The organism is Streptomyces sp. NPDC088261 (genome assembly GCF_044740805.1).
In the GTDB taxonomy this organism is placed as follows: domain Bacteria; phylum Actinomycetota; class Actinomycetes; order Streptomycetales; family Streptomycetaceae; genus Streptomyces.
This window is the reverse complement of sequence record NZ_JBIURL010000005.1, coordinates 1-57,671: the sequence shown is the minus strand read 5'-3', so window position 1 is coordinate 57,671 and position 57,671 is coordinate 1. Positions and strand designations below refer to the sequence as shown.

45 protein-coding genes, 1 tRNA gene and 1 other RNA gene (1 of these 47 running past the window's edge) are annotated in these 57,671 nt (G+C 72.1%); 7 read left to right on the top strand and 40 right to left on the bottom strand.

Annotated features, from left to right (window positions below; translation table 11 throughout):
* Positions 1-1,291, top strand: the 3' portion of a protein-coding gene (locus ACIODU_RS12060; RefSeq protein ID WP_401766853.1) for an MFS transporter. The gene continues 83 nt to the left of window position 1, outside the view; 1,291 of the gene's 1,374 nt are visible here — the last part of the coding sequence; its start codon lies beyond the left edge, outside the window; the stop codon is at positions 1,289-1,291.
* Here ACIODU_RS12060 and ACIODU_RS12055 read toward each other — a convergent pair.
* From ACIODU_RS12055 to ACIODU_RS12040, 4 genes are all read right to left on the bottom strand, one after another.
* Positions 1,230-2,018: a S16 family serine protease gene (locus ACIODU_RS12055; RefSeq protein WP_401766850.1), complete on the bottom strand. Its 789-nt coding sequence runs from the start codon at positions 2,016-2,018 to the stop codon at positions 1,230-1,232. The genes ACIODU_RS12060 and ACIODU_RS12055 overlap by 62 nt on opposite strands.
* A 20-nt stretch (positions 2,019-2,038) precedes the next feature.
* On the bottom strand, positions 2,039-2,680 hold the full coding sequence (locus ACIODU_RS12050; protein ID WP_161307415.1) for a helix-turn-helix domain-containing protein: 642 nt from the start codon (positions 2,678-2,680) through the stop codon (positions 2,039-2,041).
* Positions 2,681-3,042: 362 nt separating this feature from the next.
* Entirely contained in the window at positions 3,043-4,830 is a 1,788-nt protein-coding gene (locus ACIODU_RS12045) for a DEAD/DEAH box helicase (RefSeq protein ID WP_356428739.1), read from the bottom strand.
* A gap of 150 nt (positions 4,831-4,980) precedes the next feature.
* Positions 4,981-6,438, bottom strand: coding sequence for an MFS transporter (locus tag ACIODU_RS12040; protein WP_401766846.1), 1,458 nt, complete (start codon positions 6,436-6,438; stop codon positions 4,981-4,983).
* A gap of 186 nt (positions 6,439-6,624) precedes the next feature.
* On the opposite strand from ACIODU_RS12040, the gene ACIODU_RS12035 reads away from it, so the two are divergent.
* Positions 6,625-6,699: transfer RNA gene (locus ACIODU_RS12035), tRNA-Cys, on the top strand.
* A 52-nt stretch (positions 6,700-6,751) separates the two neighbouring features.
* On the opposite strand, the gene ACIODU_RS12030 is transcribed toward ACIODU_RS12035, so the two are convergent.
* The 14 genes from ACIODU_RS12030 to ACIODU_RS11965 form a co-directional block, all read right to left on the bottom strand.
* Positions 6,752-7,237, bottom strand: a complete 486-nt coding sequence (locus ACIODU_RS12030; protein WP_401766843.1) for a hypothetical protein — start codon at positions 7,235-7,237, stop codon at positions 6,752-6,754.
* A 220-nt stretch (positions 7,238-7,457) separates the two neighbouring features.
* Entirely contained in the window at positions 7,458-8,630 is a 1,173-nt protein-coding gene (locus ACIODU_RS12025) for a glycoside hydrolase family 3 N-terminal domain-containing protein (RefSeq protein ID WP_401766841.1), read from the bottom strand.
* Positions 8,631-8,677: 47 nt separating this feature from the next.
* On the bottom strand, positions 8,678-9,130 hold the full coding sequence (locus tag ACIODU_RS12020) for a hypothetical protein (protein WP_401766838.1): 453 nt from the start codon (positions 9,128-9,130) through the stop codon (positions 8,678-8,680).
* 241 nt (positions 9,131-9,371) lie between these two features.
* Positions 9,372-11,693 (bottom strand): hypothetical protein, encoded by a 2,322-nt coding sequence (locus tag ACIODU_RS12015; RefSeq protein ID WP_401766836.1) that lies wholly within the window; start codon positions 11,691-11,693, stop codon positions 9,372-9,374.
* Between the two features lie 15 nt (positions 11,694-11,708).
* On the bottom strand, positions 11,709-12,071 hold the full coding sequence (locus ACIODU_RS12010) for a hypothetical protein (protein ID WP_401766834.1): 363 nt from the start codon (positions 12,069-12,071) through the stop codon (positions 11,709-11,711).
* Between the two features lie 184 nt (positions 12,072-12,255).
* On the bottom strand, positions 12,256-14,565 hold the full coding sequence (locus tag ACIODU_RS12005; RefSeq protein ID WP_356428758.1) for a xanthine dehydrogenase family protein molybdopterin-binding subunit: 2,310 nt from the start codon (positions 14,563-14,565) through the stop codon (positions 12,256-12,258).
* A complete protein-coding gene (locus tag ACIODU_RS12000) occupies positions 14,562-15,899 on the bottom strand; it encodes a (2Fe-2S)-binding protein (RefSeq protein WP_401767337.1) in 1,338 nt (445 codons plus the stop codon). The genes ACIODU_RS12005 and ACIODU_RS12000 overlap by 4 nt, the downstream gene beginning before the upstream one ends.
* Positions 15,900-16,039: 140 nt before the next feature.
* Complete coding sequence (locus ACIODU_RS11995; RefSeq protein ID WP_356428764.1) at positions 16,040-16,936, bottom strand: FAD binding domain-containing protein; 897 nt, start codon at positions 16,934-16,936, stop codon at positions 16,040-16,042.
* Between the two features lie 311 nt (positions 16,937-17,247).
* Complete coding sequence (locus ACIODU_RS11990; protein ID WP_401766830.1) at positions 17,248-18,879, bottom strand: beta-N-acetylhexosaminidase; 1,632 nt, start codon at positions 18,877-18,879, stop codon at positions 17,248-17,250.
* Between the two features lie 106 nt (positions 18,880-18,985).
* Complete coding sequence (locus ACIODU_RS11985) at positions 18,986-19,825, bottom strand: carbohydrate ABC transporter permease (RefSeq protein WP_356428770.1); 840 nt, start codon at positions 19,823-19,825, stop codon at positions 18,986-18,988.
* Complete coding sequence (locus tag ACIODU_RS11980; protein ID WP_401766827.1) at positions 19,822-20,817, bottom strand: carbohydrate ABC transporter permease; 996 nt, start codon at positions 20,815-20,817, stop codon at positions 19,822-19,824. The genes ACIODU_RS11985 and ACIODU_RS11980 overlap by 4 nt, the downstream gene beginning before the upstream one ends.
* A 5-nt stretch (positions 20,818-20,822) precedes the next feature.
* Positions 20,823-22,124 (bottom strand): extracellular solute-binding protein, encoded by a 1,302-nt coding sequence (locus tag ACIODU_RS11975; RefSeq protein ID WP_401766823.1) that lies wholly within the window; start codon positions 22,122-22,124, stop codon positions 20,823-20,825.
* Between the two features lie 263 nt (positions 22,125-22,387).
* Positions 22,388-22,681 carry a DUF3039 domain-containing protein gene (locus ACIODU_RS11970; RefSeq protein WP_401766820.1) on the bottom strand — a complete coding sequence of 98 codons (294 nt, stop codon included), beginning with the start codon at positions 22,679-22,681 and terminating at the stop codon, positions 22,388-22,390.
* A 110-nt stretch (positions 22,682-22,791) separates the two neighbouring features.
* A complete protein-coding gene (locus ACIODU_RS11965; RefSeq protein ID WP_401766817.1) occupies positions 22,792-23,352 on the bottom strand; it encodes a YqgE/AlgH family protein in 561 nt (186 codons plus the stop codon).
* A 263-nt stretch (positions 23,353-23,615) separates the two neighbouring features.
* On the opposite strand from ACIODU_RS11965, the gene murA reads away from it, so the two are divergent.
* Positions 23,616-24,956, top strand: a complete 1,341-nt coding sequence (gene murA / locus ACIODU_RS11960; RefSeq protein ID WP_161307383.1) for a UDP-N-acetylglucosamine 1-carboxyvinyltransferase — start codon at positions 23,616-23,618, stop codon at positions 24,954-24,956.
* A 290-nt stretch (positions 24,957-25,246) separates the two neighbouring features.
* On the opposite strand, the gene ACIODU_RS11955 is transcribed toward murA, so the two are convergent.
* The 8 genes from ACIODU_RS11955 to ACIODU_RS11920 form a co-directional block, all read right to left on the bottom strand.
* The gene (locus ACIODU_RS11955) at positions 25,247-25,528 is read right to left on the bottom strand and encodes an HU family DNA-binding protein (protein WP_003954777.1); all 282 of its coding nucleotides are present in this window, start codon (positions 25,526-25,528) and stop codon (positions 25,247-25,249) included.
* Positions 25,529-25,913: 385 nt separating this feature from the next.
* Positions 25,914-27,356 carry an NAD-dependent malic enzyme gene (locus ACIODU_RS11950; RefSeq protein ID WP_356428784.1) on the bottom strand — a complete coding sequence of 481 codons (1,443 nt, stop codon included), beginning with the start codon at positions 27,354-27,356 and terminating at the stop codon, positions 25,914-25,916.
* Positions 27,357-27,839: 483 nt separating this feature from the next.
* The gene (locus ACIODU_RS11945) at positions 27,840-30,422 is read right to left on the bottom strand and encodes a HelD family protein (protein ID WP_401766813.1); all 2,583 of its coding nucleotides are present in this window, start codon (positions 30,420-30,422) and stop codon (positions 27,840-27,842) included.
* Between the two features lie 62 nt (positions 30,423-30,484).
* On the bottom strand, positions 30,485-31,429 hold the full coding sequence (locus ACIODU_RS11940; protein ID WP_356428787.1) for a zf-HC2 domain-containing protein: 945 nt from the start codon (positions 31,427-31,429) through the stop codon (positions 30,485-30,487).
* Positions 31,426-32,043 (bottom strand): sigma-70 family RNA polymerase sigma factor, encoded by a 618-nt coding sequence (locus ACIODU_RS11935; RefSeq protein WP_161307379.1) that lies wholly within the window; start codon positions 32,041-32,043, stop codon positions 31,426-31,428. Before ACIODU_RS11935 ends, ACIODU_RS11940 begins: the two co-directional genes overlap by 4 nt.
* A 102-nt stretch (positions 32,044-32,145) precedes the next feature.
* The gene (locus ACIODU_RS11930) at positions 32,146-32,745 is read right to left on the bottom strand and encodes an ABATE domain-containing protein (RefSeq protein WP_356428790.1); all 600 of its coding nucleotides are present in this window, start codon (positions 32,743-32,745) and stop codon (positions 32,146-32,148) included.
* 110 nt (positions 32,746-32,855) lie between these two features.
* Positions 32,856-33,995: a uroporphyrinogen-III synthase gene (locus tag ACIODU_RS11925; protein WP_401766809.1), complete on the bottom strand. Its 1,140-nt coding sequence runs from the start codon at positions 33,993-33,995 to the stop codon at positions 32,856-32,858.
* 209 nt (positions 33,996-34,204) lie between these two features.
* Positions 34,205-34,777, bottom strand: a complete 573-nt coding sequence (locus ACIODU_RS11920) for a TetR/AcrR family transcriptional regulator (protein WP_161307376.1) — start codon at positions 34,775-34,777, stop codon at positions 34,205-34,207.
* 240 nt (positions 34,778-35,017) lie between these two features.
* On the opposite strand from ACIODU_RS11920, the gene ACIODU_RS11915 reads away from it, so the two are divergent.
* Positions 35,018-36,553, top strand: a complete 1,536-nt coding sequence (locus tag ACIODU_RS11915) for a DHA2 family efflux MFS transporter permease subunit (RefSeq protein WP_356428796.1) — start codon at positions 35,018-35,020, stop codon at positions 36,551-36,553.
* Positions 36,554-36,563: 10 nt separating this feature from the next.
* On the opposite strand, the gene ACIODU_RS11910 is transcribed toward ACIODU_RS11915, so the two are convergent.
* The 5 genes from ACIODU_RS11910 to ACIODU_RS11890 all read right to left on the bottom strand — a co-directional run bounded on the left by ACIODU_RS11910 (position 36,564) and on the right by ACIODU_RS11890 (position 42,444).
* Complete coding sequence (locus ACIODU_RS11910) at positions 36,564-36,749, bottom strand: hypothetical protein (protein WP_356428799.1); 186 nt, start codon at positions 36,747-36,749, stop codon at positions 36,564-36,566.
* Positions 36,750-36,939: 190 nt separating this feature from the next.
* Positions 36,940-38,202, bottom strand: coding sequence for an acyltransferase (locus ACIODU_RS11905; protein WP_401766805.1), 1,263 nt, complete (start codon positions 38,200-38,202; stop codon positions 36,940-36,942).
* The gene (locus tag ACIODU_RS11900; protein WP_401767335.1) at positions 38,199-40,325 is read right to left on the bottom strand and encodes a bifunctional polysaccharide deacetylase/glycosyltransferase family 2 protein; all 2,127 of its coding nucleotides are present in this window, start codon (positions 40,323-40,325) and stop codon (positions 38,199-38,201) included. The genes ACIODU_RS11905 and ACIODU_RS11900 overlap by 4 nt, the downstream gene beginning before the upstream one ends.
* A 204-nt stretch (positions 40,326-40,529) precedes the next feature.
* Positions 40,530-41,156 (bottom strand): hypothetical protein, encoded by a 627-nt coding sequence (locus ACIODU_RS11895; RefSeq protein ID WP_401766802.1) that lies wholly within the window; start codon positions 41,154-41,156, stop codon positions 40,530-40,532.
* Between the two features lie 340 nt (positions 41,157-41,496).
* Entirely contained in the window at positions 41,497-42,444 is a 948-nt protein-coding gene (locus tag ACIODU_RS11890; protein WP_401766799.1) for a LysR family transcriptional regulator, read from the bottom strand.
* 84 nt (positions 42,445-42,528) lie between these two features.
* Here ACIODU_RS11890 and ACIODU_RS11885 point away from each other — a divergent pair, with 84 nt between their 5' ends.
* Positions 42,529-43,791 (top strand): MFS transporter, encoded by a 1,263-nt coding sequence (locus ACIODU_RS11885; RefSeq protein ID WP_401766796.1) that lies wholly within the window; start codon positions 42,529-42,531, stop codon positions 43,789-43,791.
* Between the two features lie 47 nt (positions 43,792-43,838).
* Here the strand turns inward: ACIODU_RS11885 and ssrA are convergent.
* From ssrA to ftsE, 5 genes are all read right to left on the bottom strand, one after another.
* Positions 43,839-44,225: a transfer-messenger RNA gene (ssrA, locus tag ACIODU_RS11880) on the bottom strand.
* A 122-nt stretch (positions 44,226-44,347) separates the two neighbouring features.
* Positions 44,348-44,827 (bottom strand): SsrA-binding protein SmpB, encoded by a 480-nt coding sequence (gene smpB, locus ACIODU_RS11875; RefSeq protein ID WP_356428814.1) that lies wholly within the window; start codon positions 44,825-44,827, stop codon positions 44,348-44,350.
* 35 nt (positions 44,828-44,862) lie between these two features.
* A complete protein-coding gene (locus ACIODU_RS11870) occupies positions 44,863-46,032 on the bottom strand; it encodes a S41 family peptidase (protein ID WP_401766793.1) in 1,170 nt (389 codons plus the stop codon).
* Positions 46,033-46,099: 67 nt separating this feature from the next.
* A complete protein-coding gene (gene ftsX / locus ACIODU_RS11865; protein WP_161311573.1) occupies positions 46,100-47,020 on the bottom strand; it encodes a permease-like cell division protein FtsX in 921 nt (306 codons plus the stop codon).
* Between the two features lie 72 nt (positions 47,021-47,092).
* Complete coding sequence (gene ftsE / locus ACIODU_RS11860) at positions 47,093-47,782, bottom strand: cell division ATP-binding protein FtsE (RefSeq protein WP_356428820.1); 690 nt, start codon at positions 47,780-47,782, stop codon at positions 47,093-47,095.
* Between the two features lie 271 nt (positions 47,783-48,053).
* Here ftsE and ACIODU_RS11855 point away from each other — a divergent pair, with 271 nt between their 5' ends.
* Positions 48,054-48,248 (top strand): hypothetical protein, encoded by a 195-nt coding sequence (locus tag ACIODU_RS11855; RefSeq protein ID WP_356428823.1) that lies wholly within the window; start codon positions 48,054-48,056, stop codon positions 48,246-48,248.
* 102 nt (positions 48,249-48,350) lie between these two features.
* Here ACIODU_RS11855 and ACIODU_RS11850 read toward each other — a convergent pair whose 3' ends face one another.
* From ACIODU_RS11850 to ACIODU_RS11835, 4 genes are all read right to left on the bottom strand, one after another.
* Entirely contained in the window at positions 48,351-49,001 is a 651-nt protein-coding gene (locus ACIODU_RS11850) for a hypothetical protein (protein ID WP_401766788.1), read from the bottom strand.
* A gap of 269 nt (positions 49,002-49,270) precedes the next feature.
* Positions 49,271-50,377 carry a peptide chain release factor 2 gene (gene prfB, locus ACIODU_RS11845; RefSeq protein WP_161309355.1) on the bottom strand — a complete coding sequence of 369 codons (1,107 nt, stop codon included), beginning with the start codon at positions 50,375-50,377 and terminating at the stop codon, positions 49,271-49,273.
* Positions 50,378-50,444: 67 nt separating this feature from the next.
* The gene (locus ACIODU_RS11840) at positions 50,445-51,677 is read right to left on the bottom strand and encodes a serine/threonine-protein kinase (RefSeq protein ID WP_356428829.1); all 1,233 of its coding nucleotides are present in this window, start codon (positions 51,675-51,677) and stop codon (positions 50,445-50,447) included.
* Positions 51,678-51,822: 145 nt separating this feature from the next.
* Positions 51,823-53,508, bottom strand: coding sequence for a serine/threonine-protein kinase (locus tag ACIODU_RS11835; protein WP_401766784.1), 1,686 nt, complete (start codon positions 53,506-53,508; stop codon positions 51,823-51,825).
* Positions 53,509-54,002: 494 nt separating this feature from the next.
* Here ACIODU_RS11835 and ACIODU_RS11830 point away from each other — a divergent pair, with 494 nt between their 5' ends.
* Positions 54,003-57,581, top strand: a complete 3,579-nt coding sequence (locus ACIODU_RS11830) for an FtsK/SpoIIIE domain-containing protein (protein WP_401766781.1) — start codon at positions 54,003-54,005, stop codon at positions 57,579-57,581.
* The last annotated feature ends 90 nt before the right edge of the window (positions 57,582-57,671 follow it).

The following is a 57,671-nucleotide window of genomic DNA, read 5'->3' as shown; positions in this document are numbered from 1 at the left end:
CGCCGGGAGTTCACTGACCCTGATCGGGGTCCCCTGGTTCGTCCTCCAGACCACGGGCAGCGCGGGGCGGGCCGGGATCGTCGCCTTCTGCGCGACGCTCCCGGTGGTGATCGCGGCCGTGGTCGTCGGCCCGGTCATCGACCGGCTGGGCCGGCGCCGGGTGTCCATCGCCTCCGACCTGGTGTGCGCGGTCGCGGTGGCCGCCGTCCCGCTGCTGCACTTCGCGGGGGTGCTGGAGTTCTGGATGCTGTGCGTGCTGATGGCCCTCAGCGGTCTGGTGCACACCCCCGGTCTCACGGCGCGTTCCGTTCTCGTCCCCGACCTCGCCGAGCGCGCCGGGACGACCATGCCCAGGGCCGCCAGTCTGCTCGACGCGGTCTCCCGCGGGGCCCGCATGCTCGGGGCGGCGCTCGCGGGCGTCCTGATCGCGTTCCTCGGCGCCGAGACGGTCCTGCTCCTGGACGCGGCGACCTTCGCCGTCTCGGCGGCGCTCATAGCCGCCGGGGTACGGGGAGTGCGCGCGGCCGAGCCGCAGCGCCTCGCGCCCGTCTCCGTGAAGCGGTACCGCACGGAACTGCGCGAGGGCTACGCGTTCCTGGTCCGCACGCGCCTGCTGCTGGGGATCACGGTCATGGTGATGATCACCAACGGCATCGACCAGGGCTGGTCCGCGGTCCTGCTGCCGGTCCACGCGCGGGAGAATCTGGGCGGCCCCACCGATCTCGGGCTGCTGACGGCCGTGTTCGGCGGGTGCGCGCTGCTCGGGGCCCTGCTGTACGGGGCGTTCGGCGACCGCTTCCCCCGGCGCGTGGTGTTCGCGGTCGCGTTCCTCATATGCGGGGCGCCCCGGTACGTGGTCGGGGCGCTGGTGGACGGGACGGTGCCGCTGGCGGTGACGATGGCGGCCGGCGGGCTCGCGGCAGGTGTGCTCAACCCGATCCTGACCACGGTCATCTTCGAGTGGGTGCCGGCGGAGCTGCGCAGCCGGGTGTCGGGGGTGACCATGGCGGGCGTGGAGATGACCATGCCGCTGGGCGGGCTTGCGGCCGGCCTCCTGGTGGACCGGGCGGGGCTGGGTCACGCGATGCTGGCCTTCGGGGGGATCTACCTGCTGGCGACGCTGAGCCCGCTGGTCTTCCCCGCCTGGCGGGACATGGAGCGCGTTCCGGAACGGCACCGGGCGGGTGGCACTTCCGACGAGATCGCGGGCGCCGCCCCGGCCGCCGGGGTCAGCAGCCCGGGACCGAGCCGCCCTTCTCCAGCGCCCGCAGGGCCGACACCGCGCCCTTGAGGGTGGTGACGGGCACGAGCCGCATGCCCCGGGGCAGTTCGGCCTTGGCGTCCCCGCACTCCGCCTTCGGTACGAGGAAGACCGTGGCCCCGTCGCGCCCGGCGGCCTGGGTCTTCAAGGACACCCCGCCGACCGCGCCGACCTTGCCGTCCCCGTCGATCGTGCCCGTACCGGCGATGACGCGGCCCCCGGTCAGGTCGCCGCCCGAGCCGTCGCCGTCCAGCTTGTCGATGATGCCGAGGGCGAAGAGGAGCCCGGCGCTGGGGCCGCCCACGTCGGCGAGGTGCAGGCGAACGTCGACCTTCGCCGGGTCCTCGCGCAGGAAGCCGAGGGCGGCCTCGGTCGCGGAGTCCTGCGAGTCCACCATGTCGCGGGTGTTGTGCTGCTGGATCTCCTGGTCGGACTGGCCCGACGGGTAGACGGCGTCACGCGGCAGGACGGCCTCGTCGGTGCGGAACCAGCCCTTGGCCACGTCGGCCAGGTCGACGTCGGCGGACGGGCCGGTCGCCACGATGGTCGTCAGCCGCAGCTGCCCCTTCGTCGTGCGGGTGGGCGCGCCGTTGATGGTGATGACCTCCTGCCCCTGGTCGGACCCGAGGACGTTCGCGGTCAGTCCGGGCTGCGCCACGGCGTACGGCAGCGGCGCGGCGCCCGCGACGGCGAGCAGCGCGACCACCGGGAGGGCGCAGAGACCGAGACTGAGGGGGCGCGAGAGACGAGGAGGCACGCTGCCAATGTATCCGCCGTTCAGCGCAGGGCGTCGGCCACCTCACGGGCCGCGTCCACGACACGCGGGCCGACCCGTTCCGGCACGGAGTCGGCGAGCATCACCACTCCCACGCTCCCCTCTATGCCGGTCACCCCGATCAGCGCGGCGGCGGCGCCGCTGGCGCCCGCCTCCAGCTCGCCCTGGGTGAGGGTGCAGAGGGGCTCGGTCAGCGCGTTCTGCCGGGCGGCGAGGATGGCCTTGCCCGCGGCGCCCCGGTCCAGGGCGTGCCGGAAGCCGGCCCGGTAGGCGACGTGGTAGTCGGTCCAGGTGGGTTCGACGACGGCGACGGCCAGGGCCTCGGCGCCGTCGACGAGGGTCAGGTGCGCGGTGGCGCCGATGTCCTCGGCGAGCGAGCGCAGGGCGGGCAGGGCGGCTTCCCGTACCAGCGGATGGACCTGGCGGCCCAGGCGCAGCACCCCGAGGCCCACCCTGGCCCGGCCGCCCAGGTCGCGGCGGACCAGGGCGTGCTGCTCCAGAGTGGCGAGCAGGCGGTAGACGACCGTCCTGTTGACGCCGAGCTTGTTGGACAGCTCGGTGACGGTCAGGCCGTGGTCGGTGTCGGCGAGCAGTTTGAGGACACGCAGTCCCCGGTCGAGCGTCTGGGATGTCTCCGCGGTCACGACGCCCTCTCCTTCGGAGTGAGTGGCGACGGCTCTCTCACGGTGTGACGGCACCGGTCCCATCGGCGACGCACGGAGAGGCCGGCGGCGAGCCTTGGCGCACCGGCTGCGCTCCGAGGCGGTGGTGCCACGGGGCGTATGCATTGCGGGGACAGTAGCGATCGGCACCGCTGAGCGGAAGACCTCGTCCAGAATCCGGTCACGGGAGGTGAGTTACGCCGAGTTCGACACCCAAAACGGAATGAACGAGCACTTCCGAGGAACAGTCGCCTTATATCGGGCGCGCGTGCCCCTCCCCTCCCCGGCACGGTTCCCGTACCGGGGAGGGGAGGGGAAGGGAAGGGGAACTTGGCGGCGGGGGGTCACCGCATCCGGGTGGCCCACTCCTGGACCTTCTTGACCCGCTCGCGCAGCTGGCCGGCGGTCGCCTCGGCGCTGGGCGGTCCCCCGCACACGCGGCGCAGTTCGGTGTGGATGACGCCGTGCGGCTTGCCGCTCTGGTGGACGTACGCGCCGACCATGGTGTTCAGCTGCTTGCGCAGCTCCAGCAGCTCCTTGTGGGAGACCACGGGCCGCCGCTCGGCGGGCAGTTCCAGCAGGTCGGCCTCGGTGTCGGGCTTCTTGCGGCTGTGCGCGATCTGCCGGGCCTGGCGCTTCTGGAGCAGCATCTGCACCTGGTCCGGTTCCAGCAGTCCGGGGATGCCGAGGTAGTCCTGCTCCTCCTCGCTGCCCGGGTGCGCCTGCATGCCGAACTCGGCGCCGTCGTAGAGGACCCGGTCGAAGACGGCGTCGGACTCCAGGGCCTCGAAGGGCAGGGACTCCTGCTCGCCGGTGTCCTCGTCCAGTTCCCTCTCGGCCTCCGCCATCTCCTTCTCGGACTCGGCGTACGGGTCGTCCTCGCCGGCCTTCTTCGGCTTGTCGAGGACGTGGTCGCGCTCGACCTCCATCTCACCGGCGAAACCGAGGAGGTTCGGGATGGTGGGGAGGAAGACGGACGCGGTCTCGCCCCGGCGCCTGGAGCGCACGAAGCGGCCGACGGCCTGGGCGAAGAAGAGGGGCGTGGAGATCGTGGTGGCGTACACGCCGACGGCCAGGCGCGGCACGTCGACGCCCTCGGACACCATGCGGACGGCGACCATCCAGCGGTCGCCGCTGTGGGTGAAGTCGTCGATGCGCTTGGAGGCGCCGGTGTCGTCGGAGAGCACGACGGTCGCCCTGTCCCCGGTGATCTCCCGGATGAGCTTGGCGTACGCGCGCGCCGAGTCCTGGTCGCTCGCGATGACGAGGCCGCCCGCGTCCGGGATGCTCTTGCGCACTTCGGTGAGCCGCTGGTCGGCGGCGCGCAGGACGTTCGGCATCCAGTCGCCGCGCGGGTCGAGCGCGGTGCGCCAGGCCTGGGAGATCGCGTCCTTGGTCATCGGTTCGCCGAGCTTGGCGGCGATCTCGTCGCCGGCCTTGGTGCGCCAGCGCATGTTGCCGCTGTAGCTCAGGAAGATGACGGGGCGGACGACGCCGTCGCCGAGGGCGTTCCCGTACCCGTACGTGTAGTCGGCGGACGAGCGGCGGATGCCGTCGTTGCCCTCCTCGTACGCGACGAAGGGGATGGGGTTCGTGTCGGACCGGAACGGCGTACCGGTGAGCGCGAGGCGCCGGGTCGCGGGCTCGAACGCCTCCAGGCACGCCTCGCCCCAGGACTTGGAGTCGCCGGCGTGGTGGATCTCGTCGAGGATGACGAGCGTCTTGCGCTGCTCGCACTTGTTGCGGTGGAGCATGGGCCGGACGCCGACCCCCGCGTACGTGATGGCGACGCCGTCGTACTCCTTGCTCAACGGGCCCGCGCTGTAGTCGGGATCGAGCTTGATCCCTATCCGCGCGGCCGCCTCCGACCACTGCTTCTTGAGGTGCTCGGTGGGCGCGACGACGGTGATCTGCTGGACCACGTGGTGGTGCAGCAGCCAGCTGGCGAGGGTCAGCGCGAACGTCGTCTTCCCGGCGCCGGGCGTCGCGACGGCGAGGAAGTCCCTGGGCTGCTCCTGGAGATACCGCTCCAGCGCCCGCTCCTGCCAGGCGCGCAGCTTGTTGGCGGTACCCCAGGGGGCCCGGCCGGGGAAGGCGGGTGAGAGGTGGTGTGAGGAGGCGGTAGTAGTCACGGTCTCCGGTTCGGACGTGGGTGTAGGGGCGATCGCGCCGCGCGGGCTTACGTACGACAACCGGGCCACCTTATCGGGGGCCCGGGGAGATCCTCGTACGAACGAGGGCCGGGTCGCACGGGTGCGGCGAGGGTCACACCCGCGGGCCCCTCAGGTCCGTACGGGCCGCACGCGGGTCGCCACCCACACCCCCGCCAGCGCCACCGCGGCCATCGGCAGGAAGACCGCGGCGAACGCCGTCGGGTGGGAGCCCGTCGCGGTGGAGACCGCGTGGCCGCCCACCGAACCGCCGCCCAGGGCGGCGAACGCCGCGCCGCCCACCGCCAGCAGCAGGACGTTCGACAGGCCGTCGGAGATCTGGAGGGCGGCCGAGTTGAGGCCCGCCTCCTCCGGCGCGGAGAGCTTGAGGAGCAGCACGCTCGTCGAGGCGAGGACGAGGCCCATGCCGAGGCACCCCACGCCCCACGCCACCCCGACGATCCAGACGGGGACGGAGTGGATCAGTACGGTCGGGGCGGTCGCGATCGCGGCGGCGACCAGCACCATGCCGCCCGTCATCAGGCGCACCCGGTACGGCTCCATGCGCGGCCTGGACTGGATGTACGAACCGAGCGCCCAGGTCAGGCCGCCCACCGCGAGCGACAGCCCGGCCATCGTCGGCGACAGTCCGCGCTCGGTGACCAGCATCAGCGGTACGAAGCTCTCGGCGGCGATGAACGACCCGGCGGACACCCCGCGCAGCAGGATCACGGCGGGCAGACCGCGGGTGGCGCGCCAGGTCCCGGCGGGCAGGAGCCCGAGGACGGCGGGGACCAGAAAGGCCGTCCCGGCCGCGGCGGGGAGGAGCGAGAGGGGGCGCAGATCCTGGGCGGCGTACTGGAGGAGCGCCGCGCCGAGCGAGATCCCGAGCGCGAGGCGGATCCGGCGGCGGTCGAACGCGGGCGCGGGCCCGGTGGCGTCGGCGGGCCCGGAGGCCATGCGCCGTATCGCGGGCAGGGCGAGGACCAGCGGCAGCACGATGAGGACGGGGATGCCGAGGAAGACCCAGCGCCAGCCGAGGTGCTCGGTCACGGTGCCGGAGGCAAGCGGCCCGACGACGGAGGGGATCACCCAGCTCGCGGCGAAGGCGGCCATGATCGCGGGCCGCAGCCGTTCGGGATAGGCGCGGCTGACGGTGACGTACAGCGCGACGATGACCAGTCCCCCGCCGAGCCCCTGGACGGCCCGGCCGAGGATGAACAGCGCCATCGTGCCGGCCGTGCCGGAGAGCAGCAGCCCGGCGGCGAAGGCGGAGATGCCGGCGGTGAGGGGGGCGAGGGGCCCCTTCCGGTCGGCCCACTGACCGGACAGGACCATCGCGAAGAGGCTGGTGGTGAAGTACGAGGAGAAGGCGAAGGCGTACAGCGGGATCCCGTGCAGCTCCCGCGCGGCCACCGGCATGGCGGTCCCGACGGCGGTCGCCTCGAAGGCGATGAGCAGCACGACGGACACGATCCCGATGCTGAGCGCCCGGTGCACCGGCCCCAGCACCCCGTCCTGCCCGGGAAGCTCTCGTGCGGGCAGGTCGGCGGGGGCGACGGCGGCGTCGCCGGGTTCCAGGACGGTCATAAGCCCAGGGTAAGGGGCATGAGCGTCATTGATCCCTGTCGGAGGACGGATCCCCCTGGTCCCTTGGTCGTACGCCCGCGCACCTGCTCCCCGCATGAACGGAGTGTGGCAGTCCCGTTGCGCACCCCCCACGCCCCTTGAGCGTGACGACCCGCACGCCTACGGTCATGACCAGAGCAACACCCCGGCCGTGTGCCCGAGTGGTTCAGGGGCTCGCCTGCAAAGCGAGTTACGTGGGTTCGATTCCCGCCACGGCCTCCACGACACGATCGGCCGCCCCCCTGCGCGGGGGCGGCCTCCCGGCGTTCACGGCCTACATCAACCCCGCCGCCTCCGGCAGCCGGGCCCGGTCCTCGCAGCCGAGTTGCTCCACGAGTGCGAGCGTGACCGAGTGGAGGAGGGTCAGGTTGGCCTCGCGCAGTCGCTCGGGGTCGCCTTCGGGTTCGTTACGGTTGCTCAGCGCCGCGCGGAGCATGACGGGACCGCCCTCGAACTCCGCGCCGGCACATTCCGCGTAGAGAACCGCCTTCCGCGGCGAGGCCAGCCCTTCCCGCCCGAGGTCGTACTGCTTGAAGCTGCCGGCGAACTTCGAGTCGCCCACACCGTCGCCGTCCTCCAGCGACACGTCGATACCGACGTCGGCGAGCGTGGACCCCGGCAGGTGGATTCCGCAGACCCGGTGGGTCTCCCCGCCCGACCCGTCCGCCAGGTAATCGTCAACGACGGCCCGGGCAAGGGACTCCAGCCTGTCGCTGCCGTCGAGCGAGGAGAACTCCTCGGCGCCGGTGATGAGTCGCACGGCACTCGCAGCGTCATCGGATACGTTCCCCCGGCACAGCTCCCCCGCCGTGATCCGCTCCGGTGCCGGATCCTCCTGCTCTTGCCCACCCTTGTCCGAGCACCCCGCCAGACAGACCAGCGTGAGCACCGCCACGACCGAAGTGAGCGCACCACGCGCCCTGTTGACCGTCACAGGCGCCATTCTCGCGGATCTGTGGCCTGGTGCGTGGCGTGAGTGGTCAGCGGAGGGCGGCGCGGAGGGCCGTCACGCGTGTTGCCGCGTCGTGGAAGGGGGTGGGAGGGAGGGTCTTGTTGTGGAGGGCTGTGCTCAGGGACGTCACCGCCGACTCTCCTTGGGACACCTCTCGCGATGAGCAGAGCAGGAGGTCCATGCCCGCCTCGGCCGCCAGGAGCGCGCGGTCGCCTGTGGTGAGCGTGTGGCTGATGGCCTTGGCCTCCAGGGCGTCCGTGATCGTCACTCCCTCGAAGCCGACGTGGGTGCGGAGTTCCTTGACCACGGCGGCCGACAGGCCCGCCGGGCGGTGGGCGTCCAGGGCCGGGTAGACCGCCCAGGACAGCATCACGAGCTGCGTGCCCGCCGCGACCGCCTGTTTGTACGGGGCCTCGTCGACGCTTCGCAGGGTCGTGAGGGACTGGGTGAGCGTCACCGGGCCCAGGTCCGTGTTCTGGTGGGCCGACGCCGCGCCCAGGCCGGGGAAGTGCTTCGCGGTCGCGGCCACCAGCGTGTGCTGCTGGGCCGTGATGAACGCCGCGCCGAGCTTGCCGACCTGCGCCGCGTTCGTGCCGTACGAACGCTCGGCCTGGTCCGTGAAGTCGCCGGTCTTGCGGTAGACGTCCAGCACCGGCGCCAGGTTGAGGTTCAGGCCGGCCCCGGCGAGGTTCTTCCCCGCGCCCGTGCCCGCCTCCTTCGCCGCCGCCACCGGGTCGGACGCCAGCCCTATCTGCTTCTCCGACAGCGCGGGAGCGCCCGGCAGGCGCCGTACCCGGCCGCCCTCCTGGTCGGTCATGAGCAGGAGGGGGAGGCGGACGGGGCTCGACCGGTTGGCCTTCTCCAGTTGTTTGACGACGGTCGCCAGCTGCTTCGCGCTCGTGATGTTCTCGGCGAAGAAGATGACCCCCGCCACCTCCCCCGCGCCGATCTTCTTGAGCAGGGACGCCGGCGGGGTGTGGCCCGGGTAGGAGTAGATCACCCGCTGGCCCGCCAGCTGCCGTTCGGTCAGGCCGGCCGGCAAGGCCCCCGCCTGGGGATAGGCCGAGGTGGAGGAGGTGGTGGTACCGGTGGGGGAGGACGATGCCAGCGCCCTGCCCCCTACCACCAGCGCGGCGACCGCCGCCCCCGCCCCGGCCAGTACGGTCCTGCGCCCTATGTGCGGCGAGTCTGATGCGTCCATGGGATAAGTCCTCTCTCCCCGCACCCTACGACCGTCCCCGCGGAATCTCAGGAGCCAGTGGTCAGCGTCACCTTCTCCGTGAGACCGCCGTCGCCCCGGCAGCCGAGCTCTTGCGCGAGCTTGTACGCCACGGAGTGCAGCACGGTGAGGTTGGCCTCCCTGATCGGCCCGGGGCCGTCCGCCGGCTCGTCCTCCTCGCCCGACTGGACCGCGTTGCGCAGCTTGCCGAAGACCACGGCCGGGTCGCTGTCGGAGCTCCCCGCCAGCTTCGGACCGACGCAGTCGAAGTAGAGGTAGGTGAATTTGCCGTTGGCGAAGGCTCCTCGCCCCGCGTCGTAATGCGCGAGGTTCGGCACCTTCGATGTGCTGACCACCGCCTGTTCCGTGGCCATTCCGAACTCGATCTCGGCGGCGACCGTACCCCCGGACTTCCTGATCCAGCAGGCCGGAACAAGATCTGGATTCGCGCTGCCGCCCAGACGCTCGTAATCGTCCGACAACGCGGCGGCCACCTTCGGAAGCCCCGGCGTATTTCCGGTGTCGTCCGCCGAAAAGGACGTGGTCCCGGCCAGGAAGTCAAGTGCCTTCGCCGCTTCGCCGGAGAGTACGCCGTCACACGCATCGGCCGCCGAGGACGGTTCGGGAGGGCTGTCGTCACCGCTCCCGTCGCCGCCGCATCCGAGGAGAGAGACCCCGAGGACGGCTCCGAGAGCGACCGGGCGCATCGCCCCCCACATCCTGTCAGCCAGTCTCGGGACTGTTCCCTGACGCATTCTCCCGGTCCTTTCCCTTGAGATAACCACCGTCCACGGCCTCTTCCAGATCCTGACCGAGCACGCTGTTCGGATCGATCCCGTTGTGTGCGAGGAACGCCTTCATCGGAGCTTCGACATTCCGTTCACCGGCGTTGAACACCGCCTCGCGGTCCTTCCGGGTCTGCTCGTCGATGTCGTCCGTGTGCTGTTCCTGCGACGGCTCCGCCCAATCGCCGAGGATCTGGTTGGCGTACTGCTCGACGCCACCGGTGGCGGTGTCCATCGCCAAGGGGACCAGGACGGCTCCGAGGCCGGCCACGGGCGCCGAGATGGGAAGAAAGGCGATGCCCGCCCCGACGACCGCTCCCGTGCCGAGCTCGATCCAGCCGGACCTCCGCTCCATGGCCTTCGCGTAGTCCTCGTTCCGCTTCGCGCCCTCGGCGCCGATCTGGTCCGCCCTGGACTGGTCGAGCATGCCCTGCACCTCAGCGCCGGTACGTACCGCCTCCCGCGCACGTCCCGAGTCGACCTCGCCCCCGTGCACCTGCGCGTCCAGCACCGACCCCGTGTAGATCCGCTCCGCGTTGGTCACCGACGCGTACGCGTCGGGGTGCTGGCCCAGGGTGCTCAGGAAGTCCCGGGCACCGTCCCGGCCGAACACCGCGTGCGACGACGCGTCCTTGGACGGTGAGAACAAGCTCGACGGCTCGTTGTCGTTGAGCGCCCAGTTGAGGTCGTCGACATATCCCGCGCCCATGTTCCCCAGGCTGTCGGCCATCGCCGCCTGCTGCTTGAGCAGCGCGGGATCGCCGCCGTACTTCTCGACGACCTGCTCCATGATCCCGGCCGAGGTCTCGTCCCTGACCAGCCGGGGATGCGGGTCGTCCCAGGCGTGGCCGAGGGTCGCGGACTCCAGGGCGTGCCCGAAGGCGTCCGGCAGGTCGGCGAGAGACTTCTCGGCGTCGTCCGGACTGTGTCCCGTGATGTCGGGGAAGGACTCGTAGTCCTTGTTCGCGAAGAGGTCGAGGTAGCTCGTCAGCTCCTTGCCGTCCCCGTCCTTGGGAAGGCCCCCCACCAGCACGCCGTGCTCGTCGTACGCCCGCGGGGTGGCGGAGAAGAACTCCTTCGACGCGTCGGGGCTGTGCCCGAGCGCCTCCAGCATGCTGAGCACCGGGTCGTATCCCGCGCCGTTCTTGCCCGACGGGTTGAACGGGTACTTGTCGCTGCTCAGATCGCTCTTGTTGGCGGCGAACAGATAAGGGTCCTTCGCGTGCAGCTGGGTCACGTGCTCCGCGATCGGATTCAGGAACTTCGCGTCGTAGTTCCCGAACCGCATGATGCCGCCGAGCAGCTGGTACCCGTAAGGACCGCCGTAGTCGTGCTTCGACAGCGGGATGCGCTCGGTCCCGAGCCTCCGCATCTCGTCGCCCCACTGCCGGGACCAGGTGTCGTCCGAGGCGGTCGCCGTGGCCAGGTTCAGACCCAGGTTCCGCTGGAGGGCCTGGACGTCCGCCAGGCGCTCCTTGTCCTGCTTCGTGTAGTCGTACGTGTCGGTGGAGAGGCGCCCGAAGAACGCCAGCGCCTTCTCCGGCCCTCCGACGCCGTCGTAGAACCCCCGGGAGAACTCCTTCGAACCGTGGTTGTCGGCGAGGAGTTCGTTGAGCGCCAGGAGTTCCGTGTGGGTGAGGTCGCCGCCCTTCTTCGCCAGGTCGGCGGCGCGGCTCGCCTCCTCGGCGTCGAGGCTCGTGTAGCGGGGGGCGCTGAAGTTGTGCCGGTCGCCGGTGATGTTGGCCCGGAGCGCGTTGGCCGTCGCGACGTCGGCGTCGTCGCACGTCTCCACGATCGCGTCGATACGGCGTTGCAGGGCGTCGATCCTGGCGTTCTGGCTCCGCAGGATGTCGGCGTAGTCCGGATCGTGCCGGGCGCCCACGCTGTCCTGCACCGGGTTGGCCGCCGTCACCTTCCCGGCCGCGTCCACGATCAGGGACTGCGCCGGGGCGTCCGTCTCCACGATCGCCGTGAGGTCGTCCTTGGCCTTCTTGAAGGCCCGGTGGCCGTCCTCCAGGATCAGCTGGATGCCCTTGGCGGCCTTGGCCGCGTCGTCGAACTCCTTGGCGGTCTTGTCGATGAACGGTTTGGTCACCGTGGCGTTGGCACCCCGCCAGAGGTCGTCCCTGGCCTTGGCCGCCATCGTCGTCCGGGCGTCCTCGGCCAGCTTCTCCAGCTTGCCGGTCATCGCCGACCAGTCGTCGGCCGCCGTCTTCAGCTTGCCGAGCGGGGCCAGGTACACGTCGTTGAAGGTCAGCATGATCGCTCCGCGCGCTTACTCGAAATAGTCGCTGATGACGGAGACCGCCAGGCTGGTGCCGATCTCGGCGTCGTCCTTCGCGTGCTGGGCGACGCTGTAGTCCAGGTGGTTGGAGATGTGCGCACAGGCGTCGAGCAAGGTCTTGACCTGCGCGTTCCAGGTGTCGTGCACCGTTCCCACGGCGGAGCCGGTACGGAACCCGCTGACCGTGAGCCCCGACGCGGCCTCGGCGGTGCTGGCCCGCGCGGTGTCCCCGTCGGTCCTGAGCCGCGCGTAGAGATCGTTGGCGGCGCCGCCGATCGCACCGAGCTTGTCCTGGTCGACGCTGAGATCCGCGGCACCACCCGTTCCGCCCGGTTCGGCCGGAACGTGGTTCAACCGCGTGTGTACGCCTGGCTGATCAGCCGCGTGGGCCGCCACCAGGCCCTCCCCGAAAGACAATGGTTTCCCCGTGGATGAGATGTGGTCAGGGGATCACTCTCCCACGCTCAACGGGATTCTTCCCAGGGAGAGTTGGAGCCGTGTCCCACGCCACGCGGGGGCGGCGGCTTCCCTCGCGCCCCTACGCCCCCGGTACCGCCACCGCCGCCTGGGGGCGGATCGGGAGGCGGCTGATCGGGCGGCCCGTGGCCGCGCGGACCGCTGAGGCCACTGCCGCCGGGGACGTGACCACCGGGGCCGCGCTGGCCGGTTTGGCGCCGAAGGGGGCCACCACGTCGCGCTCCTCGACCAGGTTCACGATCCGGATGTCCGGGGCGTCCAGGGACGTCGGGAGCGCGTAGCCGGTGAGGTCGGGGCGGCGGACCAGGCCGCGGGTCGTGCGGAGGTTCTCCGTCAGGGCCGTACCGATGCCCTGCGTGACGCCCGCCTCGATACGGGTCGCCAGCTGCGCCGGGTTCAGGACACGGCCGACGTCCTGCGCGACGGCCATCTCGACCACGCGGATCGAGCCGAGTTCGATGTCGACGTCCACCACCGCGCGGATCGCGCAGAACGCGAGGCCGACGAACGCGTCGCCCTGGCCCGCCTCGTCCAGGGGCTCGGTGGGGTGGGGGCGGCACTGCGCCGTCGCCCACAGCTCCTTGCCGTCCATCGCCTCCGTGACCGTGGTGGACAGCACCCCGTCGTACGACGTGATCTTGCCGTCCGTGATCTGGAGCAGCTCGGTGGACATCCCGAACTTGTGGGCCAGCGGCTGGAGCAGCTGCGTACGGACCATCTTGGCCGCCCGCTCCACCGCCCCGCCCGAGACCCACGTGTGCCGGCCGTGCGCGGCCGGGCCCGCCGGGGGCTGGTCCGTGTCGACCGAGGCGACGTGGACCTCCTCGATGCCCAGCGTCTCCTGGACGATCTGCCGGGCGAGCGTCGAGAAGCCCTGGCCGGTCTCGACGGCGGCGCAGATGACCGTCGCCACGCCGTCGTGGACCTTCACCGTGGCCGTGGAGACCTCGTCCGCGCCCTCGGCGCCGAGCATGTGGACCATGCCGAGCGCGTAGCCGACGCCGCGCCGTACCGCCCCGGGCTCCCCCGCGCCCTCCGGGCCGCCGGGCAGCAGCCAGGCCGCCTCCGGGGTGTCCTTGGGCAGGGCGGGCAGCGGGAAGTCCCGTACCGAACGCAGCAGTTCGGCCACCGGCGCCGGGCAGGTGACCGTCTGGCCGGTCGGCAGGATGTCGCCGGTCGCCAGCACGTTGCGCAGCCGCAGCTCCGCCGGGTCGAGCCCGAGGGTGTTGGCCAGCTTGTCCATCTGGCCCTCGTAGGCCGCGCAGACCTGCATGGCGCCCTCGCCCCTGACGTGCCCGGACGGCGGGTTGTTGGTACGGACGGCCCAGCCCTCGATGAAGGCGTGCGGGACGACGTACGGGCCGCAGGCGAACGCGACGGCGGCGGCGAGGGACTCCGACGAGTCGTCGGCGTACGCGCCCGCGTCGAGCAGGATCTGGGCCTCGACCTTGATCAGGCGGCCCTCGCTGTCCGCGTGGTGGCGGTAGCGCAGCAGGGTGGGGTGACGGTGGGCGTGGCCGAGGAAGGACTCCTCGCGGGTCGCCGCGAGCTTGACCGGGCAGCCGGTGCGCAGCGCGAGCAGGCCGAGCGGGATCTGGAAGCCGGGGTCCTCGCGGTCGCCGGTCGCGCCGGGGACGCCCGTGACGACGACCTTGACCCGCTCGGGGTCCAGGCCGAAGCAGGCGGCGGCCAGGTCGCGGTCGGTGTGCGGGTCGGTGGAGGCGGTGTAGATCTCGACCCCACCGTCGGGTCTGGGCACCGCGAGGCCGGCCTCGGCGCCGATCGGGGCGGGGTCCTGGCGGCCGATGCGGTACAGGCCCTCGACGACGATCTCGCCCTGCACGCCGGGGTCGCCGTACCGCAGCGGGATGTGCCGGATCAGGTTGCCGTCGGGGTGCAGCGGCTCGGCGGCGAACGCCTTCTCGGGGTCCGTGACCGGGTCGAGGACCTCGTACTCGACGGCGATCGCGGCGGCGGCCATCCGCGCGGTGTCGGGGTGGTCGGCGGCGACGGCGGCGATCGCCTCGCCGTGGTGCCGTACGACCTCCGAGGCGAAGACGGGGCGGTCGGCGACCCTGCGGCCGTACGCCGAGTCCCCGGGGACGTCCTCGTGGGTCACGACGGCCCGTACGCCCGGCATCTCGGCGGCGGCGGTGGTGTCGATGGAGACGATCCTGGCGCTCGGGTGCGGGGAGCGCAGGATCGCGGCCCACAGCAGGCCCTCGGCCCACAGGTCGGCCGCGTACGGGAACGTGCCCTCGGTCTTCGCGCGGGCGTCGGCCGGGGGGAGGGAGGCGCCGAGACCGTGCGCGGGAGGCTCCTGGCGGGGGCCGTCGAGCGTCGGTGTCCCGGTGGCCGCGTCGTTGCTCACGCCATGCCTCCGTCGTGCGAGTGCGACTGCGAGTTCGCGGGCGGGTTGGGGTGCGCCGGGGAGTGGGGGCGCGGGTGCTGCGCGCCGCCGGCTCCCGGGGACGCCTGGTGCGGGACGCGGGCCTCCTCGGAGGCGGCGGCGGCCGCCTCCGCGCTCGCGGCGCGCTCCGCGGCGACCTCGTTCACGGCGTCGAGGACACCGCGGTAGCCGGAGCAGCGGCAGAGGTTGCCGCACAGCGCCTGCCGGGTCTCCAGTTCGGTGGGGGCGTGGTTGCCCTCCAGGAGGTCGTGCACCGTCATGGCCATGCCGGGGATGCAGAAACCGCACTGCACCGCGCCGCACTTGGCCAGCGCCCGCTGGACGTCGGACGGTTCGCCGTCGACGGCGAGGCCTTCGACCGTACGGACCTCGGAGCCGGCCGCCGTGGCGGCGGGCACCAGGCACGAGGCGACGAGCCGGCCGTCGACCTGCACGTTGCAGGCGCCGCACTCGCCCTGGGCGCAACCGTCCTTGGCGCCGGCGAGGCCGAGGCGCTCGCGGAGCACGTACAGCAGGGACTCGCCGATCCAGGCGTCGGTGACGGGCCGGTCGGCGCCGTTGACGCGCAGGACGTAGGACCCGGCGGGGTGTTCGGCGCTGTTGTTGCTGCTGGTGAGGGGCGCGGGCTCGGTGTCCGGTACGGGCTCCGCCGCCGCGTCCGGTACGAGGTCGGGCGCGGCGGGGTCGTCGGCGGACGCGTCCGCGCCGGAGGGTTCGGGCTCCCCCAGGGTGTCCCCCGGCGGCGCGCCGTCCGCGTGGGCGTCGGTTTCGGGGAGCGGCGCCCAGGGTGCGGCCGCGCCGCCCGGCAGGGTCGCGGGCGGGGTGCCGCCGCCCCACTGCGAGGCGAGGACGGAGGCGCTGAACTCCCCCGACTCGTCGGGAAGGTCGCCCTGGGCGACCGGAATGGTCCACTCGCCGGTCAGCTCGGAGGGCGCGTTGCCGCCCTGCGCGGGACCGTCCGCGAGGGCGCTCCCCCGGCCGTCCGTCCCCCCGCCGCCCTGTCCCTGGCCCGAGCCCTGGTGTCCCTGGTCGGCGCCCTGGTGTCCCTGACCGGCGCCCTGGCCCGGCTGCCCGGCGCCGTGCCCCTGGCCCGTCTGCTGCCCGCCGTCGCCGAAGCTCCAGTGCCCCGTCGCCCGCGGGTCGTACGACGTGTCGTACACCTGCCCCTGCCCGCCCTGCTGCTGCGGCTCGGGCCAGCGCATGTGGTCCGGTACGGAGGGGTCCGCGGCCGGCGTCAGCGGGACGATCTGCGGCGGTACGTACCCGTGGCCCGGCGCGGCCAGCGGCGCGTCCATGAAGTCCTCGGGCGGCAGCTGCACGAACGCGGTCGACTCGGCGTCGTACTCGCCGCCGTGCTCGACCGGCTGCCAGCCGCCGTGCCCCTGCTGACCGCCGGGGCCGGATCCGGAACCCGTACCGGAATGCTCGTTGGTGCTCACGACAGGGCCCTCCCCAGTGCTCGCCGGGCCAGCGCGGCGACGGTACGCCGCAGGTGCAGTACGGCGGGGGCGAGCGCGGGCGGCTCGCTCCCGTCGGCGGGTGGCGCCGGGTCCGGGACGCACGCGGCGGCCACGTACTCGCCGAAGGCCGCGAGGGCCTCCTGCGTGAGCCCGCGCGCGCCGTCCCAGTCGATCAGCGAGCCGATCCACCGCTCCGCCTCCAGCGGGCGCAGGGGCATCGGCGCGATCGCCCCGACCGCGCAGCGCACGCCGCGCCGCGCCGGGTCGAGGACCACGGCGACGGAGGCGGTGGCGCGGCCGGGGCCGGTCCGCCCGGTCGCCTTGAGGAAGACCTGGGGGGCGTGCAGCAACGGCACGCGCACGAAGCCGATCAGCTCGGCGGGCGCCAGCATCTCGCGCCCCGCGAGGAGGTGCGTGACGGGGATCTCGCGGCGCGCGCCGCCCGGTCCCGCGACCACGAGGTCGGCTTCCAGGGCGGCGAGCACGGGCAGGGCGTCGCCGGTGGGGGCGGCGGTGGCGATGTTCCCGCCGAGCGTCCCGGCGTTGCGGATCTGGGGCGGGCCCGCGGCGCGCGCGGACGCGGCGAGCGCGGGGATGAGGGCCGCGAAGTCGGGCCTGCCCATGCGCGCGTGGGTGAGACCGGCGCCGAGGAGGGCGTGGCCGTCCTGGTAGTGCCAGCCGCGCAGCTCGCTGATCCGGCCGAGGCCGACGAGTCCGGAGGGCCGCAGGAGCCCCCGGTTGACGGCCGCCATCAGGTCGGTTCCGCCTGCGACGGGTACGGCGGCGGGCATCGCGGTGAGCGCCGCCACGGCCTCGTCGAGCGAGGCCGGCAGCGTCACGGACTGCGCCGTCTGCGGTGCGTGCGTGGTCAACCCAGCTGCCCCTTTCCGGTGTCCCGCATGTGTTGCCGTACCGGTACCTGTGTTGCCGTACCGTACGTGCTCACAGCCCGGACGTGGCAACTCTGGCACATCTTCGGAGCCGACCGGCGCGAGGGTCCACGAAGGGCGGATCCGTCCCCGGCCAGGGCAAAGGTCCGGTTCACCCCGTCTTCCGCGCCTCACGCGCCCCGCCACTCCCCGGCATTCACGGCGCGACGCGCCCTTGACGGGGATGCGGCGGGGAACGGGCGGCGGACGGCACACCGGGCGCGCGGCGGCGGGGCGGCCGCCCTCCGCGCGGCTCACACGACCGGAGGCTGTCCCTCGATCGGGCGTCCCAGGACACCGGGCCGCCGCTGCCACGGCAACGGGCCGCCGGGCGGCCGGTATTCGACCCCCAGGACGTCCAGCCGCCGGTAGTGCTCGGCCATCCGCTGTTCGAAGTCCTCGAAGTCCCGCTCGGCGGGGGCCGGGAGGTCGGACCACGCGACCTCCGCGAACGCCGCGAGGCGGGGGAAGACCTGGTAGTCGACGCGCGAACGGTCCTGCATCACCTCGGTCCAGACGTTGGCCTGCGTGCCGAGGACGTGCTTCGCCTCGTCCTCGGTCAGGTCGGCGGGCACGGGTTCAAAGCGGTAGACGTCCTCCAGGGTCCTGACGTACCCGATGGGCATCGGTTCGTCCTCGCCCGCCGCCTGACGGTGGTCCAGATAGACGTGCTGCTCCGGGCACATGACGACGTCGTGGCCGGCCCGGGCGGCCGCGATGCCGCCTCCGTACCCCCGCCAGGACGACACGGCGGCGCCGGGCGCGAGGCCGCCTTCGAGGATCTCGTCCCAGCCGATCAGCCGCCGGCCGCGCGCGGTGAGCCAGGTGTCGAAGTGGTGGATGAACCAGGCCTGGAGCTCGTCCTCGTTGGCCAGGCCGTTCTCCTCTATGCGGAGTTGGGCCGCCGCGGAGTCCTTCCACTGCTCCTTGCGGCACTCGTCGCCGCCGACGTGGATGAAGGTGGAGGGGAAGAGGGCGAGCACTTCCTCGAAGACGCCCTCGTAGAAGCGCAGGGTGTGGTCGGTGGGGGCGAGGACGTTCGCGTTGACGCCCCAGGTGTCCCAGACGGTGAGCGCGGCCGTGTCGACGACATCGCTGTTGCCGAGTTCGGGATAGGCGGCGATGGCCGCCTGCGAATGCCCGGGGATGTCGATTTCCGGGACGACGGTGATATGCCGTTCGCCGGCGTACGCGACGATCTCGCGGATGTCGTCCTGGGTGTAGTAACCGCCGTGCGGTTTCTCCTCCCACAGTTCCGAGGCGCGGTGTCCCCATTTGGTACGGCCCCGCCAGGCACCGGTCTCCGTCAGTTTCGGATAGCGCTTGATCTCGATGCGCCAGCCCTGGTCGTCGGTGAGGTGGAAGTGGAAGACATTCAGCTTGTGGGCGGCGAGCAGGTCCAGATAGCGCAGGACGCCGTCCTTGGACATGAAGTGGCGTGACACGTCGAGCATCAGGCCGCGCCAGCCGAAGCGTGGCGCGTCCTCGACGACCGTGGCGGGGACGGACCAGAGCCGTCCGGGGTCCACCGGGGCGGCGCGGTACGCGTCGGGGCCGAGGAGCTGACGGACGGTCTGGGCCCCCCAGAACACCCCGGCGGGGCTGCCGCCCTCGATCCGGACGGCCCGCGCGTCGGAGGTGATCCGGTAACCCTCGGGGCCGAGCCGGCGCTCCAGTTCGGGGCTGATCCCCAGGGCAACGCTGTTGCCGTCCTCGGCGCCGTCCGCGAGCGGCAGTCCGGTCGCGGCGCCGACGGCCGTACGGAACCAGCGGGCGACGCCCTCCGTGCCGGGGCCCGCGTCGATCGTCGTCCCGTCGTCGAGGGGGAACGGGTCGGTCCCCTGCGGGGCCGGCCAGGTGTGCCGGGGGTCGGGAATCAGGTCCATGGGTCGGTCCTCACTGGGTTCTCCCGGGGTCGCTCGGGTTTTCCGGGTCTTTCTGTCCGTCCTCGGCCGCGGTCAGTCCTTCACCGCGGCCGGTCCTTCACCGCGGTCAGTCCTTCACCGCGCCACCCAGTCCGGAGACCAGCCGCCGTTGTACGAGCACGAAGAAGACGAGCACGGGAACGGTCATGACGGTGGAGCCGGCCATGATCCCGCCCCAGTCGTTCTCGTCGGGTTTGAAGAAGACCAGCAGCGCCATGGGCAGAGTCGACTGGGACGTGTCGCTGATGATGAAGGACTTGGCGAAGAGGAAGTCGTTCCAGGTGGAGATGAAGGAGAAGACACTGGTCGCGACCAGCCCGGGAAACACCAGCGGGAAGAGGATCTGCCACAGGAATCGGGTACGGCTCGCGCCGTCGATGTACGCGGCCTCCTCCAGCGCGTCGGGAACCGCCTTGACGAATCCGCGCAGCATCCAGATCGCGAACGGCAGGGAGAACGCGAGATGCGGCAGGATCAGCGAGCCGAGCGTATTGAGCAGGCCGAGGTCGCGCATCTGGAAGAACAGCGGGATGGTGAGTGCCTCGATCGGCACCATCTGCGCGACGAGGAACATGACGAGCAGGGTCGTACGGAAACGGAATCGGAAGCGGGTGACCGCGGTGGCCGCGAGAAAGGCGACCAGCGCGGAGACGATCACGACCGTGCCCGCGACCAACAGGCTGTTGAGGAAGTAGCGCCCGAATTCCTGCTGTTCGAAGACGCGGCGGAACGAGTCGAGCGACGGGGACAGCGTCCAGGGACGCGGCCGGGTGGATTGGACCTCGCCCGCCGGTTTGAACGCGGAGAGGACCATCCAGTAGAGCGGAAACGCCACCACGACGGCGATGACCAGGGCGGATGCCTCGGCGGCGAGGCGCCAGGGGCGGCGGACGCGCGGCAGGTTCACAGTTCTTCCCCCCGGCGGCGCAGCAGCCGCAGATAGACGAGCGTGACCGCCAGCAGAATCAGCAGCATGACGACGCCGATGGCCGAGCCGAGGCTGTACTGGGAGGACGCGAAGGCCTTTTGATACGCGTACACATTGAGGACGAGATTCTGTCCCGCGATTCCGCCGCCGTTGGTCATCACATAGATCTGGGTGAAGACCTTGAAGTCCCAGATGATCGACTGGATGGTGACGACGACCAGGATCGGGCGGAGCATCGGCGCGGTGACGGACCGCCAGATCCGCCACTGCGAGGCGCCGTCGAGCGACGCCGCCTCCAGCACCTCGCCGGGGATGGCCTTGATGCCCGCGTAGACGGTGACCATGACGAACGGGAAGGAACACCAGACGACTTCGAGCAGGACGAGCGTGAAGGCGCTGTAGCGCCCGTACGTCCAGGAGAAGTCGCCGAGGCCGAACACCCGGTTGACGGGCCCGTAGTCGGGGTCGAAGAGGAAGACGAAGACGGTGGAGCCGGTGATCGCGGGGGTGGCCCAGGCGCCGAGCGCGGCGAGCATCAGCGCGAGGCGCGGCAGGGCCCGTACGCGCGTCAGGAGCACGGCGAGGGCGCAGCCGAGGCCGAGCGTGGTGACGACACACGCGGCGGCGAACAGGACGGTGGCGAGCAGCACCTGCCAGAACTGGCCGTCGCGGAAGAGCGTGGCGTAGTTCCCGAAGCCCTGGAAGGTGGTCGGCTGCCCGCCGCTGACCTGGGCCTGGGTGTACTCCAGGAAGGAGATCAGGCCCAGTTGGTAGATCGGGTAGACGAGCAGCCCGCCGAGGACGACGAGGGCGGGCGCGAGGTAGAGCCACGGGGTCCAGCCGCCCTGGCCGGCCCGCCGCGGGCCTCGGCCGGGTGCTCGGCGGGGGGCCGTGCCCCCGGCCGCCGTGAGGGCGGTTTCCGGCCTCTTGGGCGTCCGGGGGCGCGGCGCGCGGTCGGTGGGGGAGGTCATCCGGTTCAGCCCGCGGCCGCGAACGCCGCGTCCATCTTCTTCGCCGCGTCGTCGGACGCGGCCTTGACGTCCTTACGGCCGCTGACGATCTCCTGGAACATCGTCGGCAGGACCAGGGAGGCATCGATCTGGGACCAGCCCGCGGAGGCGGGGACGAACTTGGCGCCCGCGCCGAGGGTCTTGACGAAGGGGGCGACGAACGGCTGCTTCTGCGCGGAGGCGGCGAGGACGTCCGTGTACGTGGGCAGGAAGCCCATCGCGTCGAACAGCTTGGCCTGGGTGTCCTTGCTGGTGAACGCCTTCATCAGGTCGACGGCGAGGGTGCGGTGCGCACTGCTCCTGAGGACGCCGATGTTGTTGCCGCCGGCGAACGCGGGGGCGATGGAGCCGGCTTCGACGCCCGGCAGCGGGACGACCGCGTACTTGCCCTTGACGGTGCCGGCCTCGACGGCCTGGTGGCTGAAGTCGCCGCCGATCGCCATCGCCGCCTGGCCGGACGCGAAGGCGGTGACGGTCGCGTTGCCGCCCATGGAGGCGCACTTGGCGGCGGGACAGTTGTCGTCGCCGAACAGGGAGGTGTACGCGGCGATGCCCTTGCGGGCGGCGGGGCTGTTGACGGCGGCCTTGTACGTACCGCCGCTCTTCTCGGCGAGTTCACCGCCGTTCGACCAGACGAACGGCATGGCGCCGTAGGTGTACGCGCCGCCGACCGCGAGGCCGTACAGGGCGGGCTTCTTCTTGTGGATCTTCTTGGCGGTGGATATCAGCTCGGCCTGGGACTTGGGGGCGGAGAGTCCCAACTCCTCGAAGACGTCGGTGCGGTAGTACAGGGCGCGCACGCCGACGAACAGCGGCGCCCCGTAGATCTTCCCGTCCACCGTGACCGACTGCTTCGCCGTGGGGTCGGTGTCCTTGGCCTCGTCCCAGGCGCCGAACTCCGCGGTGACGTCGGCGAGTCCGCCGTCCTTCACGTACCCGGCCGTGTCGGTGTTGCCGTACTCGACCAGGTCGGGTGCGCTCTTCGGGTCGTTGAACGCGGCCTTGATCCGCTGGGCGCGGGTCTCGACGGGGATGTACTCGATCTCGACCTTCGTGCCCTTGTGCTCCGCGCGGAACGCCTGGACGGCGCCGTCGACGACCTGCTCCTTGGGCTTGTTGTTGACCTCCTGGAAGAGCCACACGCGGAGCGTGCCGCTCTTCTCGTCCTTCGTCGCGGTGTTGTCGGACGTCTGCGGCGCGCAGGCGGAGGCCGTCAGGCCGGCGAGCACCAGTGCCGCGATCGGGGCGGCCATACGGGAGAGCTTCATCCGGAGTTCCCTACGGGTCGGTGGGGACGACAGAGGCATACAGAGGCATCCGTTGCACCATGTGCAACGTGCGTTTCGTTCTGCACAACTCGCAGGAGATAAGCATGTCCGGAACACGTCGACAAGTGGTCTCTACCACTCTGTGACCCGCCGAAGCATCCTGTGCAACGGCCCGCCCCGCATGCCGGACAAAACGCGAACGGCCCCCCGGGTGCGCACGCTCGCGCACCCGGGGGGCCGTCACCGGCGGACAGGACCAGAGGCTACTTCTTGCTCTTGTCCTTGCCGCCCTTGTCCTTGTCCCCACCGGGACCCATGGACTCGTAGATCTCCTTGCACATCGGGCAGACCGGGTACTTCTTGGGGTCGCGCCCCGGTACCCAGACCTTCCCGCACAGTGCGACCACCGGAGTGCCGTCGAGGGCACTCGCCATGATCTTGTCCTTCTGGACGTAGTGGGCGAAGCGCTCGTGGTCGCCGTCGCCGTGCGACACCTGTGGTGCCGGCTCCACGAGGGTGCCCGTCCCTGCCCCGCGCTCGGGCTCAAGAGTGCTCATGAGCGCCAAGGGTACCCACGAAGGAGGCCGAACGGAGGCTCCGGGTCCCCGCTCTCCGGAACCATTCGCTCACGCATCGCTCCCGTACGCCCCCCACGGGGGGCGCGGCCTCAGTTCAGTGAGGGATCGTCGGGGTAGGTGGCCACCATGGCCAGCTCACCGCGCTGCCTGCGCAGCACCGCCCGCCACAGCCCCTCCGGGCGCGGCGACGACACGTCGCCCGGCTCCGACTCGACCACGTACCACGCCCCTTCGGTCAGCTCGGCCTCCAGCTGCCCCGGCCCCCAGCCCGCGTACCCGGCGAAGATCCGCAGCGAGCCCAGCGCCCGTACGAGCAGCTCGGGCGGGGTCTCCAGGTCGACCAGGCCGATCGCCCCGTACACCCTGCGCCAGCCGAGCGGCCCCTCGTCGCCGGGGATGACGGCGAGCCCGAGCGCGGAGTCGAGCGAGACGGGGCCGCCCTGGAACACGACCCCGGGCTCCCCCGCGTGGTCCGCCCAGGACTCCAGGATGTCCCCCACGTCCACGGGGGTGGGCCTGTTGAGGACCACGCCGAGCGAACCCTCCTCGTCGTGGTCGAGCAGCAGCACAACAGCGCGATCGAAATTCGGGTCCGCCAGAGCGGGTGTCGCGACCAGCAACCGCCCTGTGAGCGAGGACACCTCGGTCATGCGACACATGATCTCGCACATTCGCGCCGTACGGGCCCCGCGCGGCAGAGTGAGCGGGGGACGCAGCTCACGACGCACCGGGGCGGCTCGGACACCGCGCGGCGGGAAAATGGGACGGTGACCCTCCGCGAGGAACGCGGAACAGAACGTGTCCTGCCGGATCCATTACGGGTCCGGGACGTCCTCGCCCTTACGGGGCAGGGGCCCCGGCCCCTTACCCTTTTGCTTGGCCACCTGCCCGCCCACTCCGGAACGCGAGATTCATGACCGTCAAAGACGATGTAATGCTTGTCCACGGCGGAACCCCGCTGGAGGGTGAGATCCGCGTTCGCGGTGCGAAGAACCTGGTGCCGAAGGCCATGGTCGCCGCACTGCTCGGCAGCGGCCCCAGCCGGTTGCGCAACGTACCGGACATCCGTGACGTACGGGTCGTACGCGGACTGCTCCAGCTGCACGGCGTCACCGTCCGCCCCGGTGACGAACCGGGCGAGCTGATCCTCGACCCGACGTACGTCGAGAGCGCCAACGTCGCCGACATCGACGCGCACGCGGGCTCGTCGCGCATCCCGATCCTGTTCTGCGGCCCGCTGCTGCACCGGCTCGGGCACGCCTTCATCCCCGGTCTGGGCGGCTGCGACATCGGCGGCCGGCCCATCGACTTCCACTTCGACGTGCTGCGCCAGTTCGGCGCGACGATCGAGAAGCGCGCGGACGGCCAGTACCTGGAGGCCCCGCAGCGGCTGCGCGGCACGAAGATCAGGCTGCCGTACCCCTCGGTCGGCTCGACGGAACAGGTGCTGCTGACGGCCGTCCTGGCCGAGGGCGTCACGGAGCTGTCGAACGCCGCGGTGGAGCCGGAGATCGAGGACCTGATCTGCGTGCTCCAGAAGATGGGCGCGATCATCTCCATGGACACCGACCGGACGATCCGGATCACCGGGGTCGACCGGCTCGACGGCTACACGCACCGCGCCATCCCCGACCGGCTGGAGGCCGCCTCCTGGGCGTCCGCCGCGCTGGCCACCGAGGGGAACATCTACGTCCGCGGCGCGCAGCAGCGGTCGATGATGACCTTCCTCAACACCTACCGCAAGGTCGGTGGCGCCTTCGAGATCGACGACGAGGGCATCCGGTTCTGGCACCCGGGCGGCTCCCTCAACGCGATCGCCCTGGAGACGGACGTCCACCCCGGCTTCCAGACCGACTGGCAGCAGCCGCTGGTCGTGGCGCTGACGCAGGCGTCGGGGCTGTCCATCGTGCACGAGACGGTGTACGAGTCGCGGCTCGGCTTCACCTCGGCGCTCAACCAGATGGGCGCGCACATCCAGCTCTACCGGGAGTGCCTGGGCGGCTCGGACTGCCGCTTCGGCCAGCGGAACTTCCTGCACTCGGCCGTCGTGTCGGGCCCCACGAAGCTCCAGGGCGCCGATCTGGTCATCCCCGACCTGCGCGGCGGCTTCTCGTACCTGATCGCGGCGCTGGCGGCGCAGGGCACCTCGCGGGTGCACGGCATCGACCTGATCAACCGGGGTTACGAGAACTTCATGGACAAGCTCACCGAGCTGGGCGCGAAGGTCGAGCTGCCGGGCGGCTCGCTCGTCTGACGCACGTCTCTCGTCTCACGCACGTTTCCCGTCCGACGCACGTCTCTCGTCCGAGCCGTGCTCCGCACGCCGGGGGCACATGCCACCGGAATCCCTCTGTACGGCGCTGATGGCCTCGCTCCCCCGGGCGGGGCCCATCGGGTGCACCGGGACGTTCTGGGCCGTACACGCCCGGTCTGTGGCCTTCTGGGGGACAACACAGGGCGTCGGGACGGCCTCCGGGGGACAACACAGGGGCGGCCATCCGGTTGGATGGCCGCCCCTGTGCCGTGCTTGTTCGCCTGTGGGTGTTACTTGCCCTTGGCGGCTTCCTTGAGCTTGGAGCCCGCGGAGACCTTCACGCTGTAGCCGGCCGGGATCTGGATCGGGTCGCCGGTCTGCGGGTTACGAGCGGTCCGAGCGGCACGGTGGGTGCGCTCGAAGGTCAGGAAGCCGGGGATGGTGACCTTCTCGTCGCCCTTGGCGACGATCTCGCCGACGGTCTCGGCGAGAGCGGCCAGCACGGCGTCGGCGTCCTTGCGGGTCACCTCGGCGCGGTCGGCCAGGGCGGCCACCAGCTCACTGCGGTTCATGTTGTTACTCCCGTGTTCTTCTTGCCTGTGAGGCGTGAGATCGAAGCCGATGCTGCCAGGGCCCTCGGACAGTCCCCGGACCCGGGTCTGCTGACAGACCCTCGCGCCCGAATACGCATCCTGCCCCCACCAGCGGCGGGAAAGCCAATCCGGCACCCTCCGGAGTCACACGAAAAGCGCCACTGCCTCGTCGTCGTGACGTTCCGTCGACTCTGTGGAGACTCCTTGGAGCCTTGGCCGCCCTTTGGACCCCCCGGAGGCCCTGAAAACCTCACTGGAGCGGCGGGGCCCATGGTCCGCCACCCTAGAGGGGGCCGTGACGCCCGGCGAATCGCGACGCGCCGGGCACAGGGCGGACCGTCCGTGACGTTCCCCGGGCGGACGCTCAGACGGACGTCGCCGACACGGAGGGTGACACCGTCACCCCGGCGGCCTTCGCCGCGTCCCGTACGGCACCGGCGACGGACGACGCGACCTTGTCGTTGAAGACCGAGGGCACGATGTAGTTCGGGTTCAGCTCGTCCTCGGTGACGACGTCCGCCAGGGCGGTCGCCGCGGCCAGCATCATCTCCGTGTTGACCGTTCTCGACTGCGCGTCCAGCAGGCCGCGGAAGACGCCGGGGAAGACCAGCACGTTGTTGATCTGGTTGGGGAAGTCGGAGCGTCCCGTGGCCACCACGGCCGCCGACTCGCGGGCCACCGCCGGGTCGACCTCCGGGTCCGGATTCGCGAGCGCGAAGACGATCGCCTTGTCGGCCATCGCCTTGACGTCGTCGCCGTCCAGCACGTTCGGGGCGGAGACGCCGATGAACACGTCCGCGCCGACGACGGCCTCCTTGAGGGTGCCGGTGACGCCCTCCGGGTTGGTGTTGTCGGCGATCCAGCGCAGCGGCGACTCGGCGGCGGCCTCGACCAGGTCCTCGCGGCCCGCGTGCACGACGCCGTGGATGTCGGCGACGACGGCGTGCTTGACGCCGGCCGCGATGAGCAGCTTGAGGATGGCCGTACCGGCGGCGCCCGCGCCGGACATGACGACCCGTACGTCACCGATGCCCTTGCCGACCACGCGCAGCGCGTTGGTCAGCGCGGCCTGCACCACGATCGCCGTGCCGTGCTGGTCGTCGTGGAAGACCGGGATGTCCAGCGCCTCGCGCAGCCGCGCCTCGATCTCGAAGCAGCGGGGCGCGGAGATGTCCTCCAGGTTGATGCCCGCGAAGCCGGGGGCGATCGCCTTGACGATCTCGACGATGGCGTCGGTGTCCTGGGTGTCCAGGCAGAGCGGCCAGGCGTCGATGCCGGCGAAGCGCTTGAACAGGGCCGCCTTGCCCTCCATCACGGGGAGCGCGGCCATCGGGCCGATGTTGCCCAGGCCCAGCACCGCGGAGCCGTCCGTGACGACCGCGACGGAGTTGCGCTTGATGGTGAGGCGGCGGGCGTCCTCGGGGTTCCTGGCGATCGCCATGCAGACCCGGGCGACCCCCGGGGTGTAGATCATCGAGAGGTCGTCACGGTTGCGGATGGGATGCTTGGACTGCATCTCGATCTTGCCGCCGAGGTGCATCAGGAACGTACGGTCGGAGACCTTGCCGAGGGTCACGCCCTCGATGCCGCGCAGCTGCTCGACGATCTGTTCCGCGTGCCCGGTGGACGTCGCCGCGATCGTGACGTCGATCCGCAGCTTCTCGTGGCCGGACGCGGTCACGTCCAGGCCGGTCACCGAGCCACCGGAGGATTCCACGGCCGTGGTCAGCTGGGACACAGCCGTCCCGCTCGCGGGGACCTCCAGCCTGACCGTCATCGAGTACGAGACGCTTGGCGCCGTTGCCATGACCGTGTTCCTCTGCTTTCACTGGCTTTTGTTCGAAAGGCACCGTCGCGCGTCGGAGCGCTGGGCCCGGCGCGCGTACCGATGGTCGCACCTACCGGCGCGTAGCCGGTAAAGGTCCCGCGTCCCCCGCGTCCGTGGAAGGTGCCTTCCATCAGGCGGGTGAGCGTAACAAGCGGTCCCGCCAACAGAAGCAGGCCCCCACCAACCATCGGTGAAGGCCCGCTGAACGGAAACCCCGTCGCCGGACTCGGCGGAGAACTCAATGAACTCAATGCGCCGGGGCTCGTCGAACGACGAGGGAAACCGGAGGACGACGAGAGAAACCGGAAGTAAAGGCGGCACCGACCCGCCATGCTCGCCTCGCGGCAAGAGGTCGCTCTAGGCGACGAAGGTTGGGCCCGGGGGCTTGGATCGGGTCGGTGCCATGACCAGGCTAACAAACCACTCCCGAAAGTGATTCCTTCCTGACGAGTTGACCGGGAATCAATCCCGGAGCAGGTCCGGCACCCCCTCCGCGTCGGGCTCGTCGCGGACCCCCGACACGACCGTGAGCTGCTGCGTCGCCCGGGTGAGCGCCACGTACAACACCCGCAGCCCGGCCGGGGACTCGTCGGCGATCTCCGCCGGGGAGACGACGACCGTCGCGTCGTACTCCAGGCCCTTGGCCTCCAGGCTGCCCAGGGCCACCACCCGCGGCCCCAGTTCGGCCAGCCAGCGGGCCGCCTGCTCACGGCGGTTCATGGCCACGACCACGCCGACCGTGCCGTCCACCCGCTCCAGCAGGTCCCGCGCCTCCGCCCGTACGGTCGCGGCGAGATCGCCGTCCCGTACGACGGTGAAGCGCGGGCGTACGCCGGTGGAGCGCACCGCGGACGGCGACTCCATCCCGGGCATGGCGAGCGCCAGGACCTTCGCGGCCAGCTCGGCGATCTCGGCGGGGTTGCGGTAGTTGACGGTCAGGGTGAAGCGGCGGCGCGGGCGGTTGCCCAGCGCCTCGTCCCTGGCCTCCGCCGCCTCGTCGGGGTCCGTCCAGGACGACTGCGCCGCGTCGCCCACGACCGTCCAGGTGGCGTGCCGGCCCCGGCGGCCGACCATGCGCCACTGCATCGGCGTCAGGTCCTGCGCCTCGTCGACGATGACGTGCGCGTACTCCGTACGCTCCGCGGCCAGCCGCTCGGCCCGCTCGCGCTGGGTCTCCTCGCGCTGCGGCATCAGCTCCTCCAGACCGGTGAGCTGGTCCAGCGGGTCCAGCTCACGGCGCTGCTTCCTGGGACGCGGCGGCGAGCCCAGGAGGGTGTCCAGTTCGTCGAGGAGCGCCACGTCGTGCACGGACAGCGGTCCCTTGCCGTCGGCGCCCAGCCGCCGGAGCGAGCGGGCCAGCCGGCGGTTCTCGCCCTGGTTGAGGACCCGCCGGCTCCAGCGGCCGAGGCGCCGCTCGTCCGCCATGGCGGCGAGCACCCCGCGCGGGGTCAGCTCGGGCCACCAGGCGTCCAGGAACGCGATGAAGGTGTCCTCGGACGCGACGTCCTCGTCGAAGCCGCCGCGCAGCTCGGCGGCGAGTTCCGCGTCCCCCCTCGACGCGTACTCCCCGGCCCGGGACGCGGCGCCGGACTTGGACCACAGGGCGTCCAGGAGGAGCTTCCTGGCGCGCGGGCGCAGCAGGTTCACGGGGGCGGTGCCGCTGAGCGCGGCCTGCCGTACGCGGTTCAGCTCGCCGGCGTCCAGCTCCAGGCGCCGCCCGAAGGCGACGACCCGCAGCAGGTCGGTCCGTACGGCCGGGGTGGGGGTGCCGTCCTCCCGGTCGAAGCCGCCGGAATCGCCGGAATCGCCGGAATCCGTGCCGGAGTCCTCACCGAAGGCGAGCTGTCCGGTGCCGAGCTGTCCGGTACGGGGACCACCGCCCCGCCGCCGGTCACGGCCGCCCCGGCCCTCCTGCGCCCCTGCCCGCCCGCCCGCCGACCCGCCGGACCCGCCGGGCCCACCGGGATGCGCGGAGGGCTCCAGGGCCCCCCTGACCGCTGTACGCAGCACCTTCAGCATTCTGGCCGACCCCTTGACGCGGGCGACGGCCGGTTCGTCGTACGCCGTGGCCTCGGCGCCGTCCACCAGGGACCCGACCGCGCGGATCGCGACCTGGCCCTCCTCGCCGAGGGACGGCAGCACGCCTTCCGTGTACGCGACGAGCAGCGGCGTCGGCGAGACGATCAGGATGCCGCCCGCGTACCGCCGCCGGTCCTGGTAGAGCAGGTACGCGGCCCGGTGCAGCGCGACCGCCGTCTTTCCCGTGCCGGGCCCGCCCGACACCTCGGTGACGGAGGCGGCGGGGGCGCGGATCACCAGATCCTGCTCCGCCTGGATGGAGGAGACGATGTCGCGCATGGTGTGGCTGCGGGCCTGGCCCAGCGCCGCCATCAGCGCGCCGTCCCCGATGACGGCCAGGGCGCGGCCGTCCAGCGAGGCGGTCACCTCGGGGCGCATCAGGTCGTCCTCGACCCCCAGTACCCGGCGGCCCTTGGAGCGGATCACGCGCCGGCGCACGACCCGGCCGGGATCGACCGGGGTGGCGCGGTAGAACGGCGCGGCGGCCGGCGCCCGCCAGTCGATGACCAGCGGCGAGTAGTCGGAGTCGAGGACCCCGATCCGGCCGATGTGCAGCGTCTCGGCGATGTCGGCGGTGAGGTCGGTCCTGATGGCGTCGTCGGCCGGGTCGACCGAGGTGTACGCGCCGTCCGGGCCCTTCTTGCCGTCCTTGCCGGGCAGCAGGTCGATCCGCCCGAACAGGAAGTCCTCGAACTCGTTGTTGAGCCGGTTGAGGTGGATCCCGGCCCGGAAAACCTGTGCGTCGCGCTCGGCGAGGGCGCCCGGCGTACCGACCTGCCCCCGTTTGGCGGCGTCGTTCATTAGGAACTCCGCCTCGTGGATCTTCTCCTCGAGGCGGCGGTACACCTGATCAAGATGGTGCTGTTCGACGCCGATCTCCCGGTCGCGTACGGAGTCGTTCCCCGTGTCGCGTCCGGGATCTACAGCGGGTCCAGCGGATTCAACAGCGGCATCCTGCGCGGCCACCGAGGCCCCCTTCGTGACGTGCAACGGGCAGCCGTCAACCGTACGCGAAGGGGGCGGCTGTGTCAGGCGTCGACCTTCACCAGTGACGTGCCGTCGAACGTCCGGACCTCGAAGTGATCGATGTCCTTGGCCTGCATGGCCGTACCGCCGTGCACGTAGAGGGGTGCCCTGGACCACTTGTTCGGCCCGTCCGGGATGCCGTACCCCCACGCGGGGACCGTCCAGGAGCTGGTGGTCTCCTCCTCGCCGGTCTTGGAGACGGCGATCAGGCTGCACTTCTCCGGGCCCTTGAGGTTCTTGAGCTCCAGCACCGTGTCGGTGCCCCAGCCCTTCTCCCCCATGGCGACGGTGGCGGTGACCTTGGTGGTCGGGTCGGTCGCCGTGACCTTGTCGGTCATCCCGTCGAAGGCGTCCTTGGCCGCGTTGGCCGACGGACTCGGCTCCCCCACCGCCACATTGCCCGTCTTGCCGTCGTCGGAGGTCGCGACCACGGCCGCGAGGGGTCCTCCGACGATCAGCGCGGCGGCGGCCGCGACCAGGTACATGCCCCGGCGCTTGCGCTTGGCGCGCTTGGCCGCGACCTCGTCGACCAGCCGGTCGAGGAGCTGCGGGCTCGGCTGTACGGACACGCTGGGGGTCGCCCGGAGCGAAGGCGGGGCCGGCAGCTGCGCGAAGGGGTCGATCCGCCCCGACGCGCCGGCCTGTCCGAAGGGCAGCTGCCCGAAGGGCGCCGCCCCCGGCGGGGCCTGCCCGAAGGCGCCCCGCACGACCGACCCGCCGCCTGCGGCACCGGGCGCGCCGAACGCCCCCGGTCCATCCGCGAGCATGGCCAGCATCGGCTCCATCCCGGAGAACTCCTCCAGGTGGACGGCGCAGATCTGGCAGCCGGCCAGGTGCTCCTCGAAGGCGGTGGCCTCGGCGTCGTCCAGAACACCTAGGACGTACGCGCCGACGGTTTCGTGCACAGCACTGTCGTCGCCCGGTCCGTACTGATCGTGCGTGGTCATGCCGAGACCCCCCTCTCCTCCAGCGCGAGCTTCATGGAACGCAGTGCGTAGAACACACGTGAACGCACGGTCCCGCTGGGTATGCCGAGCGTCTCTGCGGCCTCGTTGACCGTACGGCCCTTGAAGTACGTCTCTACGAGCACTTCCCTGTGGGCAGGGGTCAAATCATCGAGCGCATCTGAGAGCGTCATCAGCCACAACGCCTTGTCGATCTCGTCCTCCGCGGGCATGACCTCCAGCGGCGACGGATCGACCTCTTGTGGCCGGGCCTGCCGGCTGCGGTGACCGTCGATGACGATACGCCGGGCGACCGTCACCAGCCAGGGTCGGACAGAGCCGGTCGCCCTGTTGAGCTGACCGGCGTTCTTCCAGGCACGGATGAGCGTCTCCTGCACGACGTCCTCGGCCCGCTGCCGATCGCCCGCGACCAGACGCAGTACGTAGGCGAGCAACGGTCCGGCGTGTTCCCGGTAGAGGGCGCGCATCAGCTCTTCGTCAGGTGCTGAGGAAGAGTCGGTACGGGGTGCCTCGCTCCGGTGTCGGGCCCGGTGAGGACGGTCATCGGCCACGGCCGCATCCTTGCGCACCTGGAACCTCCCGGTCGAGACCTTCATGGCTGCTTCTCATGCATCACTACGGTCACGGTGGGAGGGTTCACTCAACGAGGAGTGAGAAAGTTTAAAAATCTTCTCCCCGTCTTTCTGCCGGTCGTCCGGTCAGAGCGGCGCGGCCGCCCTGCGGCGGTGGCGGGCGACCCGCTCGCGGTTGCCGCAGACCTCGCTGGAGCACCAGCGCCGCCGCCGGCCGCGCGAGGTGTCGAGGTACATCCGCCGGCAGCTGTCGCCGTCGCACTGCCGCAGCCGGGACCGGGCGGCCGGGTCGGTGAGCAGGTCCACGGCGTCCCGCGCGATCGCCGCGAGAAGCGCCTCGCACCCGGGCTCGCCCGCCAGGACCCGTACCAGAGCGCCGTCCTCGTCCCGTACGGCCCTGATCCCCGGCGGCGCACCGGCGGCGAGCGCGTTGACGCGCTCCAGCGCGCCCCCGGCGTCGTACCCCTCGATCTCGGCGCGCACCAGCCGGTCGATGCCCTCGCGCAGCTCCGCGAACCGCCCGACCCAGCCGGTGTCGACGGCGACGAGCGCGGTGCCCTCCGGCACCAGTCCCGAGCCGACCAGCCACCGCTCCAGGCGGTCCGCGCGGTCGAGGCGCTCGGCCCGCTCGGCCCCTCTGGGGGCGGGTTCCCCGGTCGCGACCAGGTCCAGACAGACCCGTCCTGAGTCGAACCGCCACTCGTACGAGCCCATGCCCGCCGCCATGTGCCTGTCACCGCCTCGGGGTTCACCGGTGAGCGCCGTCGCCGCGCCGTCTTCTCAGAGTGCCTGCCCCGAAGCGCGTCCGGAACCCCTGCTACCGGCACGCCGTGATGTCAGCGGGTGCCGTACGTGGTGTCGGCCGACGGGTCCAGCGCCAGCCGGTATCCGCGCTTGACCACGGTGTGGATCAGCTTCGGGGCGCCCAGCGCGGTCCTGAGCCGGGCCATCGCCGTCTCCACCGCGTGTTCGTCGCGCCCCGCGCCGGGCAGCGCCCGCAGCAGCTCCCCGCGCGACACCACCCACCCCGGCCGCCGGGTCAGCGCGTGCAGCAGGGCCATGCCCGCCGGGGGTACGGGCCGCAGGTCGCCGTCGACGAGGACGGCGTGGCCGCGTATCTCGACGCGCCGTCCCGCGACCGGCAACGTACGGGCGCGGGCGGGCAGTTCGGCGCAGAGCACGTCGACGAGCGGGCCCATGCGGAAGCGGTCGGGCTGGACCGTGCCGATGCCCCGCGCCTGGAGCGGCAGCGCGGTGACCGGTCCCACGCAGGCCGCCGGCACGTCGTGGCGGAGGGCGTCGACCAGGTCGGCCAGCCGGCCGCGGTGGGCGGCGCGGGCGAGCGTCGCGGCGGCGGCGGGCGCGCTGGTGAAGGTGACGGCGTCCACGGTACGGGCGACGGCGGCGTCGATCAGGCGGTCGAGGGGGCCGGGGTCCGCCGGGGGCGTCCACCGGTGGACCGGTACGGGCACGACGTCGGCGCCCGCGGCCCGCAGCGCCTCGGCGAATCCGGGCAGCGGTTCGCCGTGCAGCTGTACGGCGATCCTGCGCCCCCCGACGCCCTCCCCGAGCAGCCGTTCCAGCACGTCGGCCAGGGACTCGGACGGCGGTGACCACGTCTCGGCCAGCCCGGCGGCCCGGACCGCGCCCCGGACCTTGGGCCCGCGGGCGAGCAATTCCGCGCCGCGCAGCCGGTCGAGCAGCTCCTCCCCGCGTCCCCACCCGGCGGCGGCCTCCACCCAGCCGCGGAGACCGGCGGCCGTGGTCGCCACGACGACGTCCGGTGCGTGCGCGATCAAGTCCTCGGTGGCGGCCTGGAGTTCGGTGTCGTCGGCGGGCGGGACGATCAGCAGGGCGGGCGCGTGCAGGACGGCGCCGCCGCGGCGCCGGAGCAGCTCGCCGAGTTCGGCGGCCCGCCGGACCGCCGTGACGCCGATCGTGAACCCCGAGAGGGGGCCGTGCTGTTGTCCGTCCATGCCTCTCCGGCCCCGCTCGTCCGTCACCCGTCACCGTTGAGGCGGCCGAGCCTGCCAAGGGTGCGTGACGGGCCCGGTGCGCGGGGATGTCGGCGGTGTTACGTACGGGCGCGGCGGACCGGTACCTCGGCGGGGCTGGGCTCGTACGGCATCCGTACGGGCCCCGGCGCGCGCGGGCGAAGGTATACCGCCCGCGGGGCGGCGGCGGGTCAGACGCCCAGGGCGGGGAGGACCACCGCGTCGAGGTAGTCCGAGAGGAACGCGCGGTCGACCGGCTTGTCCTCGATGAGCTGCCGCGCGACGAACGCGCCCACCAGCATGTGGGTGACGAAGGGGAACGCGGGATGGTCCGCCGGCAGCTCGCCGCGGTCCACGGCGCGCCGCAGCAGTATGCCGAGCCCCGTCATCTCCGGCTCGACCAGCAGCTCGCGCAGCGCCTTGTGGAGATCGGGGTTCGCGTGCACGACGTGGAGCAGGCTCCGCATCAGGGCGGCGTCCTCCTCCATCTTGCAGTCGTCGCTGAGCTCGGCCATCGCGTGGAAGTCGCCGCGCAGCGATCCGGTGTCGATCTCCTGGAACGCGGCGGGCTTGTTGTGCCGCAGGGCGCGGACCACCAGCTCGGGCTTGCTCCCCCACTGGCGGTAGAGCGTGGCCTTGCTGGAGCGCGTACGGGCGGCGACGGCGTCCATCGTCAGCGCGTCGTACCCGACCTCACGCAACAGGTCGAGCACCGCCCCGTACATCTCGGCCTCGCGCTCCGGCTTGAGCCTGGTGCCTGCCACGGCCGATCACCTCCACCAACGAACGAAACTGTTTCGTACACTGCCAACGTACCCCGGACCCGCCCCACGCCCGCGACCTGGAGCGTTGCACATCCGCGAACGGGAGCGTCGCACATCCGGGGCGTGAGGAGGTAGCCACCGGCAGTGAATCTTTTGCGTTTCGGCCGGGGCGGTCCTATGGTCGGTCGAGTACGAAACAGTTTCGTTCTCCTCTGTCGTCCCACTTCAGGAGTCCGGCCCATGGCAGCCAAGTCCCCCGCCGACACGTCCGTCGGTGACATACCCCCGCAGAAGCAGGTCCCGCCCGATACGGCGCGGGAGACGGACAGGCCGGAGCGCGCCGGCCACCGGTGGTGGGTGCTGACCGTCATCGCGCTGGCGCAGCTGATGGTCGTCCTCGACGCGACCGTCGTGAACATCGCGCTGCCCTCGGCCCAGCAGGCGCTCGGCTTCAACGACAACAACCGTCAGTGGATCGTCACGTCGTACGCGCTCGCCTTCGGCAGCCTGCTGCTCCTCGGCGGACGGCTGGCCGACCTCATCGGCCGCCGGATCGTCTTCCTCATCGGCGTCGTCGGCTTCGCCGGCGCCTCGGCCCTCGCCGGGGCCGCGCAGAACTTCGAGGTGCTGGTCACCGGCCGCGCGCTCCAGGGCGTCTTCGGCGCGATGCTCGCACCGGCCGCGCTGGCCCTGCTCAACACCACCTTCACCGGGGCCAAGGAGCGCGCCAAGGCCTTCGGCATCTACGGCGCCATCGGCGGCGCGGGCGGCGGCGTCGGCCTGCTGCTCGGCGGTCTGCTCACCGAGCACCTGAGCTGGCGCTGGACGCTCTACGTGAACCTCTTCTTCGCCGTGTTCGCCTTCGCCGGCGGCCTGGTCTTCCTGCGCAAGGGCGCCCCGGCCGACCGGCCGAAGCTCGACCTGCCGGGCACGGTCCTGGTCACCACCGGCCTCTTCGGGCTGGTCTACGGCTTCTCCAACGCCGAGACGCACGACTGGAGCTCTCCGCAGACGTGGGGCTTCCTGCTGGCCGGCGGGGTGCTGCTGGCGGCGTTCAGCTGGTGGCAGACCCGGTCGGAGCACCCGCTGCTGCCGCTGCGCGTCCTGCTCGACCGCGACCGTGGGGCGTCCTTCACGATGCTCGCCATCTCCGGTGCGGGCATGTTCGGCGTCTTCCTCTTCCTGACGTACTACCTCCAGTCCTCGCTGCACTACACGCCGGTCAAGACCGGCCTGGCCTTCCTGCCGATGATCGGCATCCTGATGGTCGCCGCGACGCTGGTCACCAACAGCCTGCTGCCCAAATACGGCCCCCGGCCGATCGTCCCGCTGGGCATGGCGATGGCCGCCGCCGGCATGGCGTGGCTCACCGCGCTCGACCTGACCAGCACCTACTCGGCCCATGTGCTCCCGCCGCTGCTGGTCATCGGCTTCGGGCTCGGCCTGGTGATGCCGACCGCGATGAGCGTGTCCACCTCCGGGGTCTCCGTGGAGGACGCGGGGGTGGCCTCGGCCACCGTCAACACCATGCAGCAGGTGGGGGGTTCGATCGGCACCGCGCTGCTGAGCACGCTGGCGGCGAGCGCGGCGACGACCTACCTGTCGGACCGGAAGCCGACCCCGGGCACGCTCGCCCAGGCGCAGCTGGAGAGCTACTCGACCGCCTACTGGTGGTCGGCCGGCATCTTCGCCGTCGGCGCGGTGCTCGCCCTGGTGATGTACCGGGGCGGCCGCCCGCAACCGGCGCCGGAGGGAGTCCAGGCCGTCCACATGTAGCGGCGGGCGGTCAGCGGGAGGCGGCGGCCGGGTGCGGGTGGTTCTCCAGCTCCCGGCCGTACGCCAGCGCCGCGCCGTAGTCGCCCACCCGCCGCGCGTCCGCCCGCTGCTTGAGCAGGGCGGCGCAGACGTCGCAGCCGGGCAGCGCGCGCCCGCGCGCTCCCCGGTGGTCGCGGCCTTGTTCCGACTTTCGCATGTGCCTTCCGTCCTCGTGCCGATGCCGTCCGTTTCCGTGCTCCCACCAGGATCGGTACGTTTCGGGGCGTCCGGGCAGAGGCGGGCCGTAGCCGGGGCGACAGAGGACACAGACGGGGGACACGGGACCGCCGAACGTGGGCGCGCGTCCCCGGTGACGTGGACGCGCGCCACCGGGTCCCGTACCGGAATCAGGCCGGCCAGAGCCGTGGCCGGCGTCGCGCCGCCGCGTCCTCCACCCAGCCCACCGCCAGGATCATGAGGGCGATCAGCGGCCAGACCAGGATCAGGGTCAGCAGCCCGTACGAGGCGTCCAGTTCGGCCGAGAACGCGTCGATGCCCGGGATGTTCCAGAGCTGGTCGATCATCGGGACCGTCGCCATGATCAGCAGGTTGTGCCAGAGGTAGATCGTCACGGCACGGTTGTTGGCCAGGGTGACCAGCGGGTCGAACCGGGCCAGCCTGCCGGGGAGTTCGCGCCAGGACGGGGCGTACTGGAGCAGGATCGCCACGAACCCGAGCGACCAGGTCGCCTCGGTGAGCGGCATCTCGTCGAGGTTCCACCCCTCGGGTCCCGGATGGCCCGAGGCCCACCACAGGCCGAAGGCCATCAGCAGCCCGGCCACCGAGACGGTCAGATAGCGCGGGATCCTCCGGAACAGCCCGTCCTGGTGGGCGAATCCGAGCACCCAGCAGGCGCCGTACACCGCGAAGTCGGTCACCGCGAGGCCGGTCTCGCCGGGGATCGTCAGCAGGCCCGTCTCGAGCGCGGCGGTGAGGAGGAGCGGGAACGCCAGCGCCGCCCACGGCACCTTGCGGAACGCCCACAGCAGCAGGGGGGACGCGAGGACGAACCACACGTACGCGCGGATGTACCAGAGCGGTCCCACCGCCTGCTCCGCCCAGGTCTCCTCCAGCCAGCCGCTCGCCGACCCGCTCACGTACGGGTAGGGCGGGGCGCCCAGCGGCAGGAGGTAGTTGCCCAGCTTCGCCAGGCCCCACATCCCCTCCTCCCGCGCCGGGTCCCAGCCCAGCAGGAAGATCACCGGTACAACCACCGCGGCGAACGCCCACATCGGCGGCAGCAGCCGGCGCAGCCGCCCGCAGATCACGCTCCACGGGGTACGCCGGGCGAGCGAGCGGGCCATCAGCGACCCGGCCAGCGCGAACATCACCCCCATCGAGGGAAAGACGATCGTCAGCCAGGCCCACCCGAAGATGTGGAAGACCACCACGCGGACCAGCGCGACCGCGCGCAGCAGATCGAGGTAGCGGTCCCGGCCGGTGACGGCCTTCGCGTCACCGGTCCGCGCGGCACCGGCCCTTCCCGCACCGGCCGGTGGCGCCGCCCTGTGCCGCGCCCGGGGTACGGCTCCGGTGTCCGCCGAAGGAACGCTCACGCCACCGGCCGCCGAAGGAACGCTCGTGCCACCGCCCGCCGAAGGAACGCTCATGCCACCGGCCTCCGCTCACCGCTGGGCCCGCGCGGGGCCGGCACCGAGCCCGGGGCCTCCACCACGCCCGTACGGCGCAGCTTCTGCCAGCGCAGCCGCCCTCCGGTGAGCGCGGTGATCCAGGACTGGAGCAGCACGACGTACATGAGCTGCCGGTAGAGGATCTGCTGGAGCGGCAGGGAGATGAGGTGGGTCATCCGCTCCCGGTCGAGCCGGAAGGCGTACGCGGCGCAGACCGCCTGCACGAGCAGGACGCCGAGCCACGCCACGATCGTCTTCTGGGTCGGGCCGAAGACCAGGCCGTACAGCAGGAACACGTCGATCAGCGGCGCGAGCAGCGGCGCCAGCACCATGAAGAGGGAGACCAGCGGCAGGCCGACCCGGCCGAAGCGGCCGGAGGGGCCGCGTTCGACCAGGGCCCCGCGGTGCTTCCAGATCGCCTGCATCGTGCCGTAGCTCCAGCGGTAGCGCTGGGACCACAACTGCTGGACGGACTCGGGCGCTTCGGTCCAGGCACGGGCCCGCTCGGCGTACACGACACGCCAGCCGTCGCGGTGCAGGGCCATGGTGATGTCGGTGTCCTCGGCGAGGGTGTCGTCGCTCATCCCGCCGACCCGCCCCAGGGCCTGGCGGCGGAACGCGCCGACCGCGCCCGGGATGGTGGGCATGCAGCGGAGCACGTCGTACATCCGCCGGTCCAGGTTGAAGCCCATCACGTACTCGATGTGCTGCCAGGCCCCGATGAGGGTGTCGCGGTTGCCGACCTTGGCGTTGCCCGCCACGGCCCCGACGCGCGGATCGCCGAACGGCTGCACCAGCTCGCCCACGGTGGACGGCTCGAAGACGGTGTCGCCGTCCATCATCACGATGATGTCGTGGCGGGCGTGCGCGATGCCGTTGTTGAGCGCGGCCGGTTTGCCGGCGTTCTCCTGCCGTACGACCTGGACGTTGGGCAGCCACATCGCCTCGACGATGTCGGCCGTCCCGTCGGTGGAGCCGTCGTCGATCACGACGACCTCGATGGGGTGGCCGCTCTCCATCAGGGAGCGGACGGTGTTGGCGATGCACTCGCGTTCGTTGTACGCCGGGACGAGCACGCTCACCGGTTCGGTGACCGGGTCGCCCCAGCGGAAGCCGGGGCGGCGGACCTTGCGCGCGTGGGCGAAGGACAGCGCCAGCATCAGGCCGAAGCGGAGGAGGACGAGGACGCCGATCACGGCCAGGCCGACGACCAGGACGTCGGTGACGCTGTCCGAGAGGGCGACCGCGGCGACCCAGGCCTTGCCCTTCCACAGGTCGGCGCCGGTGACCGGGGTGAGGGCGCTGGGCGCGCCGAGCGCCTCGGTGAGATTGACGAAGCGGAAGCCGCGCTCCTGCATCGCGGGCAGATAGCGGCCGAGGGCCTCGACGGTCTGCGAGCGGTCGCCGCCGGAGTCGTGCATCAGCACGACCGAGCCCTGGCGGCCCTTCGGGGTGGCCCACTGCACGATCCGGTCGGCGCCGGGCCGTTTCCAGTCCTCGCTGTCGACGCTGTCGAGGACGGTGATGTAGCCGAGGCTGCCGATGTACCGCGTGACCGGCCAGGACTTGTTGTCCATGGCGTCGGCGAACGAGGAGTACGGGGGCCGGAAGAGCGAGGTCCTGACACCGGCGGCGCCCGCGAGCGCCAACTGGTTCTGGGTCAGCTCCCAGTTGGTCCTGGTCCTGGTCTGGTACGAGAGGTCGGGGTGGCTGAAGGTGTGCAGGCCGACCTCGTGGCCCTCGTCCACCATCCGCTTCACCAGGGCCGGGTAGCGCGAGGCCATCGTGCCCGTCACGAAGAAGACGGCGTGGGCGTGGAACTTCTTCAGCTCGTCCAGGACCTTGGGGGTCCACCGGGGGTCGGGTCCGTCGTCGAACGTCAGGACCAGCCGGCCGTCCGGGATGCTCAGCGACTTCGCGGGGGCGGCGGCGGAGCGCGCGTCGATGACGGGGCCGCCGTCGAGGATCCGGTCGGGCACCTGGTCGGTGGCGGCCGGGGGGCGGACGCGGTGGTCGGCGAGTATCTCGCTGTGGACGTAGCCGCGGAGCATGAGCATCGCGAGCATGGCGACGAGGACGAGCGAGGGCAGCAGGTAGCGCATGGGCAGTCTGCGGCGGGCGGCTCGATCGGCGCGGGCGGCGCGGGCGGTTCGGTTCTTGCGGGAGGTACGGCCCTGAGGGGCGCCGCCGTCGTGGCGTGGGGCGCCCTCGTGGCGGGCGGCGCCGTCGTGGCGGGCCCGTCTGCCGGAGGTTCCGCGGCCGTGGGCGGCGGCGCCGTCGGGTGCGCGTCTGCGGGAGGAAGACATCTAGCGTGCCCCTTCCGCGGCCAGTTGCTGGGCGCCCGCCTGGTCCGGCGGCGGATCGGCCGGTGAGGTGGTCGGGTCGACGGGCGGCGGGCTGGAGTCCGGGGAGGCCGGGGGCGACTCGCCACCGCTCCCTCCGGCGGCGGTCCCGGGGTCGTCGACCGGGGGGCCGCCGGGCACGGACGGGGCGCCGGTGCCCGGATCCGTACCGCCCGCGCCTCCCGCCGCTCCCGCTGCCGCTCCCCCGGCCGTTCCCGCGCCGCCGGCCGGCGGCTTCACCGTGGCTCCGGGCTTCGACACACCGGGGACGGGCGTGCCCGTGGCGCTGGGCGGGACGCTGCCCGAAGGGCGGGGAACGACCACGCCGTTGGAGTCCGTCGCCGTGGGCAGGACGGCGGGATCGCCCGGCGCTCGGGGGCCGGATTCCGTCGCTTTCGGGACTGGCTTGTTTTCGACCGTGTCGGGTTTCTTTTTGTCCGCGAGGCCGGGTATTTGCAGCCACGGCGCGCTGGAGCTGCCGCCTATGACGGCGGCGCCCAGCATCACCGCGTAACAGGCGCAGGCGATCGCCACGACCCAGCCGGCCCGCCGGAACTTCCTGCCCCGCCGGCCGCTGGCGTCGACGAACACCGGGCCGTCGGAACCGTCTCCCTGACCCTCCCGCGCGGGACCCGACTCCTGCGCGGGGTGAGCACCGACGGACAGCTCCGAGAGCTGCCGACCAGGGCCATCCCGTTCGATAGTGACATCAATCGGCTCACGCGATTGCCCGGTTCGGGCGTCATCTCGCCATTTTTCCACTACTGCGCACATCCCCCACTGACTGTCTTGGGTGCGCGATCGACTGGTCGGGCAGGCCGTCGGTCCAGGCCCCCACCTGAACCGGAATGCCCCCTACCCCACCGCACCCGGACGATGAATGTAGCGCAAGGAGGTGTCGCCCGTACCTCGGCTTGACGGACACCATGCATCAATGCTGTGACGGGCGCGGAACCCAACTCGTGGGTAACACTTCAAGCCACCTTCCCGCGCTGCCGAGTTCGGCCGCGGCGGCCCGCACAGCGTTCACACCGGCGTGTTTCAGCCCCTCCCGCCACACCAGAAACACGGGTGACAGGGGTACGGGCGCCACGAGCGGCCGCAGCACCGCACCGGGCATCTCCGGCGCGTCCACCACGGTGAGGACGGGGGTGCGGTGTTTGGCCATGATCCGCCGGAACTCCTCCCGCCCGACGGCCATCGGCGCCGCTTCCGCGACCGCGATGGACCGCCCCGCGAAGAGCTGCCGGGCCAGTTCGGTCCACTCCAACGTCCGCGGGTTGCCGGCCCCGGCGTACACGCGCTCCCCGGCGAGCGCGGCGAGCGGCACCTCCGCGCGGTCGGCCAGGGGATGGTCGTACGGCAGCAGGACGGCCATCGGCTCGTACCGCACCAGCTGAGACCGCAACCCGGTGCGCAGCGCGGGAGCGAGCCCGTCGGCGTACCCGAAGGACACGTCGAGCCGTCCGGCGCGCATCTCCTCGGCGGCACCGGTCAGACCGCTCTCGAACCGCGCCATCAGCTCACAGTCCGGCGCGAGTTCACGGGCGCGCGCCAGCACCCGCCCGGAGGTCAGCCCCTCGGAGTTGAGGTCCACGAGCAACGGCCGCGCCGCCTCGGCACAGGCGGCGAGCAGGTCGTCCTGCGCCGCCAACACCCGCCGGGCGTACGGCAGAAGCCGCTCGCCGTCCCCGGTGAGCGCCACCCGCCGGCTGGTCCTGGTGAAGAGTTCGGCGCCCAACTCCCGCTCCAGCCGCCGGATGTCCCGGCTGAGGGCCTGCTGCGCGACGTACAACCGCGCGGCGGCGCGGGTGAAGTGCAGTTCCTCGGCGGCGGCGACAAAGGCGCGGAGGAGCCGGGGTTCGAGGTCTCGGGACATCCGCCGCATTCAACAACACAGGTGCGTGAATGGCCACCGATCAGGTGTTGGACCGCGCGCCGCACCGGCCGTGAGGGTGGGGCCATGCCTTCCCTCACCGGCCGTCCGCCCGAAACCCCTGAGCACGTACCGGCGTACCGGCGCCCGGCCCGGCCGCGCGTGAATCCGTACGCCCGCCTCTTCGCGCCCCCGGGCGCCCGCGCCTTCACCGCCGGATCGCTGCTCGCCCGGCTCCCGGCGGGGATGTTCACCGTGAGCGCGGTGATCATGATCGCCGGGCAGCGCGGTTCGTACGCGCTCGCCGGGGCCGTCACCGCCACCGGTCTCGCCGTCACCGCCCTGGTCGCCCCCGGGGTGGCCCGTCTGATCGACCGGCACGGACAGGCCCGTATCGCCGTCCCCGCCGCCGCGCTGGCCGTCCTCGGCTCACTCGCCCTGGTGCTCTGCGTCCGTCACCGCGCGCCGGACTGGACGCTCTTCGCCGCGTACGCCGCGACCGCCACCACCCCTAACACCGGTGGGATGTCCCGCGCGCGCTGGGTCCGTCTGTTCCGGGCCGACACCCCGGAGGACCGGGCGGCCCGGCACACCGCCCGCTCGTTCGAACAGGCCGCCGACGAGCTGTGTTTCATGCTGGGACCGGTCCTGGCCGCCGTCCTCTGCTCGGCGGTCTTCCCGGAGGCGGGCACGCTGACCGGCGCGGTCCTCCTGTTGACCGGCATCCTGGTCTTCGCGGGGCAGCGGTCCACCGAACCGCCGGCCTCCGGGGGTACGGGAGCGGCCCGCGCCCCGCTCCGCTCCCCCGCGCTGACCGCGCTGCTCGCCGTCCTCCTCGCCACCGGCGCGGTCTTCGGCGCGACCGAGGTCGTGACCCTCGCCCACACGGACGACGGCGGCCGTCCCGCCTGGGCGGGCGGCGCCGTGCTGGCGCTCCAGGCCGGCGGGTCGTGCGTCGCCGGCCTCCTGCTGGGCCTGCTCCCGCCCCCGCGCCGGGCCGCCCGCCGGCTGGTGTTCTGCCTCGCCGCGATGAGCGCGCTGCTGACCGTCCCGCTGCTCGCGGCGGTGTCGGGTTCACTGCCGTTGCTGGCCGGGAGCCTCCTGCTGGCGGGTGCGGCGACGGCCCCGACGATGGTGACGGCGATGGGACTGGTCCAGGACCTCTCCCCGGCCGGGCGGCTGAACGAGGGCATGACCCTGGCCGTCACCGCCCTCCTCGGCGGCATCGCGGCCGGCTCGGCGGTGGGCGGCTGGACGGCGGAGCACCTGGGCCCGGCGCTCGGGTACGCCGTCCCGCCCGCCGCCGCGCTCGTCGCGCTGCTGGTCGCGGCGTCGTCCGGACACGACTGAGGCCCCGCTGCCTCGGGGGCAGCGGGGCCTCGGCCTCACATGGGGTGTTGTGGAGATGGCGGGAATCGAACCCGCGTCCAACGGTGCAGAACCAGGGCTTCTCCGAGCGCAGTCCGTTACGTTTTTCTCGGCCCCGGAGATCACACGGACAAGTCTCCGACGGGCTCAGTCACTGTTTGATTTCCTTCCAGGTCCCGTGACCGGACCCAGAAGTTTAGTTCCCTAGTTGATGCCAGGATCCGGGTCGGGAACAGCCCCGGGCTGACACTCCGCGGAGTCTTCGCTAGCTGCTAATTAGGCAGCGAGAGCGAAGGCGGAGGAATCGCGCTTAGAAGTGGCGATTATTGTTTGCGACATATGGTTTACGAGATCATTGCCGCTTCCTCGGCTCGCTTCACCTGCTTCGACATCCGCTGTCGAAACCGATCATCCCCATGTTGTTTTTTCAAACTGCTTCCTGCGTGCACCCTCGATGGAGTGCACGGCCCATCCTACGTGATCAACCGACCACGGTCCACGCGTATTCCCCGCGCGGTGCGCACGGCCGCCGGGCCGGTCAGGCCCGCTGCTTGCGCCGGACCGCCGCGATCGCGCGGTTCGTCTCCCGCAGGTCCTGCTTCTCCCGCAGCGTCTGACGCTTGTCGTACTCCTTCTTGCCCTTCGCCAGCGCGATCTCGATCTTCGCCCGGCCGTCCTTGAAGTACATGGCCAGCGGCACGATCGTGTGCCCCGACTCGCTCGACTTGGAGTCCAGCTTGTCGATCTCCAGCCGGTGCATCAGGAGCTTCCGCTTCCGCCGGGCGCTGTGGTTGGTCCACGTCCCCTGCGTGTACTCCGGTACGTGCACGTTGTGCAGCCAGGCCTCGCCGCCGTCGATCTGGACGAAGCCGTCCGTCAGCGACGCCCGCCCCTGGCGCAGGGACTTCACCTCGGTGCCGGTCAGCACCAGACCGCACTCGTACGTGTCGATAATGAGGTAGTCGTGCCGCGCCTTCTTGTTCTGCGCGATCAGCTTGCGCCCTGTTTCCTTAGCCATAGTCCTTCCATTTTCGCACCTGGACGCGGTTTTCCTTAACCATTTCCGCCGAGGCCGCTGAGCACCGTCCGCGCCCGGTCCTGTGCCCGCTCGCTCACCTGCACGTCCGGGGTGATGCCCCGGCCGTCGACCCCGTGGCCGGCCGGCGTGCGGTAGTGCCCGACGGTCAGCTCCGCGACGGAGCCGTCCGGCAGCTTGCTCGGCATCTGCACCGAGCCCTTCCCGAACGTACGCGCCCCGACCGTGATGGACCGGCCCCGGTCCTGGAGGGCGCCCGTCACCAGCTCGGCCGCGCTCATCGTGCCGCTGTCCACCAGCACCACCAGGGGCCGGGTCGTGTCGCCCCCCGGGTCAGCGTTCAACACCCGCTGCTCCCCGTTTATGTCGTACGTGGCGACCAGGCCGCCGTCCAGGAACGCGGAGGCGGCCGTGACGGCCTCGGAGACCAGCCCGCCGCCGTTGCCCCGCAGGTCCAGGAGGACGCCGGCGTCGCCGGGGGCGTCCAGCACCGCGTCCCGTACCCGCGCGCCCGTGCCCTTCGTGAACGCCTCGACCCTGATCAGCCGGGCACCGCCCGGGAGCGTGCCGACCGTGACCGGTTCGGTGGTCAGCTCGGCCCGCCGCAGCGTCCGCGTCCAGCGGTGGCCGTCCCGCTCCAGGCCCAGCACCACGGAGGAACCGGCCGGCGCGCTCCTCGTGTCGCCGCGCAGCAGCGCCATGACCTCCGTCACGGGCCGCTTCGCGACGGACGCGCCGTCGACGGTCCGTACGGTGTCCCCGGCCCTGATGCCGGCCCGGGCGGCGGGCGCTCCGGGCTGGACGCGGGTCACCTCGATCAGACCGCCCGCGGCGCCGCGGGCCGCGAGCCCGACGCCGGTGTACCGGCCGTCGAGGCCCTGTTCAAACTCTTCGTACTCACTCTTGTCGTACACCGCGCCCCAGCGGTCGCCGCTGCGGCTGACGACCTCCTCGGCCGCTTCCGTGGCCGACTTGCCGTCCGCCATGGCCTCGGCGGCGGCGCGGGCGACATCGTCGCCGTGGACCGTGGAGGAGGCGGCGCGCAGCGGCAGGACCGGCGATTTCTCGTCGCTGCGCGGCAGGGAGTTCGTGGCCGCGGCCGTGGCCAGCACGCTGGCGAATACGAAGGTCAGGGCCGCGCCGCGGCGGACGCCGCGGGATCTTTGAGGCAACTCGGAGCCCGACATGGCGTTGAGTCTAGGACAACGCCCCCCGGCGGACGGGCCCTTGGCGACACGACGCCAAGGGCACTTGTCACACCCTGAGGTACTTGCGCAACGCGATGAAAGCGGCCAGAGCGGGCATCAGCAGCGCGATCGCCAGCACCAGCGGGAGCTTGGTGAGCACCGCGTCCCAGCCGATGAAGTTGACGAGTTCCATCTTGTGCGACAGATCCAGACCATGATCGATCAGGAAGTAGCGCCCGAGGAGCAACATCGCGCACGCGACGACACCACCGAGCAGCCCGGCGAAGGCGGCCTCCATGATGAACGGCATCTGGATGTAGAAGCTGGACGCGCCCACCAGGCGCATGATCCCGGTCTCACGCCGTCGGCTGAACGCAGAAACGCGCACGGTGTTGACGATCAGCATGATCGCGATGACGAGCATCAGCGCCATGACGAAGAGCGCGGCGACGTTCATGCCCTGCATCAGCCCGAACAGGTTCTGGAGGATGTCGCGCTGGTCCTGGACGGACTGGACCCCGTCCCGTCCCGCGAAGGCGGTCGCCACCACCTTGTACTTCTCGGGGTCCTTGAGCTTGACGCGGAACGATTCCGGCATCTGGTCCGGGGTGATCGTGGCGGCGAGCGGCGAATCCCCGTACTGCTCCTTGTAGTGCTTGTACGCTTCGTCGGCGTTCTCGTAGTGAACGGTCTCGACGATCGTCGTCATCTTCTTCAGATCGCCCTCGATCTGCTTCCGCTGCTCCGTCGTGACCGCGCCCTTGGTGCACTGCGGCGACGTCGTCACATCTCCCTTGTTGCAGAGGAAGATGGAGACGTTGACCTTGTCGTACCAGTAGTCCTTCATCGTGCTGACCTGATCGCGCATGAGCAGCGCGCCGCCGAACAGGGCGAGCGAGAGGGCCACGGAGATGATGACGGCGAAGGTCATCGTGAGATTGCGGCGGAGGCCGACGCCGATCTCCGACAGGACGAACTGGGCGCGCATGGCGTCCTTTCAGCTTTCGGTGCTCAATGCGGTCGTGCTCACTGCCCCGTACGTACGCGACGCGGGCGGTGCTCAGTGCTGGTAGCCGTAGACGCCGCGCACCTGGTCGCGCACCAGGCGGCCCTGGTCGAGTTCCAGCACACGCTTGCGCATCTGGTCGACGATGTTCTGGTCGTGCGTCGCCATCAGCACGGTCGTACCGGTGCGGTTGATGCGGTCCAGCAGCTTCATGATGCCCACGGAGGTCTGCGGGTCGAGGTTACCGGTCGGCTCGTCCGCGATCAGCAGCATGGGGCGGTTCACGAAGGCGCGCGCGATGGCGACGCGCTGCTGCTCACCACCGGAGAGCTCACCGGGCATCCGGTCCTCCTTGCCGCCGAGTCCGACCAGGTCGAGGACCTGCGGGACGGACTTGCGGGTCTCGCCGCGGGACTTGCCGATGACCTCCTGCGCGAACGCGACGTTCTGCGCGACGGTCTTGTTCGGCAGCAGCCGGAAGTCCTGGAAGACCGTGCCCAGCTGGCGGCGCATCTGGGGCACCTTCCAGTTGGACAGGCGCGCCAGGTCCTTGCCGAGGACGTGGACCATGCCGGTGCTGGTGCGCTCCTCGCGGAGGATCAGTCTCAGGAAGGTCGACTTGCCGGAACCGGACGAGCCGACGAGGAAGACGAACTCCCCCTTCTCGATGTCGAGCGAGACATCACGCAGCGCGGGACGGGTCTGCCTCGGGTAGGTCTTGGAGACGTTGTCGAATCGAATCACGAGATACACCACGGTCGGCCGGGAGCAGGTGTGCGTGACCTTACGCGAACCGGACTGGCGCGCGCAGTCCGCTGCGGAGGTTGGGGCGGGCTTGGGCGATTTATCACGGATGCACGGCGTCCGCCAGTGGGAGCGGTCACACCGGGAACCGGCCGGGCGCGCCGAAACGTCCGGGAACTGGCACAGTGGTAAGGGGAACAGTCGCGATTCCCCGAGCGTTGAGGGGGGAGACACTGGCTGCGGCTCCGCCGCGCGGTGAGGAGGAATGCGCATGACCTACGACAGATTGGTGTGCGCCAACTGCGCGGGACCCGTCAGTGAGGGCAGATGCCGCGTCTGCCGGGCGAACCGGGAGCGCCTCCAGCAGGAGGGCCCGTTCGGCGGCCTGAGCCCGGCGGCCCTGTTGACGATGATCGTGGTGCTGCTCGCCGCCGTGGCCTTCGTGGCGGTGCAGCAGACCGCGTAGCGCGCGGCGCGAACGGGTGCGTACGTACAAGGAAGGGCCCGGACACCGTGCACGGTGTCCGGGCCCTTCCGTATGCGGGTGCCGACGTCAGGGACGACGTCCTCAGACGGCGGTACGTCCGCCGGCCACCAGACGCGGCAGCATCCGGAACCCGATGCCCCCGGCGATCATGGTCGCGGCGCCGATCAGCAGGAACGTGGTCTCGAAGGCACCGGTCTCGGCCAGCTCCTCCTTGGCCTCACCCTGCTGCACCGGCTGCGAGCCGAGGCTGTCGGTGTCGGTGCCGCTGCCACCGGTCGTGCCGGCGGAGCCGCCGGTCCCGGCACCGCCGGTGCCGCCGCCCGTGCCGTTGCCGCCGGACTCGGTCGGTCCCGTGGTCGGCTCGTCGGTCGGCTCGTCGGTCGGCTCCTCGCCCGGCGGGTCCACCGGCGGCTTGGTGGACGGCGGGTCAACCGGCGGCTTGGTCGACGGCGGGTCCACGGGCGGCGGCGGCGTGGTCGACGGCGGGTCCACCGGAGGCGGCGGCGTCGTGGTGGGCGGGTCCACCGGCGGCGGCGGTGTGGTGGTGGGCGGGTCCACCGGCGGGGTGGGGATCTGGGTGGGCGGGTCGTCGTTACCGATACCGAGGCCCGCGTCGACGGTCACGCCGGCTCCGGCGGCCTGGGCGACGCCCGCGACGGTCAGCGACGCGCCGGCGGCGATCACCGCGCCCGCCACGATCCGTGCCACGCGAACGCGTGTCTTCTTGGTCATCTGCTTGCTACCCCCAGTAGCTGATCGTTGAGGTGCAGCGTCCGGGGCGGCGGCCGCGCGGGGGGTGCTTCTGGTCCGCCCCCGGTCACACGCGCCCCAGGAATACGCATGCCACGGGCAGCCTTCCCATTTTCCCCATACGCGTCAAGGCCGTTGCGCGCGCGATGACCGCATTCACGCCAGATGTCCCCGGTGTGGGCACGCAACTGTGACATAAAAGCCAACTGCCGCCCTGGGGGCGGCAGTTGGTGTGTCGACAAAGCGCGTTTCTACCGTTCGCGCTGCTTGCGCCAGCGAATTCCGGCTTCCAGGAAACCGTCGATCTCCCCGTCGAGCACCGCGTGCGGGTTGCCGACCTCGAAGTCCGTCCGCAGGTCCTTGACCATCTGGTACGGGTGCAGGACGTACGAACGCATCTGGTTCCCCCAGGAGTTGCCGCCGTCGCCCTTGAGGGCGTCCATCTCGGCCTGCTCCTCCTGGCGGCGCCGCTCCAGCAGCTTCGCCTGGAGCACGTTCATCGCGCTCGCCTTGTTCTGGATCTGGGACCGCTCGTTCTGGCAGGAGACGACGATGCCCGTCGGTACGTGGGTGATCCGCACCGCCGAGTCGGTGGTGTTGACGCCCTGACCGCCGGGGCCCGAGGCGCGGTACACGTCCACGCGCAGCTCGGACTCGTCGATCTCGACGTGGTCGCTGGACTCCACGACCGGCAGCACCTCGACACCGGCGAACGACGTCTGGCGGCGGCCCTGGTTGTCGAACGGCGAGATACGGACCAGGCGGTGGGTGCCCTGCTCCACGGAGAGCGTGCCGTAGGCGTACGGGACCTTCACCGCGAAGGTGGTCGACTTGATGCCGGCCTCCTCCGCGAAGGACGTCTCGTAGATCTCCGTACCGTAGTTGTGGCGCTCGGCCCAGCGCAGGTACATCCGCTGGAGCTGCTCCGCGAAGTCCGCGGCGTCCACCCCGCCGGCCTCGGCGCGGATGTTGACGAGCGCCTCGCGGGCGTCGTACTGGCCGGAGAGGAGGGTACGTACCTCCATCTCGTCCAGCGCCTTGCGCACCGCCTCCAGCTCGGCCTCGGCCTCGGCGAGCGCGTCGGCGTCGTCCTCGCCCTCGGCGAGCTCGAAGAGGATCTCCAGGTCGTCGATGCGCCCGCGCAGGGTCTCCGTCTTGCGGAGTTCGGCCTGGAGGTGCGAAAGCTTGCTGGTGATCTTCTGCGCGGCCTCCGGGTCGTCCCACAGGGACGGGGCCGCGGCCTGCTCCTCGAGAACAGCGATGTCGGCCCTCAGTTTGTCGAGGTCCAGGACGGCCTCGATCGACCCCATGGTCGAGGAGAGGGACTTCAGCTCTTCGGATACATCGACGACTGCCACGGGTCCAGCGTAACGGCTGAGCGCGCGAACCCTCCCCCCGCGGGCTTCCGGGGTCCCGTCCCCGCGCCTACGGCTCCGGGGACGTGGTCCGCTTGGAATCCTGCGGGGGGCCGTCCCCGCCGCCGCTCGCGGCCAGCCAGCCGCCCACGCCGAGGGCCGCCGCCAGCAGGACCGCCGCCACCGCCAGGGTGATGCGGCGCTTGCGCACGGTCTCCGCCTTGTGCCGGGCCGCGCCCGGCTTGCGCAGGCTCGGCGACCGGGGCGCGCGGGCCGTACCGCGCGCGCCGCCCGCCAGCTCGTCCGGCGCCGGGACGCGCATGCTGGTGTGGGTCTCCCGGTTGGAGTCCGGTACGGCTCCGGGCACGAGCGGGACCGCGCCCCGGCGGCGCGGCTCCTCGGGGGAACCGGGGCGCGGTTCCTCGTACGGCTGCTCCGTCGGCTCGCCGTCCGGCTCGTCCACGTCCAGCGGCGGGATGCCCGCGAGTCCCGGGAGCTGTTCCCGCAGGCGGGCGGCGAGCTCCGAGGCGCGCAGCCGGGAGGCGGGCGCCTTCGCCAGGCACTGGACGAGCAGCTGCCACAGCTCGTCGGGGATGCCGGGCAGCGGCACGACGGTCTCGGTGACGTGCCGGCGCAGGACGGCTCCGGGGTGGCCGCCGCCGAACGGGGTGAAGCCGGCGAGCAGTTCGTACAGGACGGTGGCGAGCGCGTAGATGTCGACGGCCGCGCGCGGCGGGAGTCCTTCGACGATCTCGGGCGCCAGGTAGTCGGGGGTGCCGATGATCCTGGTCGCCTTCGTACGGCGCGGGGTGTCGATCAGCTTGGCGACGCCGAAGTCGGTGAGCAGGGCCGGGTGCGCGCCGCCGGGGCCGAGCGGCCCCTCCATGTCGAGCAGGATGTTCTCCGGCTTGACGTCGCGGTGCACGACCCCGGCCTTGTGGGCGGCCGCGAGCGCGTCGGCGACGTCGGCGACGATCGCGACGGCCGCCTCGGGGGCGAGCCTGCGTTCGCGGTCGAGACGGGTGCGCAGGTCGGTGCCGCGTACCAACTCCATGACCAGGGCGAGGTCGTTGCCGTCCACGACGAGGTCGCGGACGCCGACCACCCGGGGGTGGTCGAGCCCGAGGAGGGCCGTGCGCTCCTGGACGAAGCGCCCGACGAGCTCCTGGTCGGACGCCAGGTCCTCGCGCAACAGCTTGATGGCGACGGGGCCTTCGGGCCCCTCGCCGAGCCACACCGTGCCGGCGCTGCCCCGTCCCAGGATCTGGTGGGCGATGTACCGGCTGCCGATATTCCGTGCCAAGACTGCTCCCTCAGCGGCTGGCGTTGCCCCACAACGTACGCGGCAATCGGGGTGTTCCGTGCCCAGGCCGGGACACGCCCGCACCTCCGTGGGGCGAAAAGTGTGCTTCTGGGGTGTCCCCGGTGCCGTATTGCCCTCGAAAGGGTCACTGCGTGCCGGTCGAATCCGTCAGTCTCGAGAACCAATCCGTCACTTTGGAGATGCCGTCGCCGATCGTCGACAGGAAGCCCTTGCTCGTGCCGATCCAGTCCTGGAGCGGGGTCAGCTCCCAGACCAGCCAGCCGGCGACGAAGAGCACCACGAGGGTGAAGAGGCAGCCCTTGAGGCAGCCGAGGCCCGGGATGCGCATCGGGTTGGCGGTGCGCTGGCGGGGCTGGCGGGGCTCACGCGGCTGCCGGGGGGCCGGTTGCTGGGGAGGCGGCTGCGGCGGCGCGTACTGCTGTTGCTGCGGGGCGTACCGCTGCTGCTGAGGCTGCTGTTGTTGCTGCCGGCGGGACTGCGGCTGCTGCGGCTGCTGGTATCCCTGCGGCGAGGCCTGCCGGTTCGCGGGCGGCGGCTGCTGCTGGCGCGGGGGCTGCGGCCGGTGCGGGCGGCGGCGCAGCGGGTCCTGGCTGGGGTCAAGGTACTGGACCTGGGTCTGTTCGTTGCGGTCCCTGGCGGCCTGGAGCTGGCTCTGCCAGGGGTGCGGGCCGTCCGGTTCCCCCGGGGGTACGGGCGGCATGACCGAGGTCGGGTCGGCGTTCGGCCCCGGCGTGCCGTAGCCCGGTCCGGGGCCGCCGGATCCGCCGGGGCCGCCCGCTCCCGCGTAACCGCCGGAGGGCAGGAAGCTGGTCGCCGCGTTCGGGTCGAAGGTGGCGGCGTTGCTGGGCAGCACCTGGGTCGGGTCCGCCGCGCCCGGCGTGTCCGGGACGGCGGCGGGCGCCGGGTCGGGCGCGAGCAGCGCGCCGACGCCGAGCGCCGCGTCGATCTGGGCGGCGCCGGCGTGCACGCCGACACCGGCGGCGACGACCCGCAGCGCGCGGGCGAGGTTCTCGGCGCTGGGCCGCTGGTCGGGGTTCTTGCGCAGGCAGCGCTCGATGACGGTCCAGAGCGGCTCGGGCACGGTGGAGGGCCGGCGTGGCTCCTCGCTGAGGTGGCGGTGCAGCACCTCCAGGGCGGTCGCCCCGGCGAACGGCGGGTGGCCCGTGACCAGCTCGTACATCAGGATGCCCGCGCCGTAGATGTCGACGGCGGAGGTCTGCGGACGGCCCTCGGCGGACTCCGGCGCGACATAGGCGGGCGTGCCGACGAATTCGTGGGTACGGGTCAGGCCCGGCGAGTCCGCGAGGCGCGCGATGCCGAAGTCGGTGAGCATCGGGTGCATCTGCCCGTGGTCGTCCTTGAGGAGGACGTTGGCGGGCTTGAGGTCGCGGTGGACGACGCCGTCGGCGTGGCTGGCGGCGAGCGCGTCCGCGATCTGGGCGGTGAGCAGGGCGGCGGCGACGGGGCTGAACGGGCCGTTGTCGCGCAGGTAGCGGTGCAGGTCGGGGCCGTCGACCAGGTCCATGACGAGGGCGAGGAGATCGCCCTCCACGACCAGGTCGCGGGTGCGCACGATGTTGGGGTGCGTGAGGCGGAGCAGGACGGAGCGCTCCCGCAGGAACCGCATCACGACGTCCGCGTCGTTGGCCAGCTCCTCCTTGAGGACCTTGATCGCGACGGTCTCGCCGGGCTGGCCGGCGACGGCCGCCTCGGCGCCCGCGGTCTCGCGCTGACGGGCCCGCCAGACGACACCGGTGGCGCCGCGTCCGAGCGGCTCCTCCAGGAGGTACTTGCTGCCTACCGGCCGCACGTCATGGGCTCCCTGCTGCTGGTGTGTCCTCTTGCATGGTCCCGGACCCCCCGGGGTTCCGACCCACTTTAGACCGGCCGAACGGGTCACCGGCCGGTCATCGGCCGGTCCCGTCGCACACACGGTCGCACGCGTGTCGTACGTCTGTCCCGTCCCGACGGGAGACGCGAACCGGAAGGTGATGGTTGCCGAACGGCTGTCCGCCGGGCGCCGGTGATGATCTGGACGGGCTTCGAAGGGGCGCCCAAGCAGGCACTTTTGCACCCACAGCCGACCATTCAAGATCACTTGTCTGCGGTCCCCGGGCGTGTTGTCGGTGGCAGGTGCGAGGATGCCCTCAGCGCGTCGTGTGCCGGGTGGGGACGGCACCGTGCGCGCCGACCTGTACCGGACGACGCGTCCCGTGCGTGGTGGGGGGAATCACAGGGCAGTACCCCTGCCGGGCACCCCGCGCGCAGAGCCGGGGACCCCGCGCAGAAGGGACCGCTGACGCGATGCAGATCCGGCTGACCGTCCTCGCGCCGCGCAGCGGCCACGCCGCGGGGCGCGCGTGCGACGTGCTCGTCACCGCACCCGCCGGGACGGCGCTGGCCGCCGTCGCCTCCGCCCTCGCCACCGCCGTGTCGGGACCCGACGTGTCGGGGACCGTGGTGCTGTACGCGGGTACGGAACGGCTCGACGCGCAGCGCTGCGCCCTCGGGGAGCCGCCGCTGATCGACGGCGCGGTGCTCTCCCTCCAGGTCCCGGGCCAGGACGAGACGCACGGGGTGGCGGAGATGGACGCGCCGGCCCAGCTGCGGGTGGTCGCGGGGCCCGACGCGGGCGGGGTCCATCTGCTGCACGGCGGGCAGATCAGGATCGGCCGGTCCGCCGACGCGGACGTCCCGCTGGACGACCCGGACGTGTCGCGGCTGCACTGCGCGGTGACGGTCGCGGACGACGGCGGGGTGTCGGTCGCGGACCTGGGCTCGACGAACGGGACGACGCTGGAGGGCGCCGAGGTGGGGCCCCGGCCGGTGCGGCTGCCGCCGGGCGCGCTGCTGCGGATCGGCGAGTCGGCGGTCCGGCTGATGACGGGCGGCCTGACGCCCCCGCTGCCGACGACCCCGGACGGGGAGGGCCATCTGCGGGTGGTGCGCCCGGCGGACGGCCTCGACGGTGCTGGCGCCTCGGTCGGCGAGGCCGACGGCAGGTCCGCGGAGACGGGGGCGTACGGCTCCGGGGGGTACGGCTCGGACGGCTCGGGCCTCGGTCCTGCGGGCGTCTCGCCCGGACCGCAGTACGGCGGCCGGCAGTCCGTACCGGGAGCGCGGCAGGGACAGCCCCAGGGGCCGCCGCGGGACGGATCACGGGACGGCGCGTACGGCGACGGCTCGTACCGCGAAGGTTCGTACGGCGAGGGCTCGTACGACGACGAATCCCCGCGCGGCTCCCAGCACGCGCCCGCGCACGCCCCCCAGCCCGGACTGCGGCCCGGGCTCCAGCCCGGCTCCGGCCGGGCCTCCGGGCAGGATCAGCGGTACGGCGCCGGGGACGGGTACGGCACCGGCCAGGACCGGAGCGGGCCCGAGGAGCCGCGCGGCCGGACGGTCCACTCGTACGGAAGCCGGCCCCGCGACCCGGGGGCGCCCGACCCCCGGAGCGCCGTCGACACGCACTACGGCTTCTCGACCTCCGAACGCGGCCCCGACGGCAGGGCCTCCGACAGCCGGCCCTCCGACGGCCGGGACCCGGACGCCGGCACCGGCCCGGGAGGCGCGCACAGCAGGGCGGCCGACAGCGAGCAGCCGTACGCCCCCGCCGACGACGACCACGGAGACGGCCCCCAGTCCCACAGCAGGACCACCGGCAGCCGCCGCCAGGGCACGCCGACCCGTGGCACCCAGCTGCCCGACGCCGCCGCCCGGCGGCGCGGCGGCATAGGAGCGTGGGCCAGGCGCCTGGCCGGGAGCCGCGAGGAGGAGCCCGCCGAGCGCGCCCCCGGCCCCCGGCCCCCGGCCGGCCCGGCGGGCCGCGCGGCGCTCGCGGAGACCTGGCCGGACCCGGCCGAGATCCTGCTGACGGCGCTCGGCCCGGGCCCGAGGCTCTGGGAGCGCGACAACGACCACCCCGAGGCGCTGGTCGTCCGGCTGGGCACGACGGACCCGCGGGCGCCGGACGGCGCGGGGCCGCTGCCGGGCGTGCCGGTGACCCTCGGGCTGCGCGAGGCCGGTTCGCTGGGCCTGGCCGGGCCCCGCGAGCGGCTCACCGGACTGGCCCGCTCGGTCGTCGCCCAGCTCGCCGCGCTGCACTCCCCCGCCGATCTGGAGATCGTCCTGATCAGCACGGACCGGGCGCGCACCCCCGAGCAGCGCCGACAGGAGTGGGGCTGGCTCGGCTGGCTGCCCCAGGTACGCCCCGCGCACGGCCAGGACTGCCGGCTGCTGCTCGCCTACGACCGGGACCAGGCCGCCGCCAGGACCGCCGAGCTGACCCGCAGGCTCGACGCCGGGCCGCTCGGCACGGGCTGGGCCTCGGCCGACCCGGAGTCCGTCGCGCGGGCCGCCGCCGAGCACGAGGGGCCGTACACGGTCGTGGTGGTGGACGGTGATCCCGGTTCCGCGTCGCTGCGCCAGGTGACGGCGCGGCTGGCGAGCGCCGGCGCCGCCGCCGGCATCCATCTGATCTGTCTGGCCGAGACGCCTGCTGCCTCGCCCCTCTCGCCGGTCGCCGCGACCTACGAGACGGCGTGCGCGGCCTCGCTGCCCTTCCGCGAGTGCGGCGCCGTCGGCCTGCTGAGCGGCGATGTGGCCACCGCGCTGCGCCTGTTGCGTACGGCGGTCGGGGAGCCGGCCGGGCACGGCACGGTCGCCGTGGTCGACGCGGTCTCGACGGCCTGGGCCGAGCGCTTCGGCCGGGCGCTGGCGCCGCTGCGTACGGCGGTCGGCGGCGGCCCGGGGCGGCCTGCGGCGGCGCTGCCGTCGTCCGCCAGGCTGCTGGACGAGTTGGGGCTGGCGCGGGCCACCCCGGCGTCCCTGATGGCCCGTTGGGCCTCCGTCGCGGAGGGTACGGCCGACTGCACGGCGGTGCTCGGCGCGGGGCCGCACGGCCCGGTGAGCGTCGATCTGGCCGAGGAGGGCCCGCATCTGCTGATCGAGGGCCCGTCCGGCAGCGGCCGTTCGGAGCTGCTGCGCTCCGTCGCCGCCTCGCTGGCCGCCGCCGACCGGCCCGACCGGCTGGGGCTGCTGCTGGTGGACGGCGCGGGCGGCGAGCGCGGCGAGGGGCTCGGCGCCTGTACGGAACTGCCGCACGTCCTGGAGCTGTTGGTCGCCTCGGAGCCGGTGAGGATGCGGGAGTTCGCCCAGGCGCTGGGGGCCGAGCTGAAACGGCGCGCGGAGCTGCTGGGCCGGCTGGACTTCACCGAGTGGCACAGCAGGCACGAGGTGGCGGAGCGGATGGTCGGGCCGCGTGCGCCGAGCGGCGGCGAGCAGCGCACCCCGCCGAGCGGGACGCTGCGGCTCAGGACGACCTCGGCGCGTACGGAACCGGAGCCGGAACCGCCGTCGCTGCCCCGGCTCGTCGTGCTGGTGGACGACTTCGACGCGCTGGTGGCGCCCGCGCTCGGCAGTCCCGGCCGTCCGGCGGCCGGTTCCGTCGTCCGAGCCCTGGAGGCGGTGGCGCGGGACGGTGAGCGGCTCGGCGTCCACCTGGTCGCGTCGTCCGCCTGTCCGAACCGCACCAGCGACACGGATCTGGCGCAGGGCGCGCGGCTGCGCGTGGTGCTGGACCCGCCGCCCGCGACCCCGTCCCCGGACGACCCGTCGCCGGGCCGGGGCCGCCTCGGCCATCCGGACGGCCGGGTCACCCCGTTCCAGGGCGGCCGGGTGACGGGCCGTATCCCCCGTACGGCGACGCTGCGGCCGACCGTCGTACCGCTGGAGTGGGAGCGCATGGGCGACCCGCCGGCCCGCAGGCCCGTCAGGGAGCTGGGCAACGGGCCGACGGACCTGGCGCTGCTCGCCAGCGCCCTGGACCGCGCGGCCCGCTCCGTCCACGCCGTACCGGTCGCGCCTCTCGCCCCGGCGCATCCCTAGGGCGTGTCCGTAAAGTCGGTCGGTCGTTGGTCCGTTCGTGGTACGACGTCATGAACTGACTGATCAGGCTTGGGATGTCATCGGGCCGTT

Excerpts from the sequence above, each read along its gene's own strand:
- ftsX (WP_161311573.1), bottom strand. The coding sequence starts at position 47,020 with ATGCGCGCCCAGTTCGTCCTGTCGGAGATCGGCGTCGGCCTCCGCCGC.
- ACIODU_RS11980 (WP_401766827.1), bottom strand. The coding sequence starts at position 20,817 with ATGACCTCCCCCACCGACCGCGCGCCGCGCCCCCGGACGCCCAAGAGG.
- ACIODU_RS11965 (WP_401766817.1), bottom strand. The coding sequence starts at position 23,352 with ATGACCGAGGTGTCCTCGCTCACAGGGCGGTTGCTGGTCGCGACACCC.
- ACIODU_RS11890 (WP_401766799.1), bottom strand. The coding sequence starts at position 42,444 with ATGTCCCGAGACCTCGAACCCCGGCTCCTCCGCGCCTTTGTCGCCGCC.
- ACIODU_RS11925 (WP_401766809.1), bottom strand. The coding sequence starts at position 33,995 with ATGGACGGACAACAGCACGGCCCCCTCTCGGGGTTCACGATCGGCGTC.
- ACIODU_RS11975 (WP_401766823.1), bottom strand. The coding sequence starts at position 22,124 with ATGAAGCTCTCCCGTATGGCCGCCCCGATCGCGGCACTGGTGCTCGCC.
- smpB (WP_356428814.1), bottom strand. The coding sequence starts at position 44,827 with ATGGCTAAGGAAACAGGGCGCAAGCTGATCGCGCAGAACAAGAAGGCG.
- ACIODU_RS12015 (WP_401766836.1), bottom strand. The coding sequence starts at position 11,693 with ATGCTGACCTTCAACGACGTGTACCTGGCCCCGCTCGGCAAGCTGAAG.
- ACIODU_RS11970 (WP_401766820.1), bottom strand. The coding sequence starts at position 22,681 with ATGAGCACTCTTGAGCCCGAGCGCGGGGCAGGGACGGGCACCCTCGTG.
- ACIODU_RS11950 (WP_356428784.1), bottom strand. The coding sequence starts at position 27,356 with ATGGCAACGGCGCCAAGCGTCTCGTACTCGATGACGGTCAGGCTGGAG.
- ACIODU_RS11990 (WP_401766830.1), bottom strand. The coding sequence starts at position 18,879 with ATGGACCTGATTCCCGACCCCCGGCACACCTGGCCGGCCCCGCAGGGG.
- ACIODU_RS12025 (WP_401766841.1), bottom strand. The coding sequence starts at position 8,630 with ATGGACGCATCAGACTCGCCGCACATAGGGCGCAGGACCGTACTGGCC.
- ACIODU_RS11940 (WP_356428787.1), bottom strand. The coding sequence starts at position 31,429 with ATGACCACGCACGATCAGTACGGACCGGGCGACGACAGTGCTGTGCAC.
- ACIODU_RS11915 (WP_356428796.1), top strand. The coding sequence starts at position 35,018 with ATGGCAGCCAAGTCCCCCGCCGACACGTCCGTCGGTGACATACCCCCG.
- ACIODU_RS11910 (WP_356428799.1), bottom strand. The coding sequence starts at position 36,749 with ATGCGAAAGTCGGAACAAGGCCGCGACCACCGGGGAGCGCGCGGGCGC.
- murA (WP_161307383.1), top strand. The coding sequence starts at position 23,616 with ATGACCGTCAAAGACGATGTAATGCTTGTCCACGGCGGAACCCCGCTG.
- ACIODU_RS11870 (WP_401766793.1), bottom strand. The coding sequence starts at position 46,032 with ATGTCGGGCTCCGAGTTGCCTCAAAGATCCCGCGGCGTCCGCCGCGGC.
- ACIODU_RS11885 (WP_401766796.1), top strand. The coding sequence starts at position 42,529 with ATGCCTTCCCTCACCGGCCGTCCGCCCGAAACCCCTGAGCACGTACCG.
- ACIODU_RS11830 (WP_401766781.1), top strand. The coding sequence starts at position 54,003 with ATGCAGATCCGGCTGACCGTCCTCGCGCCGCGCAGCGGCCACGCCGCG.
- ACIODU_RS11855 (WP_356428823.1), top strand. The coding sequence starts at position 48,054 with ATGACCTACGACAGATTGGTGTGCGCCAACTGCGCGGGACCCGTCAGT.
- ACIODU_RS11905 (WP_401766805.1), bottom strand. The coding sequence starts at position 38,202 with ATGAGCGTTCCTTCGGCGGGCGGTGGCACGAGCGTTCCTTCGGCGGCC.
- ACIODU_RS11850 (WP_401766788.1), bottom strand. The coding sequence starts at position 49,001 with ATGACCAAGAAGACACGCGTTCGCGTGGCACGGATCGTGGCGGGCGCG.
- ACIODU_RS11900 (WP_401767335.1), bottom strand. The coding sequence starts at position 40,325 with ATGCGCTACCTGCTGCCCTCGCTCGTCCTCGTCGCCATGCTCGCGATG.
- ACIODU_RS12000 (WP_401767337.1), bottom strand. The coding sequence starts at position 15,899 with ATGGACGCGCCGCTGGCCGCGCCGGGCCACGGGTACGTACCGCCGCAG.
- ACIODU_RS11955 (WP_003954777.1), bottom strand. The coding sequence starts at position 25,528 with ATGAACCGCAGTGAGCTGGTGGCCGCCCTGGCCGACCGCGCCGAGGTG.
- ACIODU_RS11935 (WP_161307379.1), bottom strand. The coding sequence starts at position 32,043 with ATGAAGGTCTCGACCGGGAGGTTCCAGGTGCGCAAGGATGCGGCCGTG.
- ACIODU_RS12040 (WP_401766846.1), bottom strand. The coding sequence starts at position 6,438 with ATGACCGTCCTGGAACCCGGCGACGCCGCCGTCGCCCCCGCCGACCTG.
- ACIODU_RS11930 (WP_356428790.1), bottom strand. The coding sequence starts at position 32,745 with ATGGCGGCGGGCATGGGCTCGTACGAGTGGCGGTTCGACTCAGGACGG.